A 55093-nucleotide genomic window follows, 5' to 3' on the forward strand; every position below is an offset into this window, starting at 1 on the left:
CCACACACCCCACCCATACGGCGCCCCCGGAGGTGCACGGCTTCCCTGGGACACAGCCGCCTGCTCACACCGCCCCCCCGCGCATGCGGCCGTCGCGGAGGCGCCGCGCCGTGGTCGAGGCGCGCGTCCCGCGTAGGCGTCGCCGGCGCCCAGGCCGCCGCGTCACCGCGCGCGCCGTGTCAGCGCGCCACTGTGGCCCCGCGTCGCTGCCCCCCCGCCGCGGCGCCGCCGCGGCGCGGGGGTGGCGGGGCGGGGCCGCGGCGCGGGCGAGGTCCTGCGCCCAGGCCCGGTAGCCGGCGGACGACGGGTGGAAGCCGTCGGAGGCGAACAGCCCGCGGTCGCGCGCCATCGCCTCGTCCATGGGAGCGTGGACCGCCCCGCCCGCCTCGGCCGCCGCCCGCATCAGCCGGTCCATGGTCCGCGCGCGGGCGCCGAGGACGTACCGGAGCGGCTGCGGGAGCGCGGGGAACCGGTGCACCGGCGGCATGCCCGCCACCAGCACCGCGGCGTGCGCGTACCGGCCGCGCAGCGCGCCGACCAGCTCGGTCACGTCGGCGGCCCAGCGGCGCAGCGGGCGCCGCCGGATCAGGTCGTTGATCCCCGCGGTGACGACCACGAGGTCCGGCGCGGAGCCGCCGGTGATCTCGGTCATTCCGGCGATCTCGGTGATCCGGCGGGCCGTCGCGCCGTTCTCACCGGTGACCGACCACGCCACGCTGCGCCGGGTGCGTTCGCGCAGCGCCTCGGCGAGGAAGCCCGGCAGCGCCTCGGCGTGCCGGGACGCCCCGACGCCGACCGCGGTGGACTCCCCGATCACGACGACGCGGAACGCGGGACCCGCGCCGGGATTCGCGCCCCGCAGAAAGCCGTGCTCGTCCCCGCCCGCCGGATCGAGCCGCGGTGTCCGGCGCACCGTCCGCCAGGCCTGGACGGCCAGCACGGGAGCCAGCGGGATCAGCATCACCGACTGGGGGACGCGGGCGAACGCGAATGGTCTCTTCATCTGTTTCCCACACTGCTGGTTCGGCCCCCGAGGCTCAGCTCAGCTCACCCGCTCCCCGAGCAGGCTGCGCGCTATCTCCGCGATCACCTCCGCCACATATGCGTGCCCTCTCGGGTTCAGGTGGATTCCGTCGGAACTCCACATCGCAGGGTCAGCGACTTTCGCAACTGTTTCACGTTCCGGGAACGCCATTCCGAAGTCGCGGGAGGCGCGGTCGAGCTCCACGTTGAAGTCGTGAATGCGCTGGACGGTCCGTTTCTTGCGGAACTGCGAGATCGGGGACACCTCGAGCAGCGGCGGGCGCGGCACCGGGATCGCCAGCACCACCGCGCCCTGCCCGCGGGCCCAGCCGAACAGCTCGTCGAGCCGGCGCGCGGCGGCGGCCGGCTCGAAGCCGCGCAGCGCGTCGTTCATGCCGCAGCCGAGCACCACCAGGGCCGGCTGCAGCCGCCGGACGGCCGGCAACTGGTCGCGGACCACGTCCTCGACCGTCGCGCCCGGATCGGAGGTGTTCAGCATGGACTCACGCGGAACGCCCAGGTGAGCGGCCAGCCGACCGGCCCAGCCGAGCCATCCGCCGGCCGGGTCCGGGTCGTCCTGGCCCTCGGCCACGCTGTCGCCGAGGACGAGCATCACGGGCCCGTCCCCGGGGTCGCCGCCCATCACGCGAGGAGTTGGAGCAGGTAGTCGGTGAGGTCGGTCACCGTCTCGCGCCGCCGGGCCTCGGCCACGTCGACCTCGACCTGGAGGTGGTCCTCGATGTCGCTGATGATGCTGATGGCGTAGACCGAGTCCACTCCGTAGCGGGCGAGTTCGACCGACGGATCGATGTTCTCCGGGGGCCTGTCGAGGTAGAAGGCGATCCTGTCAAGAAGCCACGATTGCAGCTCGTCGTGGGAAATTGTTTCCGATGTGGTCACCGCACTCCTCCTTATGTCAGAGGATCGTCGAATCAATGGCGATAGCTATCGGGTGACGAGCAACACGCAAGATACAACCAAAAGCATGATGTGTCCCAGACCCGCATGTGAACGATCGGACACGGCCATGTCTCTGTTTCGTAAATTAAGTCAGTGCGGCGGTAAAAACGGCACTCGACCTACTGGCCGGTAACCCTGCCGTTAAGGGGCCCAGCGGGCGGTGCCCGGAAAACGCTGTCCCCGTCCGTCCCAGCCGTCCGCTTCTCCCCCGCGCGGCGCACCACGGCACGCCACCTGCGTCGTTCCCCAGCAGGCGCGCGGCGGCGGAGCGCCGGCCGGGCGCGGCGCACCCGGCACGTTCCATGAGAATTTCGGACAACCGCCCAGACTCCCCCAACGAGGTCGAGGAGCGGACGCCTTGCCCCGGAGACAGGATCACCTGTCCCCGTCGTGTCAGTCCTCAGACCGTCCGGTCAGCGGCACCGGTCCGGTCAGCCGGGACACGACGGGGTTGGGCTCGCGGCTCCGCGCGAGCCGGTCCAGCGCCGCGTGCGCGTGCCGCGACCGCCAGCGGTGCGCCGCGAGCCGGTGGAACCTCGCGAGCTGCGCGGCGGCGGGACGCGGCACGTCGGTCAGCCCGTAGCCGTGGTGGAGCAGCCGGCTCGCGAGGACGTGCTCGACCAGGTCGGCCTCCCCGTCCTCCATGCGGTCCCGCCACGCGCCGACGTTGCGGCTGTTCGGCGCCTCGTGGGTGCGCAGATGCCACTCGCGCTCGGACGGCACCGTCCGCCGGGCGTGCTTGTACGCCTTGGTCATCTCGGCGTCGTACTCCTCGCCGAGGAACGCGCACAGCTTCACCAGCTCGTCCTCCGGCTCGGCGACGAGGTCCTCGTAGCGGAACTCGTAGAAGGTGCCCGGGCCGAGGCGGGCGCCGAGCCGCCGGCCGGTGTCGACCGCCTCCCGCCAGGTCAGCGCGGCGGCGTGCAGGTCGCCCTTGAACCACGGCATCCGCATCAGCGAGCTCACCGCGTCCCGGCCGTCCCGGACGAGATGGACGAACTGCGCGTCCGGGAACATCCGCTGGAGCATCGGTACCCGGCGGAAGTAGCTCGGCCGCTTGTCGCCCCACCGCGGCTTGCCGTGCGACCGCGCGTAGGTGCGGAAGACCGCCGCCACCGCCGACCCGAGCGTCGGCGGCCCGTGCACGATCTCCTCGATCACGTCGGCGGCGTCCAGTTCGAGGACCTTGAACTTGGTGTCCTTGCCGCGGGTGATCCATTCGGCGAGCGCCCGCCGGTTCTCCGCGCGCTCCAGATCGCCGAAGTCGTGCCGGTTCTCGTAGGAGACGTGCACGAACCGCGTCTCGGACGGGAAGGCGATGCGCGGGTGCGAGTGCAGCATCTGCTGGAGCAGCGTCGTCCCGGATCGCGGGCACCCGAGGACGAAGATCGGCCTGCAGGACTCCGTGGCCATGGCGGCGGGCGAGGTCATGGCGCGCGACGGTAGTGACCGCTCCTGAGCCGAACCTGGAGCGAACCTCAACGCAACCTGAACGTCCGCGCGGGCACCGGGAAGATCACCGCTTTTGCGGTGAATGGCGAGGTCAACGGCCTATGCCCGGCGATCCGACGCTTAAAGACTTCCCTTAGGACGAGAAATAAGCTAAAGTAACTACCGGTGTGCCGGGAAGTCTGGTCGGCGAGACAGGATCTGTCTCCGACCAGGAGGGTATTCATGACTCCCCGGCACTTTCTCATTGCGCCGGCTCCGCCGCGCCGGGCCCGCCCCCAGGACGCCAGGCCGTACGACCTGAGCCACATCACCTGGGCGCACGCCTTCCCAGATAGCTGAGACCGCCCCTCTTCCTCGCTCAGCGAGTCCTTTCCCAGTACCGGGCCGCCGTTCCGGCCGCCCGGGCGGTCAATGACGTCTCAATGCGGAAGCGTGCATTTCCATGGGTGAATTCTTCGACGCCGCCTTCGGTTTTCCCACTGCTCTTTTCAGCTTCTCCCTCCTGGTCGTCGCCGGGTACTGGACGCTCGTCCTGCTCGGCGGCCCGGGCGTCGACTTCCTCGGCGCCGGCACCGATGCCGACACGGGGGCCGGTGCCGGCGCCGGGGACGGCTCCGCTGCCGAGGACGGGGACGGGCTCGTCGCCGAACGGCTCGCCATGCTCGGCCTCGGCGGCGTCCCTGCCACGGTCGTCCTCTCCCTGCTGATCGCGATCGCCTGGTTCGTGAGCCTGGCGGCCTCGGCGCTGACCGGCGGCGTCGCCCCGCGGATCCTCGGCATGGGCGCGGCGCTGGTGCTGGCCTGGCTCGGCACGCGCCTCGCGGTGCTGCCGCTGCGCCGCGTCTTCCAGGACCAGGTCGCGGCGTCGCTGCGCGACTTCGTCGGGCTGCCGTGCGTCATCCGCACCGGACGCGTCGGCCCCGACTTCGGCCAGGCGGAGGTCACCGCGTCCGACGGATCGTCCGCGATCGTCCAGGTGCGGCAGCCGGCGATGGACGTCCCCGTGGCGGGCACGGCGGCGGACGGCACGGGCCTGACCGCCGGCAGCACCGCACTGATCTTCGACTTCGATCCGGACGGCCGGTTCTTCTGGGTCATGCCGCACGACACGGCGTCCGACCTGGCGCGCCGTCCCGCCCATTGACCCCCGCGACCTCGTCCCCCCAGTAGAGAGGGATCCCGTTGGACACCATCACGATTGGAGCCGGTGTGCTCCTCGCGCTCGCCCTGCTCATCGCCCTCGGCCTCGTGCTGATGGTGACCCGGCTGTTCCGCAAGGTCGACCAGGGCCGCGCGCTGATCATCTCCAAGCTCAAGAAGGTCGATGTCACCTTCACCGGCGCGATCGTCCTGCCGGTGCTGCACAAGGCCGAGCTGATGGACATCTCGGTCAAGACGATAGAGATCGAACGGACCGGCCGGGACGGGCTGATCTGCAAGGACAACATCCGCGCCGACATCCGCATCACGTTCTTCGTCCGCGTCAACAAGACCGTCGAGGACGTCATCAAGGTGGCGCAGGCGATCGGCACCGAGCGCGCCAGCAGCCAGGACACGCTGCAGGAACTGTTCGCGGCCAAGTTCTCCGAGGCGCTGAAGACCGTCGGCAAGCACCTCGACTTCGCCGACCTCTACACCCGCCGCAACGAGTTCCGCGACCACATCATCCAGGTGATCGGCACGGACCTGAACGGCTACAGCCTGGAGGACGCGGCGATCGACTACCTGGAGCAGACGTCGCTGCTCTCCCTGGACAAGACCAACATCCTGGACGCCCAGGGCATCCGGAAGATCACCGAGCTGACCGCGATCGAGCACGTCCGCACCAACGAGTACACCCGCAACGAGGAGAAGGAGATCACCCGGCAGAACGTGGAGGCGCGCGAGGCGATCCTGGAGCTGGAGCGCCGCCAGGCCGACGCCGAGATCCGCCAGGAGCGCGAGATCGAGACCGTCCGGGCCCGCGAGCTGGCGGAGACCGAGCGGGTCAAGGCCGAGGAGCGGCTCCGCTCGCAGACCGCGCACATCCGCACCGACGAGCAGCTCGGCGTCCAGCACGAGAACAAGGACCGCGAGGTCTCCGTCGCCGCGAAGAACAGGGAGCGCGTCCTCGCGATCGAGAGCGAGCGCATCGAGAAGGACCGCCTCCTCGAAGTGATCGCCCGCGACCGCGAGACGGAACTGACCCGGATCGCCGCCGACAAGGAGGTCGAGGCGGAGAAGCGGGAGATCGCGAACGTCGTCCGGGAGCGGATCGCGGTCGAGCGCACCGTGGCCGAGCAGGAGGAGGCCATCAAGCGGCTGCGCACCGTCGAGGAGGCCGAGCGCGCCCGCCAGTCGGTGATCATCCACGCGGAGGCCGAGGCGCAGGAGAACCTGGTCAAGGACATCAAGGCCGCCGAGGCGGCCGAGGCCGCCGCCGCGCACCGCGCCCGCGAGTCGCTCACGATGGCGCAGGCCCGGCAGGAGGCCGCCGAGCTGGACGCGCAGGCCAAGATCCGCCTCGCCGAGGGGCTGCGCGCCGAGGCCGCCGCGTCCGGCCTCGCCGAGGTCCAGGTCCGCGAGCGCGGCGCCGAGGCCATCGAGAAGGTCGGCCGCGCCGAGGCCATCGCCGCGCAGGAGATGGCGGTCGCGGAGGCCGCCCGGATCCGGGAGAGCCTGCGCGCCGAGGCGGAGGGCCTGCACGAGAAGGCCGGCGCGATGGCCGCGCTGGACGAGGCGTCCCGCCAGCACGAGGAGTACCGGCTGCGCCTGGAGGCGGAGAAGGACGTCCGCCTCGCGGGCATCGAGGTGCAGCGCCAGGTCGCCGAGGCCCAGGCCACCGTCCTCGCGGCCGGCCTGGAGAAGGCCGACATCGACATCGTCGGCGGCGACTCCGTCTTCTTCGACCGCCTCGTCGGCTCGATCGCGCTCGGCAAGAGCGTGGACGGCTTCGTCGAGAACTCGTCCGTCACCCAGTCGCTGGCCGGCCCCTGGCTGGACGGCACATCGTCCTTCACCGACGACGTGTCCCGCCTACTCGGCTCTCTCGACACCGGCGGCGTCCGGGACCTGACCCTGTCAGCACTCCTCCTGCGCCTGATCAAGTCCGGCACCCCGGAGTCGGCCGGCCTCCAGGACCTCCTGGACACCGCCCGCCGCCTGGGCGTGGCCGACGCCCCCCTGTCCGAATTCAACGGAACCGCAGTAACGACCAGCTGACCAAAGACCTGCGGCGGGTCGCCGCTGGGGGCCGCCAGCCCACCGACCCGCCGCAGCCCACCCCGCCGACGAGACCAACGCACAAGAAGGACCATGGCACGAACCCGGCCACGGCAGAGCGAGACGACCGCACCAGCACGACGAGAACGCGGCCTGAACGGCAACGCACAACCGCGCCACAGCGCGGACCTGACGCTGGCGCGAGCACCGCGAGCGGGACGGCAACGCACAACCGGGCCACGGCGCGGGCTTGGGGGCGCCGGCGGCCGCCGCCGGCGCCACCCCGGAGGCCCTCGACTCCCAGGTAGTCGTCCTCACCGCCGAAGAGGCGAAGGGCCTGGAATTCGACTCCGTCATCGTCGTCGACCCGTCCGGCATCCTGACCGAATCCCCCAAGGGCGGCCAAGACCTCTACGTAGCCCTAACCCGCCCCACCCGCCGCCTAACCCTCATCCACAACAACGACCTCCCACCCCTCCTAGCGTCCCTGAAGTAGGGCGGCGAGGGTCTGGGTGAGTTCGGTCTTGATGATCTGGCCGGCGGCCTCGGGGGCGCCGGTGCGGATGGCTTCGATGAGGGCCGCGTGGGCGGCGCGGCCGTGGGCCGTGTCGGAGGTGCGGACGTCGACCAGGGTCACCAGGTCGAGGAGGCCGTCGCGCAGGACGGGGACGAACTCGGCGAACAGGTCGGCGAGGATGGGGTTGTGCGCGGCGGCGACGACGGCGGTGTGCAGGGCTATGTCGGCGTCGATGAACGGCTCGATGGCGGGGCCGGCGAAGGCGGTGTCGCGGGCGGCGAGGGCGGCGGCGAGGGCGGCGGCGAGGGCGGTCAGGTCGGTGTCGGTGCGGCGCTCGGCGGCCAGTTCGGCGGCGCGGACCTCCAGCATCATGCGGATCTCGTAGACGTCGGCGACGGAGGCGCGGCGGAGGCGGGCGGGCCAGTCCTCGTCCGGTTCCGTGGCGATGACGAACACGCCGGCGCCCTGGCGGGCCTGGACGAGACCGGCGCCGGCCAGCGCGCGCAGGGCCTCGCGGACGGTCGAGCGGCCCACGCCCAGTTCGCGGGCGAGGGTCGTCTCACCGGGGAGTTTCGTCCCGACCGGCCAGGAGCCGTCGGCGATCTGGTCGCGGAGCCGCTGGGTGGCCTGCTCGACGAGCGGGCTGGGCCGGAGAGGGCCGAGCCGAGCTTGCCCTTTGGACGACGGTGGGCCGGGGGACATGAGCCGAAGATATCAGCTTGTCTGAGGAGCTGAGGTGTGGTTGGGTGGCGGGCGTGTCGTGGCGGGTTCTTCTTCTCGGTCGCCGCGGCGGGGCCTGATCCGGACCGGCACCCCGCCGCGGGGTCCGGTGCTGCCGGTCGTCCGGCGATCGTGAGGACAAGCCCCCATGAACTTCCCTACCCTGCGCACCCCGTCCGGTCCGGTGGCCGGGCCCTTCTGGAATCCGCAGCGCGGCAGTTCCATGCCGTTCCACCGGTACCAGTCGGTTCACGACCGTGTTCCGTCGCCCGTCCCCGAGGTCGAGCGCACCTGGCCGTCCCGGCGCGTCGAGGCGGCGCCGCTGTGGGTGCCCGTCGACCTGCGGGACGGCAACCAGGCGCTGGCCGAGCCCATGGACACCGCGCGGAAGCGCCGCATGTTCGACCTCTTCGTGACGATGGGCTTCAAGGAGATCGAGGTCGGCTATCCGTCGGCGAGTCAGACCGACTTCGACTTCGTCCGGCACCTGGCGGAGGCGGGTGTGCCGGACGACGTGACGCCCGTGGTGTTCACGCCGGCGCGGCGCGAACTGATCGAGCGGACGTTCGCGTCGATCGAAGGGCTGCCGAAGGCGGTCGTCCACCTCTACACGGCGACGGGGCCGGTGTGGCGCGACGTCGTGCTCGGGTCCGACCGGGACGGCGTGAAGCGGCTGATTCTGGACGGGGCCGCTGACGTCGCACGGCGTGCATGGGCCGGGGTGCGGTTCAAGTTCTCGCCCGAGACGTTCAACTTCACCGAGCCCGACTACGCGCTGGAGGTGTGCGACGCGGTCACCGAGGTGTGGGACGCCTCCCCCGACCGTCCGGTGATCCTGAACCTGCCGGCCACCGTGGAGATCGCCACGCCGAACGTGTACGCCGACCAGATCGAGTACATGCACCGGCAGCTGGCCCGGCGGGACGCGGTCATCCTGTCCGTGCATCCGCACAACGATCGCGGGACGGGCGTCGCCTGCGCCGAGCTGGCGGTGCTCGCGGGCGCGCAGCGGGTTGAGGGGTGCCTGTTCGGGAACGGTGAGCGGACCGGCAACGTCGACCTCGTCACGCTGGCGCTGAACCTGCACGCGCAGGGCGTCGACCCGATGATCGACTTCTCGGACATCGATGAGATCCGCCGGACGGTCGAGTACTGCAACCGGCTGTCCGTCCACGAGCGGCATCCGTACGGCGGCGACCTGGTCTATACGGCCTTTTCCGGGACGCATCAGGACGCGATCGGCAAGGGCATGGCCCGGCATGCCCACCGCGCCGAGGAGACGGGGGCGCCGCCGGAGGAGCTGCCGTGGGACGTCCCGTATCTGCCGATCGATCCCGCCGACGTGGGGCGCGGGTACGAGGCGGTCATCCGCGTCAACAGCCAGTCCGGTAAGGGCGGTATCTCCTATCTGCTGCGCACCGGGTACGGGCTCGACCTGCCGCGCCGCCTGCAGATCGAGTTCTCCAGGGTCGTGCAGGAGGCGACGGACGGCAGCGGCGAGGAGATCACGGCGGCCGAGCTGTGGGACCTGTTCCGCGCCGAGTACCTCGACGCGTCCGGTCCGGTCTCGGTGGCAGGTTGGCGGACGTCCAGCACGGGCCCGCATGACTTCACCGGCGTCGTCCGCGTGGACGGCGACGGGCGCGAGCACATCGGCTCGGGCAACGGGCCCATCGACGCGCTCGCCGGCGCCCTGTCGTCCGCCGGGATCAAGGTGGACGTCCTGCAGTTCGTGGAGCACTCCACCGAGCCGGGCCCTGACGCCGTGGCCGTCGCCTACGCCGAATGTCGCGTCGACGGGGTCGCGTCGTGGGGCGCGGGCCGTGACACGTCCGTGCAGACGGCGTCGGTGGAGGCCGTTCTGGCGGCGGTGAACCGCGCGAAGCGCTAGTCGCGGCGGCGGCCGAGGGAGCGGCGCCAGGACAGGCCCGTGCCGGGGATCCGGAACGTCACCTGGCGGCGCCCGTCCGCCGAGCGGGTGTAGCGGGCGCCGCGCGCGCCGACGCTGTGCCCGACGCCCTTCTTGGACAGGTTGATGCGGAACGGTCCCATGCGGATTGCTTTTCGATAGCTCCAACCCATGCGGAGGGGGATGCCCGGACGATCTCCGTACATCCCCCTCCCCCGTCACGGACGGGCCGAGATCATGATTTCGGTCAGACCGGGGGACGCAAGGGCAGGAGGTGACCAAATCCGGTCCGAGTTCGTCGTGCACCGCTCTTTACCCGGCGTCCGGGGACGAGGAGCGTGTGCCTCCGTAGAGATCATTTTCTCAGCTCCCGGAGGTGCGGGTTGGCCAGGCGATCCCTGAGACGAACCCGGCGGACGATGACGGTGGCCGCGCTCACGAGCGCCGCGCTCGCCGGTGCGGGCGGCGGCGCGACGGCGCTGGCCCAGCCGTCCCCGAAGATCGTGGTGAAGGACGGCGTGACCCAGCCCGTCTTCTCCTACAAGGACGCGATCCGCGAGCACGTCTACGTCGAGTCGAGCGTGGACAGCGACCGGGACGGGAAGAAGGACCGCGTCAACGTCGACATCATCCGGCCCAAGGAGACCGAGCACGGCCTCAAGGTGCCGGTGATCATGGACGAGAGCCCGTACTACGACAACGCCGGGCGCGGTAACGAGAGCGAGCGCAAGACCTACGACGCCGACGGGAACCCGGTGAAGTTCCCGCTGTTCTACGACAACTACTTCGTCCCGCGCGGGTACGCGTTCCTCGCCGTGGACATGGTCGGGACGACCCGGTCCGACGGCTGCCCGGTCAGCGGCGGGCCCACCGACGTCCTCGGCGGCAAGGCCGTGGTCGACTGGCTCAACGGCCGAGCGAAGGCGTACAAACCGGACGGCACCCCGGTGAAGGCCACCTGGACGACCGGCCGCACCGGCATGATCGGCAAGTCCTACGACGGGACGCTCGCCAACGGCGTCGCCGCGACCGGCGTCAAGGGCCTGGAGACGATCGTCCCGATCTCGGCGATCAGCAGCTGGTACGACTACAGCCGCATGAACGGCGTGAAGTACTGGACGGACGAGCAGCCGTGGCTCGCGAGCTACGTCGACACCGACCCGCCCGAGAAATGCGCCGCCGTCAACGCCGACCTGGACGAGGGCGAGGACGACGCGACCGGCAACTACAACGCCTACTGGAAGACCGCCGACTACCGGCACGGCACGATCGCCCGCGCGTCCCGCGTCCGCGCCAGCATCTTCGCGGCGCACGGCGTCAACGACCTCAACGTCAAGGACAACCAGTTCGCCGAGTGGTGGACGGCCCTCGCGAAGCACGGTGTCCAGCGCAAGGTGTGGCTGTCGCAGCGCGGCCACGTCGACCCGTTCGACGTCCGCCGCGACGCGTGGGTGGACACCCTGCACCGCTGGTTCGACCACGAGCTGCAGAAGATCCCCAACGGCATCATGCGGGAGCCGCGCGCCGACATCGAGATCGGTCCCGACCAGTGGATCACCCAGCGGGACTGGCCGTCCCGGGACGCCCGCGACATCGTCCTGCGCCCCGGCCCGGACGGCACCCTCGGCCTGAAGCGGGCCCCGCACGGCACGACGGCGACGTTCACCGACGCCCCCGGCCCACGCGGCGGCGGCTACTCCGAGGGCGCGATGGTCTCCGACCCGACGACCGCCCAGCCGTACCGGACCGCGTTCGTCTCCAGCCCGCTCCCCCGCACCGGACGCCTCTCCGGCACCCCCGACGCCCGCCTGCGGATCAAGCTCGACAAGCCCACGTCCAACCTGACCGCCCTCCTCGTCGACTACGGCGAGGACACCCGCGTGAACTACCTCGGCTCCGGCGCCGGCATCCGCACCCTCGGCACCGAGGACTGCCACGGTGAGAGCACGCCCGCCGACGACGCCTGCTACCGGCAGACCGAGGTCACCACGGTCACGTCCCCGGTCAACGTGGTCGCCCGCGGCTGGCTCGACGCGCAGAACGCCCGCTCCCTGAGCCACCCGAGGCCGCTGAAGCCGGGCCGCTACTACACGGTCAACTGGGAGACGCTCAGCCAGGAGTACCTGCTGAAGAAGGGCCACCGCCTGGCGCTCGTCCTCGCCGGCACCGACGCCGACTACAACACCGAGACCCCCACCGGCGCCCAGGTCACCCTGGACCTGCGCGGCACCTCGATCACCCTCCCGGTGACCGCCGCCGAGGACGACCCGACCACCATGATCGCCCCGCCCCAGCGCACCACCCCGTGGCGCGGCCCGACAGACGTCACCCTCCCCGTCCAGCAACGCAACCTCTACTGACCGAACGGCCCGCCGCCCACCCCAGGGCGGCGGGCAACAGGGTCTCAAGAAGTCCGTCACTTCACGGTCACACTTTGTATCTGAAACCTCCCGCACCGAACCCCGCTCTACGCCAGGATGTGAGTCTCGCTTAGACTCACGAACGGAGTGGGAATGTCGCCGAACCTCGGCAAGGAGCTGAGGGAGATCCGCAAGGAGGCTGAGCAGCAAGGCTGGACAGTGATCCGAGGCAAGCGGTACTGGAAGCTGCGGTGCCCCTGCGAGGAGAAGCACAAGAAGTCCATGAGCCCGACTCCCTCGAATCCGAACTACGTCAAGAACCTGCTCGGCGAGCTGCGCCGGGCCACGTGCTGGAAGGGGTGAGCCGGATGACCTTCTACCTCCATGCTGATCTCACCTTCGTCTGCGTGGACCCGACCCGCGACACGGACGATGAGTTCGACACCTTCACGGACGCGGTCACCGATGCGCTCTACGACCTTGCCGAGGTCGACGACGGCATCATCGACCCGGACATCACAGTGAAGATCACCGACCGGTGGGCCAGCATCCACATGGGCATCACGGCCGACACCGAGGCGGACGCGGTACGCCTCTTTTCCGCCAACGTCCGCGCCGCACTGCACGCCGCCGGGTGCGGCACCCCGGACTGGCCGATCTACAAGCCGACCACCCCGGTACCTCAGGTCCAAGCGGCCGGATTCACCCGCGCTTGATCTCACACGCATCCGCCCCACCCACCTCGCGGTGGGGCGGCCGGCAACCATGACCACCTTTGTCCAGGTTGTCGGGGTGCTGGTCATGGGAGAGCAGTACCGCGTCGACCGGGCCGGTCTCGTCCGGGCCGAGGACGGCGCCGGCGGTCTTGGTGAGCTTGCGGGAGCCGATCGGGTAGTCGCCGGGCGCGTCGAACGTCGGGTCGAGGACGAGCCGCGCGCCTCCGATCTCCAGGATCGCGGTCGGGCCGCCGAGGTACCGGACGTTCAGCGAGGACATGGCGCCGCCTTCGAGTCGATCACCTGACGTCCTCGTAATCGCGGCATGCCACCGGAAATTCCCGGGCCGGGTGGTCAGCCCCGTCGGGGGGCGCTTCTCTGTCAGTGGTTGTCGGTGTCCTTGCTGGGCTGGACGCGTTTGGGCTCGCCCGGCATCTTCGGGTAGTTCGGCGGGTAGGGCATGTCGCCGAGGCCGTGGTCCTTCTCGTCGCGGTCGGCCATGTCGAGGAGCGGCTCCAGGGAGAAGGACTCGTCGTCGATGGACGCGTGGAGGTCGCCCAGTTCGGCGAAGCGGGCAGGCATCGTGGCGATGGTGAAGTCGTGCGGGTCGACGTCGGGCAGCTCGTCCCAGGTCACGGGCGCGGAGACCGGGGCGTGCGGGGCCGGGCGGACGCTGTAGGCCGAGGCGATGGTGCGGTCGCGGGCGTTCTGGTTGAAGTCGATGAAGATCTGCTCGCCCCTCTCCTCCTTCCACCATCGGGTCGTGACCTCGGCCGGGTTGCGGCGTTCTACCTCGCGGGCGAAGGCCAGGGCGGCGCGGCGGACCTCGGTGAACGTCCAGCGGGGCTCGATGCGGACGTAGATGTGCACGCCGGCCTTCCCGGACGTCTTGACGTAGCCGGTGTAGCCCAGCTCGGAAAGCAGTTCGCGGGCCGGGCCGAGCGCCACCCGGACGGCGTCGGAGAAGTCGGTGCCGGGCTGCGGATCGAAGTCGATGCGCAGCTCGTCCGGGTGGTCGACGTCGCCCTTGCGGACGGGCCACGGGTGGAACGTGAGCGTGCCGAGGTTCGCGGCCCAGGCGATCACGGCGGGTTCGGTCGGGCAGACCTCGTCGGCGAAGCGGCCGCTGGGGAAGGCGATCCGGGCGGTCTGCACCCAGTCGGGCGCGCCCTTCGGGATGCGCTTCTGGTAGAACGCGTCGGACTTGCCGGCGCCCATGCCCGCCTGGCCGCGCGCGTAGTCTTCGCGGGTGGCCATCTTGGCGCCCTCGAAGACACCGGCGGGCCAGCGCTCCAGCGTCGTCGGGCGGTTGCGGGTCGCGCGCAGGATGCCGTCCCCGACGGCCAGGTAGTACTCCACCAGCTGCCGCTTGGTGTAGCCGTGCTCCGGAAAGTAGACCTTGTCGGGATTGGTCACCTTGACGAGCCGATCCCCGACCGGGATCTCGATGAAGGGCGAGGCCATGTACTGCACGTTAACCCACGTGCACGACAGTCCTCGGGGACGTCCGCGCCGGGTATTTTCGGAGGCATGGAGAAGATCCGCAAGAGCGAGGACGAGTGGCGGGCGCAGCTGAGCCCCGAGGAGTTCCAGGTGCTGCGCGAGGCCGGCACCGAGAAGCCCTTCACCGGCGAGTACACCGACACCAAGACCGTCGGCGTGTACCGGTGCCGCGCCTGCGGGACGGAGCTGTTCCGGTCGGACACCAAGTTCGAGAGCCACTGCGGCTGGCCGTCGTTCTACGAGCCGTCCGAGTCCGAGAAGGTCACGCTGATCGAGGACAACTCGCTCGGCATGGTCCGGACGGAGGTCCGCTGCGCGGTGTGCGACTCGCACCTGGGCCACGTGTTCCACGGTGAGGGCTACGACACCCCGACCGACGACCGCTACTGCATCAACTCGATCTCCCTCACCCTCGAACCCGCCGAGTAGCGCAACCGCCCCGCGCCGCGCAAGGGCCGGGCGGCTCGGCGCGGGCTCCGGGAGGAGGGGGAGAGTGGAGGCTCCGCCGGTCCGGCCGCGCTGAGCAAGACGTCTCAGCCTTGGAGCGCAGCAACCTGTCGGACACGGGCTATGACGACAGCAGCGGCGGGTCCGGGTACTAGCGGGTCTCGCCGACTTCGCAGTCGTCCTTGTCGCTCTGCTTGTTGGCGAGGACGACGCTGCCGTTGTCGTCGCTCTTGCCGTGGACGAAGACGCGGGGCTCGTCGTCGCCGCCGTCCTCCAGGAACTGGGTCGTCCATTTGCAGAGGTCGACGGCGGGCTTGGAGTTCTCGTCGTCCTCGCCCAGGTCGGTGTAGACGCGCACGAACTGGCCGCTGCGGCGGACGTCGGTGACGTGCTCGACGACCTTGCCGTCCGGGTCCTTGGTCTTGAAGTACGGCACGGCGTCGGGGATCTCGTCGGGGTCGCCGGTGACGGATTCCAGCTTCTCGTGCGGGGACGGGGAGGTGGCCGTGTGGGCGGCGACGGCGTGCGGCGCCTGCCCCGAGCCGCCGGTCAGCGTCAGCGCGGTGACCGTGACGATCGCCGCCAGCCCCGCGACCGCGGCGCCGGCCGCGGTCAGCCGGCGCCGGCGGGACGCCCGTACCGCCGTGACCAGGCGGTTCCAGCGGATCGCGAGCTCGGACGGCGGTCGCGCGTGCCGTCCCCGGGACGGCCGGTCGGCGGACTCGGCAGACTTGGTCACGGACGGCACCCTACTGCCGATCCGCCCCGCCCCTGGCCGGATCAGGCCAGATTCGCGACGAGTTCGGCGACCGGCTTGCGGCGGCCGGTGTAGAACGGCACCTCAAGGCGGGTGTGCAGCCGCGCCTTCGCGCCGCGCAGGTGGCGCATCAGGTCGACGATGCGGTGCAGCTCGTCGGCCTCGAACGCCAGCATCCACTCGTAGTCGCCGAGCGCGAACGACGACACGGTGTTGGCCCGGACGTCGGGGTAGTCGCGCGCCATCTTGCCGTGCTCGGCGAGCATCGCGCGGCGCTCCTCGTCCGGCAGCAGGTACCACTCGTAGGACCGGACGAACGGGTACACGCACACGTAGTTGCGCGGGTGCTCGTCGGCGAGGAACGCGGGGATGTGGCTCTTGTTGAACTCGGCCGGGCGGTGCAGCGCCATCTGCGACCACACCGGCTCGCTGGCGCGGCCCATCGCCGTCCGGCGGAACCGGGTGTAGACCTCCTGCAGGTCGTCGGACGTGGGCGCGTGCCACCAGAACATGAAGTCGGCGTCCGCGCGCAGGCCGGCGACGTCGTAGGAGCCGCGGGTGGTGACGTCCTTCTGCGCGGCCTGGTCGAGGAGGTCCTGCACCTCGGCGGCGTCCTGCTCGCCGAGCGTGCCGGGCTTCGCGACGCGGAAGACCGACCACATCGTGTAGCGGATGACGTTATTGAGTTCGCGTGCCTTCGGCTTGCCCGCCGGCTCGGTCATGTTCAGCTCCTTCTCGACTGCGCAGATGGTCCAGCACCCGGGTCGCCGCCGCGCGCGCCGAGGCGATGCACGCGGGGATGCCGAGGCCGTCGTAGGCGGCGCCGGCGACGGCGAGGCCCGGTGTCCCGGCGACCGCGGCCCGGACCTTGGCCACGCGGTCGGCGTGGCCCACGTTGTACTGCGGGAGGCCGCCGCCCCACCGGGTCACCCGGCTCTCGGCGGGCAGCTCGGTGACGCCGCAGGTCGCGGCGAGCTCGGCCATGGCGGTGGCGACCAGCTCGTCGTCGGTCTTCTGGAGCGTGTGCTCCTCCCTGAACCGGCCGATGGAGCAGCGCACCGCGATGACGCCGGGGTCGCGGTCACGCAGGTGAGGCCATTTTACCGAGCTGAACGTGACGGCCTTGACGCCCCGTCCGCCGCCGTCGGGGTCGCTCTCCACGCCGGGGACGAGGTAGCCGCTGCCCGCCGGCAGGCGCGGGAACGCGGTGGCGCGGTAGGCGAGCGTGATGATCGCCATGCTGGCGTACTCGATGCCGGCCAGCTCCCGGGCGGCGGCGGGCACGTCCTCCTTGAGCAGGCGGGAGGCGGGGGCGGCCGGCACCGCGATCAGCACGGCGTCGGCGTCCAGGTACTCGGGGTCGCGGGTCGGGCCGATGGTGAGCCGCCAGCCGTCCGGCGTGCGGTGCAGCTCGCGGACCATCGCACCGGTCCGGACCGTCCCGCCGGCGGCGGTGACGTCGTCGGCGACCAGGTGCGGGAGGGTGCCGAGCCCGTCCGGGAGCGTGGCGAACACGGGGCCGGGGTCCTTGGGCGCGGCGGCCCGGATGCCCTGCACGGCGTTGATCAGCGAGCGGTGGCCGCGCGCGGCGGCGGCGACGGCGGGCAGCGTCGAGTCGAACGACAGCAGCTCGACCCGGCCCGCGTACACGCCGCCGAGCAGCGGCTCGACGAGCCGGTCGACGACCTCGCGGCCGACGCGGGCGCCGATGAAGTCGGCGACGGACACGTCCCCGCCGCGCGGCGTCTCCGGCAGGACGAGGTCGAGCGGGACGCGCGCGAGGCCGGCCGGTGACAGCACCTGCGACGCGGCCAGGGCTTTCAGGTCGGACGGGACGCCCATGACCTGCCCGGACGGGATGGTGCGGAGCGCGCCCCGGCTGAAGATCCCCGAGGAGGTGGTGCCGGGGTTCACCAGGTCGGCGGAGCGGCCGAGGTCGCGGACGAGGTCCATGCCCTCGGGCCGGCGGGCGAGCATCGACTCGGCGCCCTCGTCCACCGGGACGCCGGCGATCTCGCTGACCCGCAGCTTGCCGCCGATCCGCGGGGAGCCTTCGAGCACCGTCACCCGCACGCCGTCCCGGGCGAGCACGCGGGCGGCGGCGAGGCCCGCGATGCCGCCCCCGACGACAACGGCATGGGAGGTGGTCATGCCCTCCAGCCTTCCAGACGTCCCGCCGGATCGCGCACCGGGGCGGCCGGAGCGGCGAGCATCACACCGGCCGGCACCGGACGCGTCCCGGCGCCGTTTTTGTCGCGGATGTGACAAGAGCCCGAGCACCATGCCAGTGGATACTGGCGGACATGACCTCCTGGAAGGCTCCACTCGCCGCCGCCGCGGCGCTCCTGCTGGCCGCCGGGCTCGCGTCCCCGGCCTCCGCCGCGACGCGCGGCGACTTCAGGCCGGTGCCGCTGCCGTTCTTCTGGCCGAACAACTACCTCTACGACGTCGACGCCGCCTCCCCCGACAGCGTCTGGATCACCGGGACCCAGGGCGCGCAGTTCATCATCACCGGCCCGACCACCGGCATCACCATCCCGGGCAATCCGGTCGTGCGCCGCTGGAAGGACAATGCCTGGGTGGAGTACGACCTCCAGAACGCCTCCCGCCACGCCACCATCACCGACGTGGACGCGGTCGGCCCCGAGGACGTGTGGATCAACGGGGAGAAGACGCACGATTCGGGCCTGCGAACCCCCTACGTGGCGCACTTCACCGGTTCGAGCTTCACCCAGGTGGAGCTGCCGGAGAGCTCGTGGGAGGGTGCCAGTCTGCGGGCCGCCGCGTCAGGGGTCTGGCTCACCACCGCCGACGACTTCTACCGGCGGACGGGCGACACCTGGACCCACATCGCCACAAAACCCGACGTCTACGAGCACCGCTCCTACATCCGGGCGGACGACGATATCTGGGTGATCGGAGCGGCCTCCATGCTGGAGACGGACCTCCTGGCCCGGCACTGGGACGGGCAGTCCTGGCACAGCGTCCCGATGGAGCAGCCGGCCGCGCCGGCCCCCACCATCACGGACGTCCTCGCCCTCTCCCCCACCGACGCCTGGGCCATCGGCTACAGCTGGTCGACGACCCCGGACACCCCCGTCATGACGCACTGGGACGGCACCGCCTGGACGAACGTCGCCCTCCCTGCCGGCTTCAACGAGCTCACCAAGATCGTCCAGGGCGCGGACGGGACGCTGTGGGCCCTCGGGCACCTGATCGACGAGCCCGCCAAGCCCGGCCTGCTCCGCTACAGCGGCGGGACGTGGGAGAAGGTGCCGACCACCGCCGTGCCGAACCGGAGCAACGTCTACGCGAGCGCGCTGGCCGTCGTCCCCGGCACCGGCGCCCTGTGGACGCTCGGGTCCGTGAACATCGGCGGCCCGGTCGTGCTCACCGACGGCTGAGGAACCCGGCTTCGTGGCCCTTTCGTGATTCGTCCCACGGAACGGTGACCTGCATCACCTCGTCCAAGCCGCATGCGGATCGTCAGGAACGTCACATGTGCGCTGGTCGTCCTGCTGCTGGCCGGGGTCCTGGCCGCGTGCGGCGGCGGTGACCACTCGTCCAGCTCGTCGGAGGCCGTGGACCGGGGCGGCGCGCCCGCCCCGGCGGCGACCCGGAACGAGGCGGGCCCGGCACGGAACAACGCCGGCGGGAAGACCGAGAAGGGGGCGCAGGCGCCGCTGCCGACCGGGCGCGAGGTCGTCCACACGGCGCGCCTCCGGGTCCGGGCCGGGGACGTGGAGGCCGCCGCCACCAAGGCCAAGCAGCTGGTGACCTCGGCCGGCGGCTACGTCGAGCGCGAGTCGAGCTCCAGCGACCCGGCCCGGTCGGAGATCGCGCTGAAGGTCCCGTCCGACCGCTACACCGACGTGCTGAACGGGCTCAGCACCCAGCTCGGCACCAAGATCTCGCTCTCCCAGGAGGCCGAGGACGTCACCGGCGAGGTCGCCGACGTCGACGCCCGCGTCCGGTCGGCGAAGGCCACGCTGGAGTCGTTCCGCAAGCTGCTCGACCGCGCGAACTCCGTCGGCGAGGTCATCAGCGTCGAGCAGGAGATCGCCCAGCGCGAGTCCGACCTTGAGGCGCTGCAGGCGCGGCAGAAGTCGCTGCAGCACCGCACCCAGTACGCGACCGTGACCGTGACGCTGGTGACCAAGACGGCGGCGCCCAAGGAGGACGACGACCGCGGCGGGTTCATCGGCGGGCTCCAGGACGGCTGGAACGCGTTCACCGCGTTCATCGGCGGCGTCGCCACCGTGCTGGGCTGGCTGCTGCCGTTCCTCGTCCTCGCCGCCGCGATCGGCTGGCCGCTGCTCGCCTTCCGCCGACGCCTGCGCGACCGGTTCGGCGGCGGCCGCAAGCCGGAGCCGACGCCGGAGCCGGAGAAGGCCGCCGCCGGATCCTCCCAGCAGCCGCCCGCCTAGTCGTTCTGCTCGCTGCTCGCCTCGTGGACGAGGTCCGCGAGGCGGGCCAGCACGTCCGGATTCGTGGACGGCAGGACGCCGTGGCCCAGGTTGAAGATGTGGCCCTCGGCGGTGCGGCCCCGGGCGAGCACGTCGCGGGCACGGCGCTCCACGGTCTCCCACGGCGCGAACAGGATCGCCGGGTCGAGGTTGCCCTGCAGGGCCTTGCCCGGCTCGACGCGGCTGACGGCCTCGTCCAGCGGGACCCGCCAGTCGACGCCGACGACGTCCGCCCCGGCCTCGCCCATCGGGCCGAGCAGCTCGCCCGTCCCGACGCCGAAGTGGATCCGCGGCACGCCCAGCGGCTCGACCTCGGCGAAGATGCGGCGGGTGTGCGGCAGCACCGACTCGCGGTAGTCCTGCGCGGCGACCGCGCCGACCCACGAGTCGAAGACCTGCACGGCGCTCGCCCCCGCCGCGACCTGCAACTTCAGGAACGCGATCGTGAGGTCGGAGAGCCGGTTCATCAGGCTCGCCCACAGCTCCGGCTCGCCGTACATCATGGCCTTGGTGCGCTCGTGGTTCTTGGACGGGCCGCCCTCGATCAGGTACGAGGCGAGGGTGAACGGGCCGCCCGCGAAGCCGATCAGCGGCGTCGCCCCCAGCTCGCCGACCAGCCCCTGGACGGCCTCGGTCACGTACGGGACGTCGTCGGGGACGAGCGGCCGCAGCGTGTCGAGATCATCGGCCGACCGGATCGGGTCGGCGATGACCGGCCCGACGCCCGGCTTGATGTCGAGATCGATGCCGATCGCCTTCAGCGGCACCATGATGTCGCTGAAGAAGATCGCCGCGTCCACCGCGTACCGGCGCACCGGCTGCATCGTGATCTCCACGATCATGTCGGGGCGGGTGCACGACTCCAGCATCGCGACGCCCTCGCGGACGCGCAGGTACTCCGGCAGCGAACGGCCGGCCTGGCGCATGAACCACACGGGCGTGTGCGGCACCGGCCGCCGGCGGCAGGCCAGCAGGAAGGGGCTCTCGGCGAGGGCGCCGTTGTCAGGCGTGTTCGGAGAGTGGTCGTCCGAACGGGCAGCGTCAGCGGTCACGTTGTGATGGTCCCACGAACCGCCGGTGGGATAGCACCGGGTCGGCCGCCGAGCCGAAACGAACTTCCGGACACGCCGAGCGAAGTCCCGCATTCTGTCACCGGCGCGTGCGAACGTGACTCGTGTCATAGCCGAGGGAGGTTCCCCCTTGTACTGCTCCACCTGCGGTGATGAACGTGAGTTCGAGCAGCCGCCGTGTTCCGACGGGCACGGAGCGGAGTGTCCCGAGCGGGCCTGCGTCGAGTGCGGCATGGCGGTCCTGGTGGGCCTGCCGCCGGTGACCGCCGCGGCCCGCGAGACCGGCCCGCAGCCCGTTCAGGCGCCGCGCCGCGCCGCCACCGTGCGAGCCGTGGCCTGACCGGCCCGGCCCCCGAAACGAAACCACCTGTGCCGTGCCTGTTTCCCCTCCGCATCCCCCCGTCGCCGCGCGCGGCGGCGCCCCGTCCCGGCAGCACCGACCCGAGCCGATCCCCGGCGCCCAGCCACTCACTCGCGACCAGGCCGGTCCACCCATGAACCCACCTGCCTTCCAGCGGGCCGTCGACACGCTGCGCTCGTTCCTCGACGGGCCCGCCCTGCGGCCGGAACTCGACCTGGAGGACATGCCCGCCCCGCAGCGCCTCGCGCCCTACGCGGCCGCCATGTCCGGCAGCGTCTACCGCGACGACGACACCGAGGTCGCCACCGGGCGGCTCATCGTCCTGTACGACCCGGAGGGCAGATCCGGCTGGACGAACGGGTTCCGCGTCGTCGCCTACATCCGCGCCGACCTGGAACCCGACATCGCCGCCGACGAGCTGATCGGCTCCGTCGCCTGGGACTGGCTGCTGGAGGCCCTGGAACCCGCCGGGTACGCGGGCGAGTCCGGGACGATCACCCGCGCGGTGTCGGAGAGCTTCGGCGACAAGCGCGGCGAGCCGTCCACCACCGAGCTGGAGCTGCGCGCCTCCTGGTCGCCGGCCGGGGACGACCTCGCCGGCCACGTCGCGGCCTGGTGCGAGCTGATGTGCACCACGGCGGGGCTGCCGCCGTCCGGCGTCGCCGCGCTGCCGGACCGGCCGGGCGGTGGAAGCGGTTGAAAGACGTACGGTAGGTGACGTGAGCACAGCGTCCGAGACCGAGGCGGCGGGGGAGAACACGGAAACAGTGGGAGTGTCCGAAACGCGCGCCACCGGCCCCCAAGGGGAGACCGGTGCGGAGGAGACGGCCGTCGAACGTCCTGGGACCGTTCCCGAACAGCTGGGGACGGGCCCGGAAAGCGCGGAGGCCGATACCGGCCCCCCGGCCGTTCCCCTGCTGGAACCGCGCGAGGGCGTCCCGTCCGTGATCGCCTCGGCCGCCGCGCTGGACCGCGTCGTCGCGGCGTTCGCCGCCGGCACCGGCCCGGTCGCGGTCGACGCCGAGCGCGCCTCCGGCTACCGGTACGGGCAGCGCGCCTACCTCATACAGCTGCGCCGCGAGGGCGCCGGCACGGCGCTGATCGACCCGACCGCCTGCCCCGACCTGTCCGCGCTGGACGCCGCGCTCGCCGGCACCGAGATGGTGCTGCACGCCGCCAACCAGGACCTGCCGTGCCTGGCCGAGGTCGGGCTCGTCCCGCGCCGGCTGTTCGACACCGAGCTGGCGGGGCGGCTGCTCGGCTACCCGCGGGTCGGGCTCGGCTCCATGGTCGAGAACGTGCTGGGCTTCCTGCTGGAGAAGGGCTACTCGGCGGCCGACTGGTCGACCCGTCCCCTCCCCGACGACTGGCTCCGCTACGCCGCGCTGGACGTCGAGCTCCTCGTCGAGCTGCGCGACTCCCTGCAGGAGGAGCTGGAGACCGCGGGCAAGCTGGAGTGGGCGCTGGAGGAGTTCGCCGCGATCCTGGCGACGCCGCCGAAGCCGCCGCGCCCCGACCCGTGGCGCCGCACGTCCGGCATCCACCGGGTGCGGAACCGGCGCGCGCTCGCGACCGTCCGCGAGGTGTGGACGGCCCGCGACAAGATCGCCCGCGAGCGGGACCTGTCGCCCGGCCGTGTCCTGCAGGACGCCGCGATCATCGAGCTGGCGCAGAAGTCCCCGAAGACGCCCACCGAGCTGCAGGCCCTGCCCACGATGCGGGGTCGCGGCGCCCGCCGGCACCAGTCGGCGTGGCTGCGCGCCGTCGCCCGCGCCCGCGACCTGGCCGACCGGGCGCTCCCGGAGTCCAACCTGCCCGGCGACGGCCCGCCGCCCGCGCACCGCTGGGCCGACCGCGACCCCGAGGCCGCCAAGCGCCTCACCGCCGCCCGCGCCGTCGTCGCCGCGCTCGCCGACGAGCACTCGATGCCGTCGGAGAACCTCGTCCAGCCCGACTCCGTCCGCCGCCTGGCCTGGACCCCGCCGGACGAGTCGTCGCCGTCCGCCATAGGAGCCACGCTCCGCGACCTCGGCGCCCGCAGCTGGCAGGTGCAACTGACCGCCCAGCCGATAGCGAAAGCCTTCCTCCGCCTGGAGACCAAAGGAGAACTCTGAGCCCTCCGGCGAGCGGCGACCGCGTGTCAGCGCCCGCTGTAGAAGTCGGCGTACTCCTCGCGCAGGGTCTTCTTGTCGAGCTTGCCGACGCTGGTCATGGGCAGATCGTCGACGACGAGGATCTCGTCGGGCAGCTGCCACTTGGCGAACGTGGCGGCCAGGTGGGTCCTGAGCTGGTCGAAGTCGATGTCGTGGCCGGGTTCGGGCACGACCAGGGCCACGGGGCGCTCCTGCCACCGGGGGTGCGGAGCCCCCACCACCGCGGCCCGGCGGACCGCGGGGTGGCCCGCCAGGGCGTTCTCCAGGTCGATGGAGGAGATCCACTCCCCACCGGACTTGATCACGTCCTTGAGCCGGTCAGTGATCTTCAGGTATCCGTCGGTGGTGATCACCCCCATGTCGCCGCTGCGCCAGTAGCCGCGGTGGAACGCGTCGGCGCCGCCCGACTTCCAGTAGCTCTCGGTGATCCACGGGCCCCGGATGCAGATCTCCCCCACCGACGTCCCGTCGTGGGGCAGGAACGAGCCGCCGGCGCCCAGCAGCCGGATGTCCACCCCGGCCACGGGCAGCCCCTGGGAGCGCTTGAGGTCCCAGAACTCCTCCTCCCCCAGCCGCCCCTCCAGGGAGGGCTTGGGCCGGTTCGAGGTGACCAGCGGCGCGGTCTCGGTGGCGCCGTAGCCGTGGATGATCGAGGCGCCGGTCAGCTCGTGGTAGCCCTTGATCAGGCTCAGCGGCGGCTCGGTGGAACCTGAGATCATCCGTGCCCGGGACAGGTCCGGCGGCTCGGGCAGGGAGCGCAGGTACTCCAGCATCGGCGCGAAGATCGCCGGTGCCCCGTTCGTCACCGTGATCTCGTAGTCCACCATCGCGCGGGCGAGCACCCCGATCTCCTCGGCGGTATAGCGCCCCGGCAGGACGACCCGAGCCCGCGCGTACACCGCCACCTGCGGCAGGCCCCAGCACTGGGCGTGGAACATCGGCGTCGTCAGCAGCACGTTGTCGTGATCGCCCACCGCCTGGTCGGCCGCCCACATCATCGTGTGCAGCACGATCCCCCGGTGGGAGTAGAACACCCCTTTGGGACGTCCCGTGGTGCCGGTGGTGTAGCACGCGCTGTAGGCCGAGGTCTCGTCGATCACCGGCCAGTCGAACTCCGCGTCCTGCCGGGCCAGCAACGCCTCGTGGTCCAAGGGGTCCGGCAGCGAGGTCTCGATCTCCGCCAGCGGCCGGTCGCTCATCACCACCCAGTGCCGCACCTGCGGGCATCGTGCCGCCAGTTCCTCGGCCTGGCCCAGCAGTGACTCGTCGACGCAGACCACCGTGGCGCCCGCGTGCTCGACCACGTACGCGAGGTCGTCGACGGCCAGCCGCAGGTTCATCTGCAACATCACGGCGCCGACTCCGGGGATCGCCCAGTACAGCTCGAAGTGCCGCAGGTGGTTCCAGTCCAGAACTCCGACCACGTCGCCCGGGCCCACGCCGATGCCGACCAGCGCGTGCGTCGTCCGTGCCACCCGATGCCATGTCGCCGCGTACGACGTCGTGTGCCACGCACCGGCCGCATCCCGGAAGACGATCTCCTGCTCGGGGTGGGTCACCACCGCCTGGCGGAACAGGTTCGTGGTGTTCAGCTGGTAGCTGTCCCCATGCGTCGACGGATGACCGGTCACGAACTCAGACAAGGTGCCACCTTTCTCCCCGACGCGCGCCGGGTCGGGAGCAGGGATCCACTGCCCTCCGGCAGCGAGTTCTCTTGATATCAGAAACGCGCTCCTTGACAAGGGAAGGACCTAAGACCAGAATTCTTTTCTGGCCTACAGAAAGAGGTCCCCGTGTTTGACCCGTCCGACGTCGTCGGCCATGTGCGCGACGGCATGCTGCCCGCGCACATCTACAACGACTCCGAGATCTTCGCCGCCGAGCGCGAGACGGTCTTCGCGCGCTCCTGGGTCTTCCTGGCGCACGAGTCGGAGATCCCCCAGGCCGGTGACTACGTGGTCCGCCGCGTCATGGAGAACTCCTTCATCGTCAGCCGCGCCGCCGACGGAACGGTGCACGCCATGTTCAACATGTGCCTGCACCGGGGGATGCAGGTGTGCCGGGCCGAGCAGGGCAACGCCTCGCACTTCCGCTGCCCCTACCACGGGTGGTCCTACCGCAATGACGGCCGGATCGTGGGCCTGCCCTTCCACCGGGAGGCGTACGGCGGCGAGGCCGGCTTCAGCAAGCGGGGGCAGCGGCTCCTCCCCGCACCGGCGATGGACACCGTCAACGGCCTGATCTTCGTCTCCCTGGACCCCGCGGCGCCGCCGCTGCGCGAGTACCTCGGCGACTTCGCGTTCTACCTGGACTACTACACCCGGCAGAGCCCGAGCGGGGTCGAGGTGCGCGGACCCCAGCGGTGGCGGATCAAGGCCAACTGGAAGATCGGCGCGGAGAACTTCGCCGGGGACATGTACCACACCCCGCAGACCCACGCGAGCGTCGTGGAGATCGGGCTCTTCCGCGAGCCGAAGGCCGAGAAGCGCAAGGACGGGACGACCTACTGGGCCACCGGCGGCGGAGGCACCACCTACAAACTGCCCCCGGGGACGCTGGAGGAGCGCCTGCGCTACGTCGGCTACCCCGACGAGATGATCGACCGGATGAAGCGGGTGTGGTCGGCCGAGCAACTCGACCTGATCGGGCGCGACGGTTTCATGGTCTCGGCGGCGTCGATCGTGCCGAACCTCAGCCTCGTGCACAACTGGCCAAGGGTGGCCGACTCCGACGACGTCCTCCCCTTCGTGTCGCTGCGCCAGTGGCAGCCGATCAGTGCGGACGAGACCGAGGTGCTCTCCTGGTTCCTGGTCGACAAGGAGGCCCCGGAGGACTTCAAGGCACTGTCCTACAAGGCCTACTTGATGTGCTTCGGCAGCAGCGGGATGTTCGAGCAGGACGACGTGGAGAACTGGGTCTCACTGACCGCCACCGCCGCCGGCACCATGGCGCAGCGGCTTCTCCTCAACGGCCGCATGGGCCTGCTGCCCGACGGTTCGACCCTCGCCCCGCCCCTGGGCGGCGATGAGTGGGCGGGCCCGGGCGAGTCCCGGGTCGGGTACGGCGAGTACAACCAGCGCCACCTGATGAACCGCTGGGCCGACTTCATCGAGGCGGGGCCCCTCAAGGCGGCCGACGTCAGTGTCGGCACCGGAGGACGGGACGGTGCCAAGTGACCGCGCGCATCCCCATCACCTCCGCCGACAGCCCCCTCGGCGCCCGGGCCACCCCGGCCGTCCCGGTGGGCGACCCGCTCCCGTTCTCCGATCCCGTGCACCTGGCCGCCCACCAGTGGCTGGTCGATGAGGCCTACCTGCTGGACCGGCAGGACCTTGAGCGATGGCTCGCCCGGATGACCGAGGACGTCCACTACTTCATGCCGATCCGGGTCACGACCTCCCAGGGCGCCGGCTACGACACCGCCCGGCGGATGGCGCACTTCGACGAGGACCTCTACTCCCTGGAGCGCCGGGTCGCCCGGCTGCGCACCGAGCACGCCTGGACCGAGGACCCGCCCTCACGGCTGCGCCACCACCTGTCCAACGTGCGCACCTTCGCGACCGACGTGCCCGGTGAGATCCTCGTGGAATCGGCGGTACTGCTCTTCCGCAGCCGTGGCGACGTCAACGAGCCGTCCCTGCTCTCGGCCGGGCGCAGCGACGTGCTGCGGAGCGTCGACGGCGCCTGGCGGCTCGCCCGCCGCCACATCACGGTCGACGAGTCGGTGCTCCGCACCCAGAACCTGGCGGTCTTCCTGTGAGCCCGCGCTGGGAGGGCGAGCTCGAGGACCAGGCCCGTGCCCGGAAGGCCGCGGCGGAACTGGCGGCCCTGCGAGCGGGGCGGGTCGGCGAGCCGCTGACCCTCGGCAACGAGTTCGCCGAGGCCCGGGTGAGCCTCGTCCAGACCCGCAACGGCGTGCGCCTCCTGGTCGAGGCGACCAGATCCGGGCAGTGGGTCACCCTGGACCCGCTGGAGCTGGAGGCCCTCACCTGGCAGGGGCCGGCGACGTTCTCCGCGATGGTCGGCCACCCGTTCTCCTCCCTGTTCCCCGAGCCGGACGACACGGGCCAGGACGACACGGGGCAGGACGACACGGGGCAGGACGACACGGGCGAGGCGGCCTCATGAGCGCCCCCGTGCTCGATGGCCGACGAGCGCTGGTGGTCGGCGCCGGATCGGGCATCGGCCGTGCGGTGGCGGAGCGGTTCCTCGCCGAGGGAGCGGCGGTGGTGGCCGTGGAGCGTGATGAGGCCAAGTGCGAGGACTTGCGCGCGACGCTCCCCGGCATCGACGTCGTCCACGGCGACGCCTGCGAGGCCTCGGTCAACCGCGACGCGGTGGGCCGGTGCCGGGAACTCCACGACGGGCTGGACGTGCTGGTCCACTGCGTCGGCATCTTCGACTTCTACCGTCCACTCGACGCCGTCGCCGAGGACGCCTTCGACGACGCCTTCGACGAGATGTTCTCGGTCAACGTCCGAGCGGCCATGCACGGCGTCCGCGCCGCCCTGCCCGAGCTGCGACGCAATCACGGGAGCATCGTGCTGACGGAGTCGACCTCCGCCTACCGGCCGGGACGGGGAGGCGCGCTCTACATCTCCACCAAGTTCGCGATCCGCGGACTGCGCATCGCACTGGCCCACGACCTCGCCCCCGAGGTCCGCGTCAACAGCGTCGCGCCCGGGGGCACCGTCGGCACCCGGCTGACCGGCGCGCGGTCCCTGGGGCTGGACCGGCAGCACCTGGACGGTCCCGATCGCGCCGCGAGCATCGCCGCCCGGGTCCCCTTGCGGGTGGCCCTCTCTGGCGAGGACCACGCCTGGAGCTACCTGTTCCTGGCGTCACCGATGTCCCGGGGAATGACGGGCACCGTCCTGCACAGCGACGGCGGCGCCAGCGTCGACGGCTGACGACGACACGAGAAACCAGGAGACCCGAGTGCCCGCCCTGACAGTGAACACCGGAGCCTGCCAAGGCTACGCGAGCTGCGTGATCGCGGCTGACGACTACTTCGACATCGATGACGACGGCCTCGTCGTGCTGCTGGCCGCCGAGGTTCCGGAGGCCGACCGCGAGCGCGTCGACCGCGCGGTCCGCAGCTGCCCCGCCGCCGCTCTCCGGCTTGAGGGAGCATGACCGGCGACCTGGTGATCGTCGGCGCGTCGGTGGCGGGGGTCACCCTGGCCCGGACCTTGCGTTCCGGCGGGTTCACCGGCCGCATCCGCCTGGTCGACCGGGAGGCGGAAGAGCCCTATGACAAGCCGCCGCTGTCCAAGGGACCGCCGGCGGAGCCCGTCCGGCTGCTCACCCGCCCGGAGGCGGGACGGCTCGGCCTGGAACTGCGACTCGGCGTCGGGGCGACCGGCCTGGACACCGCGGCCCGCCGCCTCGCACTGGCCGACGGGAGCAGCGTCGGCTACGGCACGCTGGTGATCGCCACCGGGGTGCGGGCGAGGCCGTCGCCCTGGACCGGGCCCGGCGTCCACACGCTGCGAACGCTGGCCGACGCGCGCGCACTGCATGCCGGCCTCGCCCGCGGCGGCGACCTCGTGGTGATCGGCGCCGGCTTCATCGGGGCGGAGGTCGCCGGCACCGCGATCACCCTGGGATGCCGGGTCACGCTGGTGGATCCGCTGCCCAACCCTCCGGCCCGGGTCGTCGGCCGATGCGTGGGCGACCGGATCCTCTCCTGGCACGACCGGGCGAGCGTGCGCCTGCGGTTGGGCCGCGGCGTCCAGGCCCTGGAGCATCGCGCGGACGGGATCAGGGTCCGGCTCGACGACGGGGAGGTGCTCCGCGCCGATCACGTACTGGTGGGGATCGGCGCGGAGACCGACGTGGAATGGCTGGCCGGGTCGGGCCTCCACCTCGGGGACGGCATCGCCTGCGACCGGTACGGCCGCGCCCTGGGCGCCGACCACGTCTTCGCCGCCGGCGACATCGCCGGCTGGGCGACCGCGGACGGAGCCGCCGGCCGGCGGATCGAGCACTGGACCTCCGCCCAGGAGCAGGCCAGGTGCGTCGCGGCGACCCTGCTCGACCCCGCGCACCCGCAGGCCCTCGGTGAAGTGCCCATGGTGTGGAGCGACCAGCACGGCCGGACCATCCAGGTACTCGGTGCTGTGGACCCGGGCGTCGAGCCCCGGATCGTGGAGGACGAGGGCCGGCTGCTCGCCCTGTGGGGCGACGGACGCCTGGTCGGCGCGGTGTCGCTGGGGTGGCCGCGTGCCTCGCTGGCCGCTCGCCGGGCCATCGCGAGCGGCGCCTCGGTGACCGCGGTCCTCGACGCGGTGGCACCCCGGAGGAGAACGACCCGCCAGGAGACAGCGCCACTCAAGACAGCGCCACTCAAGGAGGCCGCCCGATGACGGCGAACGTCCACGACAACGACCTTCAGGAGCTTCGGGACCAGCTGGCGCTGGGGTGCCGGGTGCTGGCCGCCCGTGAACTCTCGCCGGGGTTCCTCGGCCACATCAGCCTCCGCCTCGACGAGGAGCGGATCCTGGTGCGGTGCCGCGGCCCTCACGAGTCGGGCCTGGCCCACACCACGGCGCGGGACGTGCGAGTGGTGACCCTCGACGGTGAACCCGGCCTTCCCGGTGAGCTGGACGGCTGGACCGTCCCCCACGAACTCCCCCTGCACGTCCAGATCCTGCGCCGGCGCCCCGACGTCCGGTGCGTCGTGCACGCGCACCCGCGCCGCACGGTCGCCGCCGACCTGGCCGGCCTGGTCCTGGAGCCGCTCGTGGGGGCCTACGACATCCCGGGGTCCGCCCTGGTGGCCGGCGGCGTCCCGGTGTACCCCCGCTCGGTGCTGGTGTGCAGCGACGCGCTGGGGGACAAGGTGGCCGAGCACCTCGGTGACCACGCAGCGGCGCTGCTGCGCGGACACGGGGTGGTGGTCACCGGCGACTCGGTCCCCGAGGCGGTGCTCCGCGCCGTCTCCATCGACGAGATCGCGCACCTCAGCCTGCTCGTCGCCGCCGCCGGGGGACGCCCCCGTCCCATCGACGAGGCCGACCGGGCCGAGCTTCCCGACCTCGGCGGAAGCATCAACCTGGACGTCGCCTGGCGCCATGAGCTCTCCCGGCTGCCCGCGACCCCCCGTACCTGATCCCCGACAGCCGGCCGGCCTCCCGCGGACTTCGCGCTGGTCACGCCGACTTTTCCAACTTACAGAGTCTGTCTCTTCTATTTCTGTATAGTCTGGTCTAATGTTTGTGGCCCGTGTCACCTGCGCGGATCCACCGACCGAGAAAGAAAAACCCCCATGCTCAAGAAGTCACTGACCGCGCTGGCGGTCGCGCCCCTGTTGACTCTGGCCGCATGTGGCGGCTCGGGCTCCGGCAAGGCCGAGACCGGCGCCGACGGCGTCACGATGGGCCCCGGCGTCACCGACGACGAGATCAGCGTGACCGTGATCAGCGACTTCTCCGGTCCCATCGCCCAGGGCGGCATCGCCGGCTCGCTCGGTGTCGAAGCCAAGATCGACCAGGTGAACCGCGAGGAGGGCGGCGTCTGCGGGCGCAAGGTCGTGGTCGACAAGCGCGACACCAAGTACGACCCGCAGATCACCACCCAGCAGTACCGCGCCGCGGCGCCCGACAACCTGATGGTGGCCCAGTTCGTGGGCACCGCCGGGCTGAACGCCGTCCGGACCAGCATCGAGCGGGACAACATGCCCACGCTCTCGGCGTCCATCAACACCCAGACCCTCGACCTCCCCAACGTCTACGTCGCCATGCCGCCCTTCGAGGTCGAGCTCATCAACGGCCTGGTCTGGGCCGCCGAGGAGGCCGGCGCCTCGGCAACCAAGACCGTCAAGGTCGGGTTCGTGACGTCGGCGGACGAGACCGGCAAGGTCTACCTCGACGCGCTCAACCACGCGGCGAAGGCCATCGAAGGCGTGGAGGTCGTCGCCGAGCCGACCTACACCAACGCCGACAAGGACTTCACGGCCCAGATCAACAGCCTCAAGGGCGCCGGCGCCGAGATCGTCATGCTGGGCGTCACCCCCGCCCAGACCGCCGGCATCATCGGCCAGTCGGCCCAGTTCGGCTACAAGCCGACCTTCGTGTCCAGCTCGGGTGCCTGGTCCGCCAGCCTCGGGAAGCCGCTGAAGGGCCTGCTGGACAACTACTACGTCTCCGGCGGCTACGGCACCCTCAACGACGACAACGCCGGCATCCGGGCGCTGACCAAGGCCCGCGAGGCCTACGCTCCCGACGCGAAGCCGGACAACTTCGAGGTCGGCGGCTGGATCAACGGGACCGTCGTCGTGGCGGCGCTGCGCAAGGCGTGCGAGGCCAAGGCCCTCACCCGCGAGGGCGTCAAGAAGGCGATGGTCGACCTCGAGGTCCCCTTCGACGACATCCTTCCGCCGATCAACCTCGGTGACGGCAACTCGATCGTGAGCTACCAGTCCCGCATCAACAAGATCGGGGCGGACGGCGTCCAGGAGCCGGTCGCCAAGTTCTTCGAGTCCGCGGCCGCGAAGTCCTGGGGCGAGACCAGGGGCAACTGACGACCCGGGGCGTGCGGGCCCGATCGGGCCCGCACGCCCGGCTCCCTTCCCACACCCCGACCGAGGATTTCCAGATGACCCTCTTCCTCCAGCTCGGTTTCCAGGGCGTCGCCCTGGGGCTGGTCTACGGGCTGATCGCGCTCGGGTTCGTGATCATGTTCAAGGGCTCCCACACCTTCAACTTCGCGCACGGCCAGTTCGTCGCCATCGGTGCCTACGCCGTGCTGATCCTGTTGCCCCGGATGCCCTACGTGCTCGCCTTCATCGGGGCCGTGGCCCTCACCGTCGGCCTCGCGCTGGTGGTGGAGCGGATGCTGATCCGCGGCCTGATCGGACGTTCGGTGACCGTCGTGGTCCTCGCCACTCTCGGCATCTCGACCATGCTGCACAACGCGATCCTCATGGTGTGGGGCGTCGGCAGCCATGACTCGGTGGGACCGATCGGCGCCGGCACCACCACGGTGGGCTCGGTCGTGCTGCCCAACAGCGCCCTGGCCACCGTGGTCGTCTCGGTCGTCGTCCTGGCCGCCGTCGCCCTGTTCTTCCAGCGGACGCGCTACGGGCTGGCGCTGCGCGCGACCGCGAGCAGTCAGGAGGCGGCCATGGCCCAGGGCATCGACGTGGGGCGGATGTTCGCGCTCTCCTGGGCCCTGGCGGCCTTCCTCGCGGTGACCGCGGCGGTCTTCCTCGCCTCGTTCCCCCGCGTGGTCTCCCCCGACCTCGGCGACCTCGCACTGATCGCGATCCCGGCGATCGTCATCGGCGGCATGGACTCACTGGTCGGGGCCGTCGTCGGCGGCCTGGTCGTGGGGCTCACCCAGGTCCTGGGCTCCGGCTACCTCAGCGACTTCGGCGGCGGACGCCTGCACGACGTGCTGCCCTACGTCCTCATGCTCCTGGTCCTCCTGGTCCGGCCCTACGGCCTGTTCGGCAGCCGCAGCATCGAAAGGGTCTGAGCCGTGTCAGTTCTCACCAGCCCGGCGGGCCCCCGCGACACCGAGACTCCCCGGCCGCGCCCGCAGGGCCTCCTCAACCGCGGACGCGCCGGCGTCTGCCTGTGGATCGCCGCCATGCTCGTGCTGCCGCTGGTGGTCCGCTCCGAACTGTGGCTCGGCATCGGCATCCTCACCCTGATCGTCAGCGTCGGCGCCCTCGGCATGCAGGTGATCACCGGGCTGGCCGGCCAGATCTCGCTGGGCCACGCCTTCTTCATGGGCATCGGCGCCTACAGTTCGGCCTGGCTCGGCGCCGACCAGGGCCTGCCCTGGTGGCTCTGGCTGCCGGCGGCCGGCCTCGTGGCCGCCGCCGCGGGCGCCGTGGTCGCACCCGTCGCCGTCCGCATCCGCGGCCTCTACCTGGCCGTCGCCACCCTCGCGCTCGTCTTCATCGGCCTCTACGCGTGGGAGACGTGGACGGGTCTCAGCGGCGGCGTGAACGGCCGTCCGGCGGCACAGGTCCTCTTCGGCGACCAGGACCTCAGCCTGGGCATCATGGCCGGGGACCAGGTGATCCTCGACGCCTTCCAGGCCTGGTGGTACTTCGCACTGGCGATCCTGCTGGTGGTCATGCTCCTCACCCACAACCTCAAGCATTCGCGACTCGGCCGCGCCTTCATGGCGGTGCGGGACAAGGACGTCGCGGCCGCCGTGGTCGGTGTCCCGGTGACCTGGACCAAGACGATCGCCTTCGTCATCTCCTCCTTCTTCGCCGGCATCTCCGGGGCGCTGCTGGTGTCCTACATGGGCTACTTCACCCCCAGCCAGTGGCACCTGATGCTCTCGGTCGACTTCATCGCCATGATCGTGATCGGCGGCATGGGCACGGTGTCCGGGGCCCTGCTGGGGGCGCTGTTCGTGCGGGCGATGCCCGAGGTCGTGAACCAGACCTCGGCCTTCCTGCCCTTCGTCCGCAAGAGCGCGAGCACCGATGGCGGCATCACGGGACCGCTCCTCTCCGGATTCCTCTACGGATTGGTGATCGTGTTGATCCTGCTCTTCGAGCCCAACGGGATCCGGGCGCTCGCGCTCCGGGGCTGGCGACGACTGCGCGGGCCGCTGGGCGGCCCACGCGAAAGGCGGAAGACGTCATGAGCCGCGACGCCTCGAACGCGTCCGATGATCCGCCGGCCCTGCTGGCCACGGCCGTCAGCGCCTGCTACGGCGCCGCCGAGGACGCCGTGACCGAGCTGACCCTGCGGGTCCCCCGGGGGCAGATAGTCAGCCTGCTCGGCCCCAACGGCGCGGGTAAGAGCACCACGATGCGGGCGGTGTCGGGCCTGCTCGGGCTGCACCGCGGACGCCTCACCGGCGGGCGGGTGGAGCTCTTCGGCAAGGACATGACCGGGTCCCGCGCGTCGCAGCGCGTCCGGGCCGGGCTCGCGCAGTGCCTGGAGGGCAGGATGGTCTTCCCCGGGCTCAGCGTCGCCGAGAACCTCGCCAGCGGGGGGCACGTGCGCCGCTACCGCGGCGCCGCGCTCACCGCGGCCCGCGACGAGGTGCTCGCGCTGCTGCCGCGCCTGCGCGACCTGCTGGACCGCAAGGCGGGCTACCTGTCCGGCGGCGAGCAGCAGATGCTGGCGATCGCGCGGGCCTTGATGTCGCGGCCGAAGCTGCTGCTCATGGACGAGCCGAGCCTCGGGCTCGCGCCCCGGATCGTCGAGCAGGTGCGGGACATCATCGTGTCCATCAACGAGCGGGGCACCTCGATCCTGCTCGTCGAGCAGAACGCGCGCATGGCCCTGTCGATCTCCGGCTACGCCTACCTCCTGGAGGGCGGGCGGGTCTACGCGGAGGGCACCCCGGCGGCGCTGGAGCAGGACACCGACATCGCGGCCGCCTACCTCGGTGCCGGCACGCCGTCCGGCACCCCGGAAGGAGCCGACTCGTGAGCCCCGCACTGATCGAGGTCGAGGACCTCACCCTGTCGTTCGCGGGCGTCCGCGCGCTGGACGGGGTCACCTTCAGCATCGACGAGGGCGAGTTCTTCGCCGTGATCGGGCCCAACGGAGCCGGCAAGTCCACGCTGTTCAACTGCGTCTCCGGCATCTACCGCCCGGGGGCGGGGAGCATCAGGTTCGACGGCAGGGAGATCCTGGGCAGCGCCCCCCACCGGATAGCGAAGGCCGGGATCGCCCGAACGTTCCAGAACGTCGACGTCTTCCCGGCCATGACGGTGCGGGAATGCCTGCTCCTAGCCAGGCACCAGCACCTTCGCTCCGGCCCGGTGGCCAGCATGATCCGCTGGGGGCGCAGCGCCCGCGAGGAGCGCGCGGCGCTGCGGCAGGTCACCGAAGTGGCCGAGCGTCTCGGCCTGGGCGACCTGCTGGGGCACCAGGTCGGCCCGCTGCCCCACGGCGTGCAGAAGCGGGTCGAGCTCGCGCGCTCGCTGTGCATGGAGCCCCGGCTGCTGCTGCTCGACGAGCCGGTGGCCGGGATGAACCACGAGGAGACCGCCAGGATGGCGGCGACCCTGAGCGAGGTGAACACCGACCTGGGCATCACCATGCTCCTGGTCGAACACGACATGTCGATGGTGATGGGGATCTCGGACCGGGTCTGCGTACTCGACTTCGGGCGCCGCATCGCCCTCGACACCCCGGCCAACGTCGTCCGTGACGAGGCCGTCATCGACGCCTACCTGGGAGGAGCACTGTGAGCACGGCGGACGTCACCGTCTACGGAATCGTCGGGAGCCTGCGCAAGCGGTCGTGGAACCGGCTGCTGCTGGAGTCGGCGGCACGCCTGGCACCGGAGGGGGTCACCGTCACCATCAGCGAACTGGTGGGGCAGCTCCCGCTCTTCAACGAGGACCTGCTCGGCCAGGAGCCGCCGGCGGTCTCCCGGATGCGCGCGGAGGTCGCCGCCGCGGACGCGCTGATGATCGCCACCCCGGAGTACAACGGCGGGGTGCCGGGCGTGCTGAAGAACGCCTTCGACTGGATCTCCCTCCCGCTGGGCGCCTCGGTCCTCCAGGGCAAGCCGGTCGCCCTGATCGGCACCTCGCCGGGACGGCTGGGCACCGCCCGGTGCCAGTTCGAGCTGCGGAACATGTTCGTCTTCTCCCAGTCCCCGGTGATGCCGGGACCCGAGGTGGTCATGCCGTTCGCACCCGAGTGCTTCGACGAGGCCGGGCACCTCAAGGACCCGGTGGCCACCGAGCGGCTCGGGGTCCTGTTCGGCAAGCTCCAAGCCCACGTGGCCGCGAGCCGGCTGGAGGTGGCGGTCCGATGATCACCCGCACCTTCGTCTCCCGCCCCTCGACCGGTGCCCCGCGGGCGGGCGCCGGCGGGCATCCCTGCCAGGGCCTCTACCACGCGCCGGAGGGCGCCCGGCCGACGGTGGCGATGATCGCCACCCACTACCAGATCGACTTCGCCGAGCACTATCTCGCCGAGCTGATGGCCGAGCGCGGCATCGGCTTCCTGGGCTGGAACACCCGGTTCCGCGGCTACGAGTGGAACTTCCGGCTCGACCAGGCGCTGGTGGACATCGGCGTCGGCGTGCGCTGGCTGCGCGAGGAGGCCGGGGTCGACTCGGTCGTCCTGCTGGGCAACTCCGGGGGCGGCTCCCTGATGGCCGCCTACCAGGCCCAGGCCGTCGACCCCGCCCTGCGACCCCCGATCGACCACGATCCCGTCCCGGGCGTGGACGAGCTGCCCCCTGCGGACGGCTACGTGTCCCTGGCGGCGCACCTGGGCCGTCCCGACGTCCTCACCTCCTGGATGGACGCCGCGGTGGTCGACGAGTTCGACCCGGTGGCCACCGACCCCTCGCTCGACCTGTTCAACCCGGAGAACGGCCCGCCGTACAGCGCCGAGTTCATCGAGCGCTACCGGCGGGCCCAGATCGACCGCAACCACCGGATCACCGCGTGGGCGAAGGCGGAGCTGGCCCGGCTCACCGCGGCCGGCTACTACGACCGCCACTTCACCGTGCCCCGGACCTGGGCCGACCCGAGGATGGTCGACCCGTCCCTGGAGCCCACCGACCGGAGGCCGAACAGCTGCTACCGCGGCCCCGTCGAGGCCGCCAACCGGGGGGACCGCGGGATCGCCGGGGAGACGACCGTGCGCAACTGGCTCAACATGTGGAGCCTGAGCGAGTCGCCCTGCCGCGGTGAGGGCAACCTGGCCAAGATCACGGTCCCGGCACTGGTCATCAACCCGACAGCGGACACCGGTGTCTTCCCGAGTGACGCCGACCGGATCGCCGACGCCCTGGCCGGCGGGGACAAGACCCGTCACGACCACGCCGGAGACCACTACTTCCTGGAGCCCGCGGCCGCCCGGGACGCGGTCGCCGACACGATCGCCGGCTGGCTCACCGCGCGCTTCGGGAACGAGAGCGCACGATGACGGCGTCCGCGGCGATCGACGGCGCCCGGGGCCAGCACTGGGTCGCCCACCTGGCCCGGCATGCCCATGCCCGGCCGGAGGTGACCGCACTACGGTGCGGCGAGGTCTCCCACACGTGGCGGCAGCTCGCGGACCGGGTACTGCGGATCAGCCGCGGGCTCGCCCGCCTGGGCATCGGTGCCGGCGACCGGGTCGCCTTCGTGATGGGCAACGGGGCCGAGTACGTCGAATCGCTCCTGGCGGTCAGCGCCGCCGGTGCGATCGGCGTGCCGGTGAACCCCCGGCTGGCCACCGCCGAGGTGGCCTTCATCCTCGGTGACTGCGGCGCCTCGCTGGTGCTCACCGACGCCGCCTTCCACCGGCTGGCCGCCGACGCGGCCGAGGACGACGGCATCCGCGTGGTGGACGTCTCCGCGCAGGTGGGGCGGCCCTACGCCGACCTGCTCGACGGCCCCGCCATCGGCTCGCCGGTGGACGGGCTGGCGGCGATCACCGTGGACGAGTCCGCGCCGGCGCTGATCATGTACACCTCCGGCACGACCGGGCGCCCCAAGGGCGCGGTGCTCACCCACCGGAACCTGCTCGCCCAGAGCCAGACCAACCTGGTCGCCTTCCGCTTCGAGATGTACGACGAGGTCTATCTCTGCGCCTCGCCGATCTTCCACATCGGCGCCATCGGAGGGCTGGCTCCGGCCTTGCTCGTGGGCGCCCGCGTGGTCGTGATGCCCACCGGCGCCTTCGATGCCGGTGAGCACCTCGACACGATGGCCGAGCACCGGGTCACCTCCACCTTCCTGGTGCCCACCCAGTGGCAGGCCCTCGTGGCCGAGCAGCGGCGGCGGCCCCGCGACCTGTCGCGGCTGCGGGTCGCCGCGTGGGGGGCCGCCCCCGCCACCGACACGCTCCTGCGGGAGATGGGCGAAGTCTTCGGTGACGCCGACCTGCTCGCCCTCTTCGGCCAGACCGAGATGTCACCGGTCACGTGCGTGCTGGAGGGCAAGGACGCCCGGCGGAAGCTGGGCTCGGTGGGACGGCCGGCGGCGGGTGTGTGGGCGCGCGTGGTCGACACCGAGATGAACGACGTCCCCGCCGGGGGAATCGGCGAGATCGTCTACCGGGGGCCGGGCCTGACGCCGGGCTACTGGAACCTGCCCGAGGCGACCGCCGAGGCCTTCGCCGGGGGCTGGTTCCACTCCGGTGACCTGGTCCGGGTCGATGACGAGGGATTCGTCTACGTGGTCGATCGCCTCAAGGACATGATCATCAGCGGCGGCGAGAACGTCTACTGCGCCGAAGTGGAGAACGTGCTCGCCGCGCACCCGGACATCGCCGAAGTGGCGGTGGTGGGCCGGCCGCACCTAAAATGGGGGGAGACTCCGGTCGCGGTGGTCTCGCCGGTTCCCGGACGGCCGACGCCGTCGATCGAGGAGTTGCGCGACTACGCCCGGCGTAAGCTTGCGCCGTACAAACTGCCGACCGGCGTCGAGGTGGTCGAGCGGCTTCCCCGCAACGCATCGGGGAAGGTACTCAAGTTCGAGTTGCGAGATGGAAGGACCGATGACCGCGTCCCCGGATAAGGTCCGCTGGGTGAACGACCCCTCCCCGGCCCAGCCTCGCAAGCCGCAGTACCCGATCGAGTCGGTCGACAACGCGCTGCGCATCCTGCTGCTGCTGGGCGAGCGCAAGAGCCTTCGCCTCACCGAGGTGAGCGAGTACCTCTCGGTCGCGTCGTCCACCGCCCACCGGGTGCTGGCCATGCTGCAGTACCGCGGGTTCGTCCGTCAGTCGAGCAGCTCACGGGCCTACGAGCCGGGTCCCGCGCTCACCGAGATCGCCTTCTCGGTGCTGCGGCAGATCGACGTCCGCGAACAGGTCCGTCCGCTGCTGGACGGCCTCGCCGCACACTACGGGGAGACCGTCCACCTCGCCCGCCTCGACGGCTCGCTGGTGTCCTTCGTCGACGCCGTGGAGAGCGATCGAGCCGTGCGGGTCGGCTCGCGGATGGGCAAGACCCTCCCGGCCCACGCCTCGGCGTCCGGCAAGGTGCTGCTGTCGCTGCTGCCGGACGAGGCCGTGGTCGCGCTCTATCCGCGGGAGGAACTGGAGCCGCTCACCCCGCACACCCTGTCCACCCGGACCGCGCTCCTGGAGGACCTGGACCGCATCCGGAAGCGGGGCTATGCCAGCGGGCTGCAGGAGAGCGAGGACGGCGTCATCGCGGTGGCCGTACCGCTCGGCACCTATGCCGGCGCCCGCTACGCGGTGAGCATCTCGGCGCCCAGTCACCGCCAGCAGGACTTCGCCGAGGTGGCCGTGGCCGAAGACCTGCTGCGCTTCGCCGAGCAGAGCCGCGGCTTCTTCTCCTGAGCCTCGGCGAACGCGACTGACCCGGTGCCGGTCGTGCGTCACCCGATCCGGCACCGGGTTCGTCCTGGACGCTCAGGCCGCGAGGACGGCTTCGAGCTTGCTGCGATCGAAGTACTCCTCGATCCGCCGGATCCTGCCGTCCTCGACGTAGACGCGGAGGATCGCCGGGATCGAGGCCGACCGCCCGTTGAGCTCGACCTCGATGACGTGCTGGCGGAGAAAGCCGTCGTCGAGCGCGGTGTGCCGGGGCTGGGCGTAGCCGAACGTGTCGTACCGATCGGCGATGCCGCCCAGCGTCGCGAGGTTCTCCGCCTTGGACTGGTCGACGTCGTCGTAGTTGTGCCAGACGGTGACGTCGTCGTGGTAGAGGGCGGAGACGGCCTCGATGTCACCGGCTTCCACCAGTGCGAAGAACCTCTCGGCGTACTCCACCATCGGCTTTCCGCCGCTCATGCGGACGCACCCTGGACGGCCGGGACCCCTTCGGCGGTCATCGGCGCCAGATTGACGTCGTCCTCGTTCAGTTCGCGCGTCCAGGCGGCGAACTCCAGCAGCACCCCGTCCGGGTCGAAGAAGTACATCGAACGGACGAAGACGCCCTCGTGGTACGTCTCCGCCACACCGCGCGGGCTGTCGTCGTGCTCGAGGACGGGACCGGTCTCGACGCCCTTGGCGTCGAGCTTGGCCTTGTACTCGTCGAACTTGTCGAGCGGGATCTTGAATGCGACGTGGTTCATCGAGGCGTGGGCCGTGGCGATGTCCCCCAGCCCCGGCAGCACCGCGGAGGAGGCGATGCCGGGGGCCCGCTTCGGCGCGTCGGGGAACCAGAAGAAGGCGAGGAACTGGTCGCCGCCCATGTCGAAGAAGAAGTGCTGCCCGCCGTTGGGCAGATTGATCGTCTTCTTCAGCTTCATGCCGAGGACGTTGGTGTAGAAGTCGACGGTGCGCTCCATGTCCTCGCAGACCAGCGCGAGGTGGCAGAGCCCCTGAAGCTCGAACTCGGGGTTGGCCTCCATGGTGTCCCTCCTATCAGGTGATCCACCGCCACGCTACCGGAAGCAGTTTCTGGACACCAGACTTTTCTCCAAAAGGTCTAAACAATTAGATCCGGGGCCGTGTGCCCGCCTCCCGTCCCGCCGGCCCCGTCAACCGCGGCCGCGCTCCAGGTCCACGGCGTACTCGAACCGCTCGGCGGGGTGCACGGAGACCGTGATCTCGAAGGGGTGCCCCGCGCGGTCCAGGTAGCGCCGGGTCATCCGCAGCACCGGCGAACCCGCCGTGGTGCGCAGCAGGTCGACCATGGCGTCGGGGACCGTCGCCGCCCGCATCCGCTGCTCGATGGTGTGCACGGTGCGGCCGGTCGTCTGCTCGACCATGTCCGAGATCAACCGTTTGGGGTCCAGCACCTGGTCGCCCACGGCCTCCGCGATGTCGGGCTCAAGGTAGACGTCGGTACAGCACAACGGCCAGCCGTCGTCGGCGGGATCGATGCGCAGCATCCGGATCCTGGTCCAGCGCTGCCCGGGCCGGCAGCCCAGGACCCGGGCGTCGGCCTCGTCGACCACCACATCGGCGATCGACAGGACCCGGCGGTGCGTCTCCACCGAGTACTGCATCAGCTCGCCCACCGAGTGCAGCGACCGGGCGAAGACCGAGTGCGGCTTCAGCCGCTCGACGCGGGTGCCGCGCCGGGGCTTGCGGGAGACCAGTCCCAGCTCCTCCACGATGTCGAGCGCGGCCCGGATCGTGCCCCGGCTCACGTCGAACTCCGCCGCCAGGTCCACTTCGGGCGCCAACCGCCCGCCGACCGGCCAGCGTCCCGACTGGATCTGCCGGACCAGCTCCTCGGCGACTTCCTCGTAACGCCGCACGGCCCTCTCCCGTCGTCCGGTCCCCGGCTGGCCCGCACACGGGTGCCGTCCGAGGTGGTGGTTCAATTAGTCTAGACAATTCAAACGGTCCGGATCATTGAGTTGGGGTCATGCGCATCACCGACATCCGCGAGGCCGCGGTCCCCCTCCACGGGAACATCAAGAACGCCGTGGTCAACTTCGCCGCGCACACCGTCTCCCTGGTGGCCGTGCAGACCGACGTACGCCGGGACGGGAGGCCGCTCACCGGCATCGCCTTCAACTCGATCGGGCGCCATGCCCAAGGGGGCATCCTCCGCGACCGGATGATCCCCCGGCTGCTGGCCGCCGACCCCGACGACCTGCTCGACCCGTCGACCGGGCTGCTGTCCCCCGCCCGCGTGCTCCAGTGCGCCATGCGCGACGAGAAGCCCGGCGGCCACGGCGACCGCGCCGCGGCGGTCGGCGCCGTCGAACTCGCGGTGTGGGACCTGCTGGCCAAGTACCACGACGAGCCCGCCCACGCCGTCATCGCCCGGGCCTTCGGCCGCCGCCCCGCGCTCACCGGCACGCCGGTCTACGCCGCGGGCGGCTACTACCATCCCGACGACTCCCTGGACCGGCTCCGCGGCGAGCTCGCCGGCTACGCGGACCAGGGCTACCGCATGGTCAAGATCAAGATCGGCGGCGCGCCGCTCCCCGACGACCTGGCCCGGGTCGAGGCCGCCATCGAGGTGATCGGCGGCGGGGACGGAGTGGCCGTCGACGCCAACGGACGCTTCGACCGGGACCGGGCCCTGGCCTACGCCGCGGCGCTGTCCGGGCACGGCCTGCGCTGGTACGAGGAGGCGGCCGACCCGCTCGACTACGCCCTGAACCGGGAACTGGCAGAGGCCTATCCGGGGGCCATCGCCACCGGCGAGAACCTCTTCTCCGTCCAGGACGTGCGCAACCTGCTCGCCTACGGCGGAGTGCGGCCCGACCGGGACGTCTTCCAGATGGACGCCGGCCTCAGCTACGGGCTGACCGAGTACGCCCGCATGATCGAGGCCATGGAGGCGCACGGCGTCGACCGGTCCCAGGCGTTCCCCCACGGCGGGCACCTGATCAACCTGCACATCGTGGCCGGACTGGGGCTGGGCGGCTGCGAGGCGTATCCCGGGGTCTTCGAGCCCTTCGGCGGCTACAGCCCGGACTGCCGGCTCTCCGACGGCCTGATCCACCCCGGCCAGGCGCCCGGGTTCGGTCTGGAGGCCAAGCCCGGCCTCGCCGACGAGATCGCCAACCTCCGCAAGGACCTGGACTGATGAAGATCTGCGTCGTCGGCTGCGGAGCCATGGGCTCGGTGTACGCCGCGCGGCTGGGCCGCGCCGGCCACGAGGTGTCGGTGGTGGACGCGTGGCAGGCCCACGTCGAGGCCATCGCCCGGGACGGGCTGCACGTCAGCGGGCCCGACGGGGAGTTCCGCGCCGCGGTCGCGGCCCACACCGCCGCTCCCGCCGACCCCGTCGACCTCGTGGTGCTCGCCGTCAAGGCCGCCGACGTGCCCGCGGCCGCGGCCGGACTCGCACCGCTGCTGGGGCCGGGGACAACCGTACTGACCATCCAGAACGGGCTCGGCTCGGCCGATGCCGTGGCCGACGCGGTAGGCGCCGAACGCCTGGCCATCGGTATCGCCAGCGGTTTCGGCGCCGGCCTGCGCGGACCGGGCCGGGTGCACCACAACGCGATGCGGGCCCTGAGGTTCGGCGCCCACAGCTCCCTGGCCCCCGCACGGGTCGAGGAGGTGGCCGCGGCCTGGCGAACGGCCGGGTTCGACGCGGCGGCCGTGGACGACATCATCGCGATGCAGTGGGAGAAGCTCATCTGCAACGTGGCCTACAGCGCCCCTTGCGCCCTGACCGGACTGACCGTCGGCGAGATCCGTGATCACCCCGAGCTGGCCCGGACGAGCCAGGCCGCGGCGGTCGAGGCCTGGGAGACCGCCCGGGCGCGCGGGGTGGCCATCGACGTCCCGGACCCCGTGGAACTGGTGCGCGAGTTCGCCGCCCGGATGCCCGGCGCCAAGCCGTCGGCACTGCTGGACCACGAGGCCCACCGGACCAGCGAGATCGATGTGATCAACGGCGCGGTCCCGCGGGAGGCGGCCAAGGTGGGCCGCACGGCACCGGTCAACCAGGCGCTGACCGCCCTCGCTCGCCACCGCGAGGCCGCCTGGCGGCGGTGACCCGCCCTCCCGGCCGGGCGTCCGCTTACATCTCCGGCGCCACTTGCCGGGGGCGGGTGCGGGGCCGCACACTTGCTTAGGTTAGCTTTGCCTAAAAGGCTTGTGTCATCCGGAGGAGTGCGGCGATGCTACTGGGCAACTTCCTCATCGGACTGCGTGAGGGACTTGAGGCCGCGCTGGTCGTCAGCATCCTGATCGCCTACCTGGTGAAGACCGGCAACCGCCGGGCCCTGCTCCCCGTCTGGACGGGTGTCGGCATCGCCATCGTCCTCGCCTGCGGGTTCGGCGTCGCGCTGAGCGCCGCGTCCTCCGAGATGCAGTTCAAGACGCAGGAACTGTTCGGCGGCATCCTGTCGATCATCGCGGTGGGCCTCGTCACCTGGATGGTCTTCTGGATGCGCAAGACCGCCAGGTTCATGAAGGCCGAACTGGAGGGCAAGCTGGAGGGCGCGCTGAACGTCGGTCCGCTCGCCCTGGCCGCCGTCGCCTTCCTCGCCGTCGGGCGCGAGGGCCTGGAGACCGTGCTGTTCCTGTGGACGAACATCTCCAACTCGTCCGGCGGCTCCGCCGAGCCGATCATCGGCGCGTTCCTCGGCCTCGGCGTCGCCGTCGTGCTCGGCTACCTGCTCTACCGCGGCGGCCTCAAGATCAACCTGAAGCGGTTCTTCACCTGGACGGGCGCGGCGCTCATCGTCGTCGCCGCGGGCGTGTTCGGCTACGGCTTCCACGACCTGCAGGAGGCCGAGGTCTTCCCCGGCCTGAACGCGGTCGCGCTGGAGCCGCACGTGTTCTTCGCCAAGTTCGGCGGCGCGGGCGACTGGATGCAGACGGTCTTCCAGGGCGTCCTGAACGTCACGCCGCAGATCACCTGGCTGCAGCTGATCATGTGGGCGGCGTACCTGGTGCCGGTGATGTTCCTGTTCCTGCGGAACCCGTCGACGTCCAAGCCCGCCCCGGCCAAGGCCACGGAGCCGGTGGCGTCCTAGAGGTCGGGCAGCGGGTCGCGGGGAAGGCTGTCGCGGGCGAAGATCTCGGCGTCGGCGGCGTTGACGACCGGGACGTACTCGTCGTCCACCTCGAACACGGCGCCGGCGAACTCGAACGACGCTCCCGCGCCGGTCTCCACCGGCCCGATCCGGGTGCCGCGCGGGTAGCTGCCCCAGATCGTCTTCGGGTTGCTGCTCCGCAGCGCCCCGGTGGAGATCACCGCGACCTGGTCGTCGGTGACGACGAAGATGAACCCGGCGCCGCCGCCGTAGGCCATCGCGGGGAAGATGTAGCGGATCTCCCCGTCGATCCCGAGGAACTCCCTGCAGCGCTCGCGAAGCGGGCGTGGCACCGGCATGGCGGTTGAGGCACCTCCCCGGGGGCGGAACACGGCTGCCGTGACAATCATGCACCGCCCCGGCGGAGTGTGACCAGAGTCAGACCGACGCCAGCGCCGCCGTCGGCGGCAGCCGCGCCGCGCGCACCGCCGGATACAGCCCGGCGGCCGTCCCGATCGCCAGCGTCGCGGCGAGCGCGCCGCCGAGCGCCCACACCGGCACGACCGGCGGCCAGCCCTTCCACAGCGCGAACCCGGTGGTGACCGCCGCGCCGAGCACCGTCCCCGCCGCGCCGCCGAACGCCGACAGCAGCAGCGACTCGGCGAGGAACTGGACGCGCACCTGCCCGCGAGTCGCACCGAGCGAGCGGCGCAGCCCGATCTCGCGACGCCGCTCCAGCACCGAGATCACCATCGTGTTGGCGACACCGACCCCGCCGACCAGCAGCGCGACCGCGCCGAGCCCGAGCAGCAGCCCGGTGAACGCGCCGGCGGCCGCGGCCTTGGCCTCCAGCGCGTCCGAAGGACGGCTGACCTCGACCTCCTCGGAATGCTCGGGGCTGACCGTCCTCGCGAGGACGTCCCGGACGTCGTTCACGGACGCGTCGGTGGAGCGCTCGTAGACCGTGGTGGGGTGCCCGTCGAAATCGAGGTACCTTCGCGCCGCGTCCCAGCCGACAAGCGCTGAACGATCGATCTCCGGTGCCAGCTCGGCGGGACGCAGTACACCGAGGACGACGAACCACCGGCCGCCGATCCACACCTGGCCTTGGTGTAGGCCCAGCCGTTTCGCGGCCTCCGAACCGAGCACGACGCCGGGATAGCGTCCGGTGCCCGCGTTGAGCCAGTTGCCGCTCGCGGTCTCCACGTCCAGCGTGCCGAGCAGCTCTGTGGTGGCGGCCTGCACGGCGATGCCCTGCGTGACCTCCTCCGGGATCTTGTCGGTGCGGCGGACGGTCGCGTCCACCGCCCCGGTCGCACCGACTGCGGTGACCGGCCCGATCCGGCGCACCATCTCCGGCGCCGTCGCGGGCAGTTCCGCCTTGTCTCCGGACAGGGTGTCGCCGGGCCTCGCGGTCAGCAGGTTGGTGCCGAGGCTGTCGAGCCGCCGCAGCAGGTCCTCCTTGCTGGACGAGGAGATCCCGATGACCGCGACCATCGTGGCGATCCCGATCGCAATGCCGAGCGCGGACAGTACGACCCTGGTGGGACGGGCTTTGAGCCCTCCCAGGCCGACGCGCAGCACATCGTTCGCGCCGAGCCGCGCGGGGGCGAGCGCAGGCTTCATCGTGTGCCCACCTCCGCGCGCTCGATCAGCCCGTCCCGTACCCGGACCCTTCTCGGCGCCCTATCGGCGACGTCCAGATCGTGCGTGATGATCGCGACGGTGGTGCCGGCGCGGTTCAGCTCGTCCAACAGGGCGAGCACCTCCGCGCCCGCCACGGAGTCGAGGTTGCCCGTGGGCTCATCGGCGAGCAGCAGATCAGGCTCCCCCACCACCGCCCGCGCGACCGCAACCCGCTGCTGCTCACCACCCGACAACTGGTGCGGCCGGTGCCCGCTCCGGTTCCCGAGCCCGACCCGTTCGAGCGCGTCCCGCGCCCGCTCCCGCCGCTCCTTCAACCCAACGCCGCCGTACAGCAGCCCGTCAGCAACGTTATCGAGAGCGCTCACGCCCGCCGCCAAATGGAACTGCTGGAACACGAACCCGATGTGCCGCGCCCGCAACGCCGACAGCTCCCGATCACCAAGCCCGCCGACCTCGTGCCCGGCGACGCGCACGCTCCCTTCCGTGGGACGGTCAAGCGTCCCGATCATGTGCAGCAACGTCGACTTCCCCGACCCGGACGGCCCAACGATCGCGACCATCTCCCCCGGCGCGATCATCAGGTCAACACCCTTCAGCGCCGCGACCCCACCCGCGTACACCTTCGTCACCCCGGCCAGCTCAACGATGTTCTCGCCCGGTACGTCCATGCCCAGCGAGTTCATTCGGCGGGCACCCCGACCTTCATGCCTTCCCGGACGCCGTTCCCGGTGATCTCGACCCGTCCACCACCGAACGTCCCGACTTCCACAGGTAGGAGATGCCGTCCGCCGTCGACGACCTCGACCCCGAAGCCGCCTTCCCTCAGCGCCAGCAGCGCTTCCACGGGCACCGACAGGACGTCCTTCTTCCGCTCGCTCTCCAGCTCGACGCTGACCGGCGCCTCGTCCAGCCGTCCCGTCTCGGCGTTCCCGATCGAGATGTCGACACCGACCGTGGTCTTCTTGTCCTGCCCCGACCCGGTACTCTCCGCGACGCTGCTGACCTCGGAGATCTTCCCCTCGACAGACTTCCCGCCGGGCAACTCCACAGCGACCTTCGCGCCCTCCTCCGCGAGATCCTGCTTGTCGGCGTCGAGATCGACATGCACGACCCGCTTCGTCCCGGCCACCGTCAACACGGGCTGCCCTTGCCCGACGCGCTTCCCCTCGGGCGCCTTAACGTCCCTGACCCGCACGGCCCCACTGAGGAAGACGACCTGACTGGCATCAACGGCACCGGTCTCCGCAAGCCCCCGATCGTCCTGCCACTCCATAACGGCCGCCACGGTGGCACCGGTGAACTCGTCATCCACGGTCATCCCGCCGTACCCGAGCGCCCGCAGGTTCTCCTCAAGCTGCCGGACGTCCTTACCGGACTCCCCACTCCTGAGCGTCCGGTACATGGGGCTGCCGCCGTACATCAACGTGACCGGCTTCCCCGCCACCTTGAGCAGCGTCTCACCCCGCTTGACGGTCGCCCCCCGCCCCGGCGCCCAGGTCACCACCCCAGAAGCGCCCGTCCACACCTCCCGGACGTCGCCGTAGGTGAGCCTCCCGTCCACGGTCTCGGTATCGACAAGATCACCCCGGCTCACCACAGCGGTACCCAGCGGCGCCTCATGCCCGGCCTCCGCCTCGCTGCCGCCCGCCGTCCAGGCCAGCGCACTCCCACCACCGACCACCACGACAAGCGCGACCCCGCCGGCGACCACGACCCGCCTCACCGTCCGAACCCCGGCAGATCGTCCTTGCACGCCTCCCGCGCCTTCTCCGCAGCGCCCCGATCGATGTCCCCACTCGGAAGCCTGAACTGCCCGTCCGGCCCCGGATCGGGAAGGTTCACCCCGTGCTCCCGCATGCACTGCGCGAACTTGACATACTGGTCGCGCACCTTGGGATCCTTCAGATCGGGCATCCTCCCGCCCGCCTGCAACCACTGCTGGCACTTCTCCAGCGCCCCCTGCAGCTTCGTCCGATCGGCTCCCTTCCCGAGCCGCATGGCCTGCTGATCCCCACTACCAGGATCGGGAACATCAACCCCGTTCTCCCGCATGCACCGAGCGAACTGAAGCTGCGCATCCTCCGCCGAAACCGACGCACTGGCCGAAGCAGACGAGGAAGCCTTCGCACCCCCACCAGCCGAAGCGACCTCACTCCCACCGTCGTCGCCCCCACAAGCCGAGAGCCCCAAGGCCAGCGGCAAGGCCAGCCCGGCCACCCACACCCGATTCCCCATGTCGTCCTCTCCGCCAAGGCGACCTGCCTCGACGAGAAGCCATGAGACCGACCCCGGGGTTAAACCCGCATTAGCCGTGCTGGCTCTGTTGGATCCGGGGGATGTCGAGAGCGGGGTGTCGGGTCCGTCTTAGGGGTAGAGGCGGCCAGGGTGGCCGTGGCTAGTTGAGGAGGCTCAGCGTGGCGATTCAGCGGATGGACAACGTTCTCATCGTCGTCGACGACCTTGAGGCGGTCATTGCGTTCTTCGTCGAACTCGGTATGGAGCTGGAGGGCAAAGGGCCGCTTGAAGGGCGTTGGGCGGAACGGGTCATCGGGCTTGAGGACGTCCGGCAGGACGTCGCCATGCTGCGGGTTCCGGACGGCCACGGGCGGATAGAGCTGGCGAAGTTCCACCGGCCGAGGGCCATCAGCCCCGAGCCGAAAGACGCACCGGCGAACACGCTGGGCATTCGTCGCGTCATGTTTGCAGTCGACGACATCGACGACGTCATCGCGCGCCTGCGCGCACACGGCGCCGAACTCGTGGGCGAGGTGGAGCAGTACGAGAACGTCTATCGCCTCTGCTACGTGCGCGGCCCCGAGGGCATCATCGTGGGCCTCGCTGAGCAGCTCAACTGAAGGTCACCAAAGGGATCTCCGGCTTCCGCAGGTGGTGGGGGATGCACTCGGCAACTCACGGCCCGGCTGAATAGCTACTTCCTGTGCCGCTTCGCGGGAAACAGCGGCCGAGCCCGTGTTTGACGGGCTCGGCTGAGGTCTCTTTCCAGGTTAGGCGGAGCGGATGGCCTGCATGAACGTGGCCCACTCGTGGGAGGCGAATTCGAGGGTTGTGCCTGTGGCGCCCTGCTTGGTGTCGCGTACGCCGATGGTGCCCTGGGGGGAGCGGCCAACTTCGACACAGTCGGAATCCGGCACGCTGTGGGTTGACTTGCGCCAGCCGCTGTACTGCTGCTTCACGTTACGGGCCTGCCTGTTCGCTCAGCCGGTCGGCCGTGTCCGTCAGAAGAGAGAGGCTCTCCAGGGCGGGCAGTGCGGCCTGCCGGAGACGGTCATGTAGACGTTCATACACTGCCACCTGGTCTGGGGTGTTGTGAACCAGACAGTTGCTGGTCTCCGCGACCACCAATTTCGGGTCCTCCGCGTCGGGGAATGTGTAGATGCTGTGCGCGGAGCCGGGAAGCCGTCCAGGTGGGACGCGGGCATCCAGCGGTAGGACGCGGACGGTGAAGCGTGGTTCGTGGGTCACGAGCTGCACCATGTGTCGCAGTTGGGTGGCCATGACCTCCGGTGGTACGGCCAGCCGCTTCAAGACAAACTCATCGATCACGATCTCCAGCGCGGGGCCACCCTGCCGGAAGATGTTCTGCTGTCTCCGCTGACGTGCCTCTACGCTCTTCTCGGGCACGTAGTTGGTCTCCGAGCCTTCGAGCCGGTCTAGCTCGATGAGTGCCCAGTGGTACTCGACACACTGTAGAAGTCCCGGAAGAGCAAGCTGGTTGTACTGGTGGATGGAGGCGGCTCCGGATTCAAGGTCGGAGTACATGCGCTGGCGGGCGCCCATGGCGTCGCCGTAGGAGTCCCACCAGCCGCGGTCGGAGGCGTCACAGGCGATCTTGAGGATCTCGTCGAACTTCTCGCCGGTGACGCCAAGGATTTTCATGATCTTGACGATGTCGCGGACGTCGGGGCGGCAGCGGGCGTTCTCCAGTTTGGACACCGTCATGCGGGAGCGGTAGATGCGGCCGGCCAACTCGTCGGCGGTCATGCCGCTCTGCTCCCGGAGGGTCCGCAGTTCGGTGGCGAGGCGGCGTCGGCGGACGAACGGGCTGGTCACCGGGAACCTCCTGGGGCGGGCCGGGGGCTGCGCTGACCCGGGGGGAGCCAGCGTGTCAACTCTTTGTTATCACTTGATCTCCGAGCGTGTCCTCGATTGAGGTGCTCCCCGAACACGAAAGGTGAGATCTTCCCGTGCGGCTCGGTGGCGTTCCGGGTATGAACGCTTGCCGTTGGAACAGTTCGTTCCGTTTACGTAAACGGGGCGAACGTTCGGGCCGGGCGCCTACCGAGGTATCCAGCCGAGCCGGTAGGGACGTGGGTAGGATCTTGGGAATGTCGCGGGTGATCTCTCGGGAGCCGGATCGGCTGGTTTTGTTCACCGATGCGGTGGTGGCGATTGCGGTGACGCTGCTGGTGCTGCCGCTTGTCGATGTGGTGCCGGACGTGGTCGGGGAGCATGGGCGGTCGACCGAGGTATTTACCGGGCATCAGGCGCAGATCTGGAGTTTTCTGCTCAGTTTCGCGGTGATCTTGCGGCTGTGGTTCGCGCATCATCAACTGTTCCAGCACATTCGCGGCTACACGTTCACGTTGATGCTGTGGAACGCGGGGTGGCTGCTGGCGATCGTGGTTCTGCCGTTCTCCACGGAGATGGTCGGTGCCTACCCGTCGGACGACCGCTTCACCCTGCTGTTCTACATCGGGAACGTTCTCGCGGCGACCGCCTGCCAGACCGTGGTGACGGTCATCGCGTACCGCGATGCCGAGGTCGCGTCGGAGTCGGATCCGCCGGCGATCGAAGCGGTTCGGGGCGGCCTTTCCACCGTGGTGTTGCTCGCCTTGGGGCTTGCCGTGGTCGCGGTCTTTCCCAGTGCCTCCTACTTCGTGCTGCTGCTCCTTTTCCTGGAGCCGCTGGTCAGTCGGTTCTGGTCGCTCGTCGGAGTCTGATTCCTTCCTCGGGTGATAAAGCGGGGGCGGGGAGTGTGGGCTCACGGTGGATTACTCCGTGTGCGCGGTGCGTCATACTCCCGGCGTGTCCAGTGCTCCGCCGTTGAATGAGGACTTCCGGCTTGTCGAGGCGCTTCAGGCGCAGCGGCCGGGAGCGGTCGGGCATGTGTACAACGTGTACGGGCCTGAGCTGGTCGAGTATGCGGAGGGGCTGCTCGGCGAGCATGAGCGGGCGGTCGAGGCCGTCCGGGAGGCGCTGCTCGCGTTGCGGGACGCGGAAGTACCGGACGCGGGGACGTTCCGGGATTGGCTTTATGAGCTGGTGCACGACCAGTGTCGTAGTGCGCCTGTGCGGAAGCGGGGGCGGCTGGTCGTGATCGGGGGCGCGGCTGCGGCCGTGGCGTTGACCGGCGGGATGCTCGTGTTGTTCGAGAGCACGGAGGCTGAGCCGAAGCCTTCAGCCACGCCTCCGGTGGCCATGGTCACTCCTGATGCGACGCCGACGCCGACGTCCACACCGACGCCCAAAGATGAGGTCGAGAAGCCCGCGAAGAAGGCCGCCAAGCCGAAGAAGTCGCGCGAGGAGCCCACCGGGCCTGGACGGTTGGCGGTGAATGACGGTGACTGCCACGGGGTGCGGGCGGCCGGGTTGCCCACACGGTGCTATCTCCGGCTGACGGCGGTGGGCGGCACGGTGAAGTGGTCGGTGTCGTCGGTACGGGATCGGGCCGGGCGGGTCAGTGCGGGTGGCAGCGGGACGCTGAAGGCTGGACGGTCAGCTTCGGTGGCGGTCACTGTGAGGCCGACGGTGTTGTGTTACGTGGGCGGGCGTGGGAGTGGGACGGTTTCGTTCACGCCCGGCGGTAGCGCGAGTGTGACCTATACGTGCTGGCGGCGGTAGCGGCTCTGTAGATTGTGGGGCGCCTTTCCCTGTTCGAGACCGTTAGGTGCGCCTTGATGTCTTCCGATGGTGGTGCGCGCCGGCGCATCTGGGTCGCCGCGGGCGCGGTCAGTGGCATCGTGGTCGCCACGACGGCGGTCGGTGCCGTGGTGCTGAACGGGGACGGGGCAGATCCGGCTCGGCAGAGTGCCATGGCCGGCCCGGCGGAGGTCACGCTTCCGAATGTGAATTGGAAACTGTCCTGGCGTGACGAGTTCAATGGTCGTGGGCGACCCTCGAAGAATTGGACGCCGGTGCTCGGTGGCGGCACCAAAGGATGGTCGCACCGGGCGTTGCAGTATTACACGGCCGATAGTGCCGTGCAGGACGGCAACGGCAATCTGGTCGTGACTGCACGCAAGGCGGGTGCGTCCTCGACGGCACGGTGCTGGTACGGCAAGTGCAAGTACCTCTCCGGGCGCATCCAGACGAAGGGCAAGGTCCACCAGGCCTACGGGCGCTTCGCCGTCCGCGCCAAAATCCCGACGGGCAAGGGCATCTGGCCGGCTTTCTGGATGCAGGGCGAGACGCGGCCCTACGGCGAGATCGACGTCGTGGAGGTCAAGGGGAGCCAGCCGAACCTGGTCCAGGGCTATGCGCACGCGCAGCGGCAAGTGGGCGGCGGGCAGTTGAAACTGCCGCAGTCGGTGTCGGCCGGGTACCACGTTTTCGGAGTCGACTGGACACCGGACCGCATTGTCTGGTGGGTCGACGGTCAGCCTTACGCGCAATTGAAGGCCTACCGCGGCTGGCCGTTCGACAAGCCCTTCTTTCTGATCATCAACGTGCAGGTCGGCGGCAACTGGCCCGGCTCTCCGAACGCCCAGACCGCATTCCCCGCCCGGCTGGCGGTTGATTGGGTGCGCGTCTACCGAGGCTGACAGGCGGCCCCCCGGCGACCGAACGCCTCCGCCTGCCCACATGCCACTTCAGTGCGTACGCAGGCGATTACTTTCAGTGTCCATTCTTCGCGCGCGACTACCAGTTGTCCGTTTCTGATGGCAAGTTCCGTCTACACGATGTCTTGTTGTTGATTTAGTTCACAGCATGATAGAAGGTTCTCCGCATCAACCCCCCGCCATGTCGTTGAAGCCGTTGATCGGCTTCGTTATACGGGGATGGTGAGGAGTGACGTCGTCTGTTCTTGGTGACCGGCCGGATTCGACGAGGCCGGATCCGCCGGCCAAGGGGGCCGCTGCGCACAGCGGACGGCGCCGGCCGTACATCGTGCTGCTGATCGTGTTGCTGGTGGTCACGGGGCTCGCCCAGACGGCTCCGGGCCGGGGTCTTCTGCGGTCGGCGGGGTTCACGGGGCCCACCGGGTCCTACAGCGAGCTGGCCTTCGGGTCACCGGCGGATCTGCCGCACGAGCTGTTCCCCGGCACCGCGCTGCCGCCGCTGCCGTTCATGGTCCACAACGTCACCGGCGGCACCCGGACCTACCACTGGACGGTCGAGCTCGACGGCTCCAAAAACGAGCACGGCTCCAAAAGCGAGCACCGGGTGGCCGAAGGGCAGGCCACGCTGCTCGACCAAGGCAGCATCATGATCACGCCGGAGGGCCGGGTCACCTGTGCCGGCGGCCCGGTGCGGGTGACCGTCCGGCTGGACCGGCAGTACTCCATCGGCTACCACGCCACCTGCGCGTCCGGCGGCACGGGCAGGCAGGCATGAGCGGCCGTCCCGTGGTGGCCCTGGTCACCGACACGGTGCACCCGTACAGCTTCGGCGGCCGGGAGATCCGCTACCACGAGCTGTCGCGGCAGCCGGCGCTGGACGCCGAGGTGCACATCTACACGATGCACTGGTGGGACGGTCCGCGCGTGGTCGGCGACGGGCCGGTGACGCTGCACGCCATCATGCGGAACCGGCCGCTGTACCGGGGGCGCCGGCGCTCGTTCCGGCAGGCGATCCGGTTCGCGCTGGCCTGCCTGGTGCTGCTGCGCGGCCGGTTCGACGTGCTGATGGTCGATCACATCCCGCAGTTCCAGCTATTCACGCTGCGGCTGGTGGCCACGCTGCGCGGCAAGCCGCTCATCGTCACCTGGCACGAGGTGTGGGGCCCGGAGTACTGGCACGACTACCTGGGCAGGGGCGGGCGGCTGGCCTGGTGGGTGGAGCGGTGGTCGATGCGGATGCCCGACCACATTATCGCGGCCTCCCCGCAGACGGCCGAACGGCTGGCGCCGTATCTGGACGGCGGCACGTCCGTCCTGGTGGCGCCGAACGGGATCGACCTGACCGCGGTGCGCGGCGCCGCGCCGCACCCCTCGTCCACCGACCTCGTCGTCGTGAGCAGGCTGATGGTGCACAAGCGCCTGGACATGCTGCTGGACGCGGTGGCGCTGCTGCACGCCGCCGGTCAGCGCGTGACGTGCCGGATCATCGGTACCGGGCCGGAACGCGCGGCGCTGCACCGGCAGGCCGAACGGCTGGGCATCGCGGACGCGATCGACTTCCGGCACGACGTGCGCGAGCAGAAGGACCTGTACTCGCTGGTCAAGGCCGGTCGCGTGTTCGCCTTCCCGTCCGAGCGGGAGGGCTTCGGGATCGCGGTGCTGGAGGCGCTGGCCTGCGGGGTGCCGGTGGTGACGACGTCCGCGCCGGACAATCTGGCGCGGCA

At 70.8% G+C, this 55093-nt stretch carries 60 protein-coding genes (1 of these 60 cut by a window edge); 37 read left to right on the forward strand and 23 right to left on the reverse strand.

All coding sequences use genetic code 11. The features are described 5' to 3' along the window. Window positions 1–64: 64 nt before the first annotated feature. The 4 genes from HUX53_RS13810 to HUX53_RS13825 all read right to left on the reverse strand — a co-directional run bounded on the left by HUX53_RS13810 (window position 65) and on the right by HUX53_RS13825 (window position 3414). Window positions 65–1003: an SGNH/GDSL hydrolase family protein gene (locus tag HUX53_RS13810; protein WP_176403586.1), complete on the reverse strand. Its 939-nt coding sequence runs from the start codon at window positions 1001–1003 to the stop codon at window positions 65–67. 39 nt (window positions 1004–1042) lie between these two features. Then, on the reverse strand, window positions 1043–1666 hold the full coding sequence (locus HUX53_RS13815; protein ID WP_176403587.1) for an SGNH/GDSL hydrolase family protein: 624 nt from the start codon (window positions 1664–1666) through the stop codon (window positions 1043–1045). Further along, complete coding sequence (locus HUX53_RS13820; protein ID WP_176403588.1) at window positions 1666–1923, reverse strand: acyl carrier protein; 258 nt, start codon at window positions 1921–1923, stop codon at window positions 1666–1668. The genes HUX53_RS13815 and HUX53_RS13820 overlap by 1 nt, the downstream gene beginning before the upstream one ends. 453 nt (window positions 1924–2376) lie before the next feature. After that, window positions 2377–3414 carry a sulfotransferase gene (locus HUX53_RS13825; protein ID WP_255205230.1) on the reverse strand — a complete coding sequence of 346 codons (1038 nt, stop codon included), beginning with the start codon at window positions 3412–3414 and terminating at the stop codon, window positions 2377–2379. Window positions 3415–3877: 463 nt separating this feature from the next. Here HUX53_RS13825 and HUX53_RS13830 point away from each other — a divergent pair, with 463 nt between their 5' ends. From HUX53_RS13830 to HUX53_RS13840, 3 genes are all read left to right on the forward strand, one after another. Then, entirely contained in the window at window positions 3878–4579 is a 702-nt protein-coding gene (locus HUX53_RS13830) for a hypothetical protein (RefSeq protein WP_176403589.1), read from the forward strand. Between the two features lie 38 nt (window positions 4580–4617). Further along, on the forward strand, window positions 4618–6636 hold the full coding sequence (locus tag HUX53_RS13835; RefSeq protein ID WP_176403590.1) for an SPFH domain-containing protein: 2019 nt from the start codon (window positions 4618–4620) through the stop codon (window positions 6634–6636). A gap of 250 nt (window positions 6637–6886) precedes the next feature. Continuing rightward, window positions 6887–7132 carry an ATP-binding domain-containing protein gene (locus HUX53_RS13840; RefSeq protein ID WP_176403591.1) on the forward strand — a complete coding sequence of 82 codons (246 nt, stop codon included), beginning with the start codon at window positions 6887–6889 and terminating at the stop codon, window positions 7130–7132. On the opposite strand, the gene HUX53_RS13845 is transcribed toward HUX53_RS13840, so the two are convergent. After that, window positions 7115–7855: a FadR/GntR family transcriptional regulator gene (locus HUX53_RS13845; RefSeq protein ID WP_176403592.1), complete on the reverse strand. Its 741-nt coding sequence runs from the start codon at window positions 7853–7855 to the stop codon at window positions 7115–7117. The two genes, HUX53_RS13840 and HUX53_RS13845, sit on opposite strands and share 18 nt — an antisense overlap. Before the next feature lie 166 nt (window positions 7856–8021). On the opposite strand from HUX53_RS13845, the gene leuA reads away from it, so the two are divergent. Further along, a complete protein-coding gene (gene leuA / locus HUX53_RS13850; RefSeq protein ID WP_217919412.1) occupies window positions 8022–9764 on the forward strand; it encodes a 2-isopropylmalate synthase in 1743 nt (580 codons plus the stop codon). Here leuA and HUX53_RS13855 read toward each other — a convergent pair. Next, window positions 9761–9988, reverse strand: a complete 228-nt coding sequence (locus HUX53_RS13855; protein WP_309237205.1) for a DUF4236 domain-containing protein — start codon at window positions 9986–9988, stop codon at window positions 9761–9763. The two genes, leuA and HUX53_RS13855, sit on opposite strands and share 4 nt — an antisense overlap. Window positions 9989–10201: 213 nt before the next feature. Between HUX53_RS13855 and HUX53_RS13860 the strand changes: the two genes are divergently transcribed. The 3 genes from HUX53_RS13860 (at window position 10202) to HUX53_RS13870 (ending at window position 12858) form a co-directional block, all read left to right on the forward strand. Further along, a complete protein-coding gene (locus tag HUX53_RS13860; RefSeq protein ID WP_176403593.1) occupies window positions 10202–12142 on the forward strand; it encodes a Xaa-Pro dipeptidyl-peptidase in 1941 nt (646 codons plus the stop codon). 153 nt (window positions 12143–12295) lie between these two features. Beyond that, entirely contained in the window at window positions 12296–12505 is a 210-nt protein-coding gene (locus HUX53_RS13865) for a hypothetical protein (protein ID WP_176403584.1), read from the forward strand. Between the two features lie 5 nt (window positions 12506–12510). Beyond that, window positions 12511–12858 (forward strand): hypothetical protein, encoded by a 348-nt coding sequence (locus tag HUX53_RS13870; protein WP_176403594.1) that lies wholly within the window; start codon window positions 12511–12513, stop codon window positions 12856–12858. On the opposite strand, the gene HUX53_RS13875 is transcribed toward HUX53_RS13870, so the two are convergent. Continuing rightward, complete coding sequence (locus HUX53_RS13875; protein WP_217919413.1) at window positions 12845–13138, reverse strand: MBL fold metallo-hydrolase; 294 nt, start codon at window positions 13136–13138, stop codon at window positions 12845–12847. The genes HUX53_RS13870 and HUX53_RS13875 overlap by 14 nt on opposite strands. Window positions 13139–13239: 101 nt before the next feature. Next, window positions 13240–14322, reverse strand: coding sequence for a DNA polymerase domain-containing protein (locus HUX53_RS13880; protein WP_176403595.1), 1083 nt, complete (start codon window positions 14320–14322; stop codon window positions 13240–13242). A gap of 66 nt (window positions 14323–14388) precedes the next feature. Between HUX53_RS13880 and msrB the strand changes: the two genes are divergently transcribed. Then, window positions 14389–14790, forward strand: coding sequence for a peptide-methionine (R)-S-oxide reductase MsrB (msrB, locus tag HUX53_RS13885; RefSeq protein WP_176403596.1), 402 nt, complete (start codon window positions 14389–14391; stop codon window positions 14788–14790). A gap of 169 nt (window positions 14791–14959) precedes the next feature. Here msrB and HUX53_RS13890 read toward each other — a convergent pair whose 3' ends face one another. The 3 genes from HUX53_RS13890 to hemG are packed head-to-tail and all read right to left on the reverse strand — an operon-like array spanning window position 14960 to window position 17716. Next, window positions 14960–15547: a hypothetical protein gene (locus tag HUX53_RS13890; RefSeq protein WP_176403597.1), complete on the reverse strand. Its 588-nt coding sequence runs from the start codon at window positions 15545–15547 to the stop codon at window positions 14960–14962. Between the two features lie 41 nt (window positions 15548–15588). Then, window positions 15589–16287: a hydrogen peroxide-dependent heme synthase gene (hemQ, locus tag HUX53_RS13895; RefSeq protein ID WP_176403598.1), complete on the reverse strand. Its 699-nt coding sequence runs from the start codon at window positions 16285–16287 to the stop codon at window positions 15589–15591. After that, complete coding sequence (gene hemG, locus HUX53_RS13900) at window positions 16244–17716, reverse strand: protoporphyrinogen oxidase (protein ID WP_176403599.1); 1473 nt, start codon at window positions 17714–17716, stop codon at window positions 16244–16246. Before hemG ends, hemQ begins: the two co-directional genes overlap by 44 nt. A gap of 152 nt (window positions 17717–17868) precedes the next feature. Here hemG and HUX53_RS13905 point away from each other — a divergent pair, with 152 nt between their 5' ends. Beyond that, the gene (locus tag HUX53_RS13905) at window positions 17869–18969 is read left to right on the forward strand and encodes a hypothetical protein (RefSeq protein ID WP_176403600.1); all 1101 of its coding nucleotides are present in this window, start codon (window positions 17869–17871) and stop codon (window positions 18967–18969) included. Between the two features lie 72 nt (window positions 18970–19041). Then, a complete protein-coding gene (locus HUX53_RS13910; protein WP_176403601.1) occupies window positions 19042–19992 on the forward strand; it encodes a DUF4349 domain-containing protein in 951 nt (316 codons plus the stop codon). Here the strand turns inward: HUX53_RS13910 and hemE are convergent. Continuing rightward, entirely contained in the window at window positions 19989–21002 is a 1014-nt protein-coding gene (hemE, locus tag HUX53_RS13915; protein ID WP_255205234.1) for a uroporphyrinogen decarboxylase, read from the reverse strand. The genes HUX53_RS13910 and hemE overlap by 4 nt on opposite strands. A 593-nt stretch (window positions 21003–21595) precedes the next feature. Between hemE and HUX53_RS13920 the strand changes: the two genes are divergently transcribed. Together HUX53_RS13920 and HUX53_RS13925 are read left to right on the forward strand one after the other, a co-directional pair. Beyond that, complete coding sequence (locus HUX53_RS13920) at window positions 21596–22162, forward strand: DUF3000 domain-containing protein (protein ID WP_176403603.1); 567 nt, start codon at window positions 21596–21598, stop codon at window positions 22160–22162. 160 nt (window positions 22163–22322) lie between these two features. Further along, on the forward strand, window positions 22323–23576 hold the full coding sequence (locus HUX53_RS13925) for a ribonuclease D (protein WP_217919415.1): 1254 nt from the start codon (window positions 22323–22325) through the stop codon (window positions 23574–23576). A 26-nt stretch (window positions 23577–23602) separates the two neighbouring features. Here the strand turns inward: HUX53_RS13925 and HUX53_RS13930 are convergent, their stop codons facing one another. Beyond that, the gene (locus HUX53_RS13930; RefSeq protein ID WP_176403604.1) at window positions 23603–25258 is read right to left on the reverse strand and encodes a long-chain-fatty-acid--CoA ligase; all 1656 of its coding nucleotides are present in this window, start codon (window positions 25256–25258) and stop codon (window positions 23603–23605) included. Window positions 25259–25408: 150 nt separating this feature from the next. Between HUX53_RS13930 and HUX53_RS13935 the strand changes: the two genes are divergently transcribed. From HUX53_RS13935 to HUX53_RS14010, 16 genes are all read left to right on the forward strand, one after another. Continuing rightward, window positions 25409–26791, forward strand: coding sequence for a Rieske 2Fe-2S domain-containing protein (locus HUX53_RS13935; protein ID WP_309237206.1), 1383 nt, complete (start codon window positions 25409–25411; stop codon window positions 26789–26791). Then, on the forward strand, window positions 26788–27375 hold the full coding sequence (locus HUX53_RS13940) for a 3-phenylpropionate/cinnamic acid dioxygenase subunit beta (RefSeq protein WP_176403605.1): 588 nt from the start codon (window positions 26788–26790) through the stop codon (window positions 27373–27375). Before HUX53_RS13935 ends, HUX53_RS13940 begins: the two co-directional genes overlap by 4 nt. Continuing rightward, the gene (locus HUX53_RS13945; RefSeq protein ID WP_176403606.1) at window positions 27372–27743 is read left to right on the forward strand and encodes a hypothetical protein; all 372 of its coding nucleotides are present in this window, start codon (window positions 27372–27374) and stop codon (window positions 27741–27743) included. The genes HUX53_RS13940 and HUX53_RS13945 overlap by 4 nt, the downstream gene beginning before the upstream one ends. Next, window positions 27740–28525, forward strand: coding sequence for an SDR family oxidoreductase (locus HUX53_RS13950; RefSeq protein ID WP_176403607.1), 786 nt, complete (start codon window positions 27740–27742; stop codon window positions 28523–28525). Before HUX53_RS13945 ends, HUX53_RS13950 begins: the two co-directional genes overlap by 4 nt. Before the next feature lie 28 nt (window positions 28526–28553). Next, on the forward strand, window positions 28554–28751 hold the full coding sequence (locus tag HUX53_RS13955) for a ferredoxin (RefSeq protein ID WP_176403608.1): 198 nt from the start codon (window positions 28554–28556) through the stop codon (window positions 28749–28751). Beyond that, on the forward strand, window positions 28748–29983 hold the full coding sequence (locus HUX53_RS13960) for an NAD(P)/FAD-dependent oxidoreductase (RefSeq protein ID WP_176403609.1): 1236 nt from the start codon (window positions 28748–28750) through the stop codon (window positions 29981–29983). Before HUX53_RS13955 ends, HUX53_RS13960 begins: the two co-directional genes overlap by 4 nt. After that, complete coding sequence (locus HUX53_RS13965) at window positions 29980–30729, forward strand: class II aldolase/adducin family protein (RefSeq protein ID WP_176403610.1); 750 nt, start codon at window positions 29980–29982, stop codon at window positions 30727–30729. Before HUX53_RS13960 ends, HUX53_RS13965 begins: the two co-directional genes overlap by 4 nt. A gap of 156 nt (window positions 30730–30885) precedes the next feature. Further along, the gene (locus HUX53_RS13970) at window positions 30886–32139 is read left to right on the forward strand and encodes an ABC transporter substrate-binding protein (RefSeq protein WP_176403611.1); all 1254 of its coding nucleotides are present in this window, start codon (window positions 30886–30888) and stop codon (window positions 32137–32139) included. Between the two features lie 74 nt (window positions 32140–32213). Beyond that, complete coding sequence (locus tag HUX53_RS13975; protein WP_176403612.1) at window positions 32214–33095, forward strand: branched-chain amino acid ABC transporter permease; 882 nt, start codon at window positions 32214–32216, stop codon at window positions 33093–33095. A gap of 3 nt (window positions 33096–33098) precedes the next feature. Continuing rightward, entirely contained in the window at window positions 33099–34229 is a 1131-nt protein-coding gene (locus tag HUX53_RS13980; protein ID WP_176403613.1) for a branched-chain amino acid ABC transporter permease, read from the forward strand. Further along, a complete protein-coding gene (locus tag HUX53_RS13985; protein ID WP_176403614.1) occupies window positions 34226–35026 on the forward strand; it encodes an ABC transporter ATP-binding protein in 801 nt (266 codons plus the stop codon). Before HUX53_RS13980 ends, HUX53_RS13985 begins: the two co-directional genes overlap by 4 nt. Next, on the forward strand, window positions 35023–35793 hold the full coding sequence (locus HUX53_RS13990) for an ABC transporter ATP-binding protein (RefSeq protein WP_176403615.1): 771 nt from the start codon (window positions 35023–35025) through the stop codon (window positions 35791–35793). Before HUX53_RS13985 ends, HUX53_RS13990 begins: the two co-directional genes overlap by 4 nt. Further along, complete coding sequence (locus HUX53_RS13995; RefSeq protein WP_176403616.1) at window positions 35790–36368, forward strand: NADPH-dependent FMN reductase; 579 nt, start codon at window positions 35790–35792, stop codon at window positions 36366–36368. The genes HUX53_RS13990 and HUX53_RS13995 overlap by 4 nt, the downstream gene beginning before the upstream one ends. After that, on the forward strand, window positions 36365–37492 hold the full coding sequence (locus HUX53_RS14000) for an alpha/beta hydrolase (RefSeq protein WP_176403617.1): 1128 nt from the start codon (window positions 36365–36367) through the stop codon (window positions 37490–37492). The genes HUX53_RS13995 and HUX53_RS14000 overlap by 4 nt, the downstream gene beginning before the upstream one ends. After that, window positions 37489–39069 carry an AMP-binding protein gene (locus HUX53_RS14005; protein WP_176403618.1) on the forward strand — a complete coding sequence of 527 codons (1581 nt, stop codon included), beginning with the start codon at window positions 37489–37491 and terminating at the stop codon, window positions 39067–39069. Before HUX53_RS14000 ends, HUX53_RS14005 begins: the two co-directional genes overlap by 4 nt. 10 nt (window positions 39070–39079) lie before the next feature. Continuing rightward, window positions 39080–39859 carry an IclR family transcriptional regulator gene (locus HUX53_RS14010; RefSeq protein WP_176403619.1) on the forward strand — a complete coding sequence of 260 codons (780 nt, stop codon included), beginning with the start codon at window positions 39080–39082 and terminating at the stop codon, window positions 39857–39859. 72 nt (window positions 39860–39931) lie between these two features. On the opposite strand, the gene HUX53_RS14015 is transcribed toward HUX53_RS14010, so the two are convergent. From HUX53_RS14015 to HUX53_RS14025, 3 genes are all read right to left on the reverse strand, one after another. Next, on the reverse strand, window positions 39932–40312 hold the full coding sequence (locus tag HUX53_RS14015; protein WP_176403620.1) for a nuclear transport factor 2 family protein: 381 nt from the start codon (window positions 40310–40312) through the stop codon (window positions 39932–39934). After that, window positions 40309–40875 (reverse strand): VOC family protein, encoded by a 567-nt coding sequence (locus HUX53_RS14020; RefSeq protein ID WP_176403621.1) that lies wholly within the window; start codon window positions 40873–40875, stop codon window positions 40309–40311. The genes HUX53_RS14015 and HUX53_RS14020 overlap by 4 nt, the downstream gene beginning before the upstream one ends. 129 nt (window positions 40876–41004) lie before the next feature. Further along, window positions 41005–41730 carry a GntR family transcriptional regulator gene (locus tag HUX53_RS14025; RefSeq protein WP_176403622.1) on the reverse strand — a complete coding sequence of 242 codons (726 nt, stop codon included), beginning with the start codon at window positions 41728–41730 and terminating at the stop codon, window positions 41005–41007. 110 nt (window positions 41731–41840) lie between these two features. Between HUX53_RS14025 and HUX53_RS14030 the strand changes: the two genes are divergently transcribed. From HUX53_RS14030 to efeU, 3 genes are all read left to right on the forward strand, one after another. Next, entirely contained in the window at window positions 41841–43016 is a 1176-nt protein-coding gene (locus tag HUX53_RS14030) for an enolase C-terminal domain-like protein (protein ID WP_176403623.1), read from the forward strand. After that, complete coding sequence (locus tag HUX53_RS14035) at window positions 43016–43936, forward strand: ketopantoate reductase family protein (protein WP_176403624.1); 921 nt, start codon at window positions 43016–43018, stop codon at window positions 43934–43936. Before HUX53_RS14030 ends, HUX53_RS14035 begins: the two co-directional genes overlap by 1 nt. 125 nt (window positions 43937–44061) lie before the next feature. Next, a complete protein-coding gene (gene efeU, locus HUX53_RS14040) occupies window positions 44062–44922 on the forward strand; it encodes an iron uptake transporter permease EfeU (RefSeq protein WP_176403625.1) in 861 nt (286 codons plus the stop codon). Here efeU and HUX53_RS14045 read toward each other — a convergent pair. The 5 genes from HUX53_RS14045 to HUX53_RS14065 form a co-directional block, all read right to left on the reverse strand. Continuing rightward, complete coding sequence (locus tag HUX53_RS14045) at window positions 44919–45281, reverse strand: hypothetical protein (RefSeq protein WP_176403626.1); 363 nt, start codon at window positions 45279–45281, stop codon at window positions 44919–44921. The genes efeU and HUX53_RS14045 overlap by 4 nt on opposite strands. Window positions 45282–45360: 79 nt before the next feature. Then, window positions 45361–46548 carry an ABC transporter permease gene (locus HUX53_RS14050; RefSeq protein ID WP_176403627.1) on the reverse strand — a complete coding sequence of 396 codons (1188 nt, stop codon included), beginning with the start codon at window positions 46546–46548 and terminating at the stop codon, window positions 45361–45363. Continuing rightward, entirely contained in the window at window positions 46545–47252 is a 708-nt protein-coding gene (locus HUX53_RS14055; RefSeq protein WP_255205233.1) for an ABC transporter ATP-binding protein, read from the reverse strand. Before HUX53_RS14055 ends, HUX53_RS14050 begins: the two co-directional genes overlap by 4 nt. Further along, window positions 47249–48292: a peptidoglycan-binding protein gene (locus HUX53_RS14060; RefSeq protein WP_309237207.1), complete on the reverse strand. Its 1044-nt coding sequence runs from the start codon at window positions 48290–48292 to the stop codon at window positions 47249–47251. The genes HUX53_RS14055 and HUX53_RS14060 overlap by 4 nt, the downstream gene beginning before the upstream one ends. Next, the gene (locus HUX53_RS14065) at window positions 48289–48621 is read right to left on the reverse strand and encodes a hypothetical protein (protein WP_176403628.1); all 333 of its coding nucleotides are present in this window, start codon (window positions 48619–48621) and stop codon (window positions 48289–48291) included. The genes HUX53_RS14060 and HUX53_RS14065 overlap by 4 nt, the downstream gene beginning before the upstream one ends. Window positions 48622–48998: 377 nt before the next feature. On the opposite strand from HUX53_RS14065, the gene HUX53_RS14070 reads away from it, so the two are divergent. After that, window positions 48999–49424: a VOC family protein gene (locus HUX53_RS14070; protein WP_217919420.1), complete on the forward strand. Its 426-nt coding sequence runs from the start codon at window positions 48999–49001 to the stop codon at window positions 49422–49424. Window positions 49425–49574: 150 nt separating this feature from the next. Here HUX53_RS14070 and HUX53_RS14075 read toward each other — a convergent pair whose 3' ends face one another. Both HUX53_RS14075 and HUX53_RS14080 read right to left on the reverse strand, forming a co-directional pair. Further along, window positions 49575–49763, reverse strand: a complete 189-nt coding sequence (locus HUX53_RS14075; RefSeq protein WP_176403630.1) for a DUF397 domain-containing protein — start codon at window positions 49761–49763, stop codon at window positions 49575–49577. A gap of 1 nt (window position 49764) precedes the next feature. Then, window positions 49765–50640: a helix-turn-helix transcriptional regulator gene (locus tag HUX53_RS14080; RefSeq protein ID WP_176403631.1), complete on the reverse strand. Its 876-nt coding sequence runs from the start codon at window positions 50638–50640 to the stop codon at window positions 49765–49767. A 275-nt stretch (window positions 50641–50915) separates the two neighbouring features. On the opposite strand from HUX53_RS14080, the gene HUX53_RS14085 reads away from it, so the two are divergent. The 5 genes from HUX53_RS14085 to HUX53_RS14105 all read left to right on the forward strand — a co-directional run. Then, the gene (locus HUX53_RS14085) at window positions 50916–51530 is read left to right on the forward strand and encodes a TMEM175 family protein (protein ID WP_176403632.1); all 615 of its coding nucleotides are present in this window, start codon (window positions 50916–50918) and stop codon (window positions 51528–51530) included. Window positions 51531–51615: 85 nt separating this feature from the next. Beyond that, a complete protein-coding gene (locus tag HUX53_RS14090; protein WP_176403633.1) occupies window positions 51616–52431 on the forward strand; it encodes a hypothetical protein in 816 nt (271 codons plus the stop codon). A gap of 56 nt (window positions 52432–52487) precedes the next feature. Continuing rightward, window positions 52488–53351: a family 16 glycosylhydrolase gene (locus HUX53_RS14095; RefSeq protein ID WP_176403634.1), complete on the forward strand. Its 864-nt coding sequence runs from the start codon at window positions 52488–52490 to the stop codon at window positions 53349–53351. A gap of 346 nt (window positions 53352–53697) precedes the next feature. Beyond that, window positions 53698–54144 (forward strand): hypothetical protein, encoded by a 447-nt coding sequence (locus tag HUX53_RS14100; RefSeq protein ID WP_176403635.1) that lies wholly within the window; start codon window positions 53698–53700, stop codon window positions 54142–54144. Then, window positions 54141–55093, forward strand: partial view of a glycosyltransferase family 4 protein gene (locus HUX53_RS14105; RefSeq protein WP_176403636.1) — the 5' portion only. Its footprint extends 190 nt past the window's final position; 953 of the gene's 1143 nt are visible here — the first part of the coding sequence; it begins with the start codon at window positions 54141–54143; its stop codon lies off the right edge, out of view. Before HUX53_RS14100 ends, HUX53_RS14105 begins: the two co-directional genes overlap by 4 nt.

The organism is Actinomadura sp. BRA 177, assembly GCF_013372625.1.
Classification (GTDB): Bacteria; Actinomycetota; Actinomycetes; order Streptosporangiales; family Streptosporangiaceae; genus Spirillospora.

Bases quoted from the DNA above. Each gene is read 5' to 3' on its own strand.
- HUX53_RS13870 (WP_176403594.1), top strand. From the start codon at position 12,511: ATGACCTTCTACCTCCATGCTGATCTCACCTTCGTCTGCGTGGACCCG.
- HUX53_RS14050 (WP_176403627.1), bottom strand. From the start codon at position 46,548: ATGAAGCCTGCGCTCGCCCCCGCGCGGCTCGGCGCGAACGATGTGCTG.
- HUX53_RS13815 (WP_176403587.1), bottom strand. From the start codon at position 1,666: ATGGGCGGCGACCCCGGGGACGGGCCCGTGATGCTCGTCCTCGGCGAC.
- HUX53_RS13985 (WP_176403614.1), top strand. From the start codon at position 34,226: ATGAGCCGCGACGCCTCGAACGCGTCCGATGATCCGCCGGCCCTGCTG.
- HUX53_RS14005 (WP_176403618.1), top strand. From the start codon at position 37,489: ATGACGGCGTCCGCGGCGATCGACGGCGCCCGGGGCCAGCACTGGGTC.
- HUX53_RS14085 (WP_176403632.1), top strand. From the start codon at position 50,916: ATGTCGCGGGTGATCTCTCGGGAGCCGGATCGGCTGGTTTTGTTCACC.
- HUX53_RS13880 (WP_176403595.1), bottom strand. From the start codon at position 14,322: ATGGCCTCGCCCTTCATCGAGATCCCGGTCGGGGATCGGCTCGTCAAG.
- HUX53_RS13920 (WP_176403603.1), top strand. From the start codon at position 21,596: ATGAACCCACCTGCCTTCCAGCGGGCCGTCGACACGCTGCGCTCGTTC.
- HUX53_RS13845 (WP_176403592.1), bottom strand. From the start codon at position 7,855: ATGTCCCCCGGCCCACCGTCGTCCAAAGGGCAAGCTCGGCTCGGCCCT.
- HUX53_RS14035 (WP_176403624.1), top strand. From the start codon at position 43,016: ATGAAGATCTGCGTCGTCGGCTGCGGAGCCATGGGCTCGGTGTACGCC.
- HUX53_RS14095 (WP_176403634.1), top strand. From the start codon at position 52,488: ATGTCTTCCGATGGTGGTGCGCGCCGGCGCATCTGGGTCGCCGCGGGC.
- HUX53_RS13810 (WP_176403586.1), bottom strand. From the start codon at position 1,003: ATGAAGAGACCATTCGCGTTCGCCCGCGTCCCCCAGTCGGTGATGCTG.
- HUX53_RS14020 (WP_176403621.1), bottom strand. From the start codon at position 40,875: ATGGAGGCCAACCCCGAGTTCGAGCTTCAGGGGCTCTGCCACCTCGCG.
- HUX53_RS14015 (WP_176403620.1), bottom strand. From the start codon at position 40,312: ATGAGCGGCGGAAAGCCGATGGTGGAGTACGCCGAGAGGTTCTTCGCA.
- HUX53_RS14070 (WP_217919420.1), top strand. From the start codon at position 48,999: ATGGACAACGTTCTCATCGTCGTCGACGACCTTGAGGCGGTCATTGCG.
- hemG (WP_176403599.1), bottom strand. From the start codon at position 17,716: ATGACCACCTCCCATGCCGTTGTCGTCGGGGGCGGCATCGCGGGCCTC.
- HUX53_RS13965 (WP_176403610.1), top strand. From the start codon at position 29,980: ATGACGGCGAACGTCCACGACAACGACCTTCAGGAGCTTCGGGACCAG.
- hemQ (WP_176403598.1), bottom strand. From the start codon at position 16,287: ATGACCGAGCCGGCGGGCAAGCCGAAGGCACGCGAACTCAATAACGTC.
- HUX53_RS14055 (WP_255205233.1), bottom strand. From the start codon at position 47,252: ATGAACTCGCTGGGCATGGACGTACCGGGCGAGAACATCGTTGAGCTG.
- HUX53_RS13830 (WP_176403589.1), top strand. From the start codon at position 3,878: ATGGGTGAATTCTTCGACGCCGCCTTCGGTTTTCCCACTGCTCTTTTC.
- HUX53_RS14045 (WP_176403626.1), bottom strand. From the start codon at position 45,281: ATGCCGGTGCCACGCCCGCTTCGCGAGCGCTGCAGGGAGTTCCTCGGG.
- HUX53_RS14065 (WP_176403628.1), bottom strand. From the start codon at position 48,621: ATGCGGGAGAACGGGGTTGATGTTCCCGATCCTGGTAGTGGGGATCAG.
- HUX53_RS13875 (WP_217919413.1), bottom strand. From the start codon at position 13,138: ATGTCCTCGCTGAACGTCCGGTACCTCGGCGGCCCGACCGCGATCCTG.
- HUX53_RS13825 (WP_255205230.1), bottom strand. From the start codon at position 3,414: ATGACCTCGCCCGCCGCCATGGCCACGGAGTCCTGCAGGCCGATCTTC.
- HUX53_RS13905 (WP_176403600.1), top strand. From the start codon at position 17,869: ATGACCTCCTGGAAGGCTCCACTCGCCGCCGCCGCGGCGCTCCTGCTG.
- leuA (WP_217919412.1), top strand. From the start codon at position 8,022: ATGAACTTCCCTACCCTGCGCACCCCGTCCGGTCCGGTGGCCGGGCCC.
- HUX53_RS13860 (WP_176403593.1), top strand. From the start codon at position 10,202: ATGACGGTGGCCGCGCTCACGAGCGCCGCGCTCGCCGGTGCGGGCGGC.
- HUX53_RS14030 (WP_176403623.1), top strand. From the start codon at position 41,841: ATGCGCATCACCGACATCCGCGAGGCCGCGGTCCCCCTCCACGGGAAC.
- efeU (WP_176403625.1), top strand. From the start codon at position 44,062: ATGCTACTGGGCAACTTCCTCATCGGACTGCGTGAGGGACTTGAGGCC.
- HUX53_RS13960 (WP_176403609.1), top strand. From the start codon at position 28,748: ATGACCGGCGACCTGGTGATCGTCGGCGCGTCGGTGGCGGGGGTCACC.
- msrB (WP_176403596.1), top strand. From the start codon at position 14,389: ATGGAGAAGATCCGCAAGAGCGAGGACGAGTGGCGGGCGCAGCTGAGC.
- HUX53_RS13970 (WP_176403611.1), top strand. From the start codon at position 30,886: ATGCTCAAGAAGTCACTGACCGCGCTGGCGGTCGCGCCCCTGTTGACT.
- HUX53_RS13855 (WP_309237205.1), bottom strand. From the start codon at position 9,988: ATGTACGGAGATCGTCCGGGCATCCCCCTCCGCATGGGTTGGAGCTAT.
- HUX53_RS13910 (WP_176403601.1), top strand. From the start codon at position 19,042: ATGCGGATCGTCAGGAACGTCACATGTGCGCTGGTCGTCCTGCTGCTG.
- HUX53_RS13865 (WP_176403584.1), top strand. From the start codon at position 12,296: ATGTCGCCGAACCTCGGCAAGGAGCTGAGGGAGATCCGCAAGGAGGCT.
- HUX53_RS14000 (WP_176403617.1), top strand. From the start codon at position 36,365: ATGATCACCCGCACCTTCGTCTCCCGCCCCTCGACCGGTGCCCCGCGG.
- HUX53_RS13950 (WP_176403607.1), top strand. From the start codon at position 27,740: ATGAGCGCCCCCGTGCTCGATGGCCGACGAGCGCTGGTGGTCGGCGCC.
- HUX53_RS13975 (WP_176403612.1), top strand. From the start codon at position 32,214: ATGACCCTCTTCCTCCAGCTCGGTTTCCAGGGCGTCGCCCTGGGGCTG.